This is a genomic window from Streptomyces sp. NPDC056452, assembly GCF_042796085.1.
Classification (GTDB): domain Bacteria; phylum Actinomycetota; class Actinomycetes; order Streptomycetales; family Streptomycetaceae; genus Streptomyces.
Map to the genome: position 1 here is coordinate 1 of NZ_JBHTRI010000017.1, position 56,604 is coordinate 56,604.

Below are 56,604 nucleotides of genomic sequence, written 5' to 3' on the forward strand. Positions count from 1 at the left end.
CCCGGAGCAGTGATCACTGCTCCGGGACACCGGCCCCGAGCGTTTTCCCCAGGGCGCCGAGCAGCCCCGACAGCCGGCGCCGGTCCGCGGGCCCGAACCCGGCGAGCAGCTCGTGCTCCTGGGCGGACCGTGCGGCAGCGACCCGGTCGGACAGCGCGATGCCCTCAGAGGTGAGGCACAGCCGGACGATCCGGCGGTCGTCGGTGTCACGCTCCCGCCGGATCAGGCCCACCGCCTCGAGACGGTCCGCGTGCTGGGTGAGACCGCCCGCGCGGACGGCACCCGCGGCCGCCACCTCGCCCATCGTCCGGCGGTAGGGCTCACCCGCGTCGCGCAGCGTGGCGAGCACCTCGTAGGCGGGCAGGCTGATGCCGTACGCGCGGACGGTCCTGCCGACGAGCTCCTGATGACGCCGGGCGCACTCGCTCAGCCTGTCGAACAGGAACGGGGCGGAGTCGTCCGCGCCGGGGGGCGTCGGCGCGGACGGCCGGGTTTCCGGGCTCCGGACCCCCGGGCGCTCGGTCTCCGGTCGCCCGGTCTCCGATCGCTCGGCCTCCGGCCCCTCGGGGCGGGTGGACGCGGCCCCGCTCGAACCCTCTGCCCCGCGTTCCTGTCTGCGGGTGGGGTGGAGGGCGTCGCCGAAGGCGGTGGTGAGCACGTCCGTCAGCGCGGGGGCTAGGTCCCCGGTCGGGACGGAAACCGCAGGATCGTGTGCGAAGACGTAGCGTTCCATGATCACGCCGAAGAGGACGCTGCGGATCATGGCGATGCGCACCTCCGCCTCGGCCGAGTCGCCGAGCAGCCGCGCGAGAGGCTCGCCGACCTGCTTCTCCAGGATCGTGCGCAGCAGTTCGGCACTCGGCGGGTGGCTCACAGCCGAGCGGATCAGCGCCGGCCAGGGATCGTCGGCCGGCAGCCGGTCCCAGCGTTCCAGGTAGGCCCGGGCAAGGGCGGCCGGGAGATCGCCCGTGGCATCGGCCCCGAGCACATCGCCGGTGACACCCGCTCCGCTCCCGACCGCCTCGCGGAACAGACCGTCCTTGGTACCGAAGTACGCCATCACCAGGCCGGGTGTCACCCCGGCCTCGGCCGCGATGGCGCGGACCCCGACGCCCTTGTAGCCGTGCGCGCCGAAGAGCCGTCGGGCGGCATCGAGGACCGCGCGGCGATTGCCTTCCGGGTCGTGGGAGCCGGCGCGGCGCGGCGCGGCCGCCGACTGCCCGGCATCGGGGTCGGGACTTCCGGGCGCGCGTCGGCGCCCCTTGCTCTTTGGATCCACAGCCCTCACATTAAACGAGTGTTCATAAAAACAGTCGTTCAAAAACGGTCACACTGTGTGGACGGGACCGGTCCGGAAGGTGAGCGGCAGTCCGGTGCCGCCCCGCCGCACGGCGATGATCTCGGCCATGATCGACACGGCGGTCTCCTCGGGTCCACGGCCGCCGAGATCCAGGCCGACCGGCGAACGCAGCCGCGCGATGTCCGCCTCGGTGGCACCGGCCGCACGCAGCCGTTCGAGCCGGTCCTGATGCGTACGGCGGCTGCCCATGGCGCCCACGTATCCGGCTCGGCCGCGCAGGGCGAGCGCGAGGACCGGCACGTCGAAGCGGTGGTCGTGGGTCAGCACGATCACCGCGGTCCCCTGGTCGACCAGATCCTCCTGGGTGCGCAACCAGCGCTCGGGCCGGTCGGTGACCACCTCGTCGGCACCGGGAAAACGCTCGGGTGCCGCAAACGCGGGCCTGGCGTCGCAGACCGTCACGCGATGCCCGAGCGCGGCACCGATGCTCGCCAGGGGCCGGGCGAACTCGGCCGCACCGAAGATCAGCAGCCTCGGCCGGGGCGCGAACGACTGCACCAGCAGCTCCCGCTCCGGCACGCAGACGGTGCCGTCGACTTCAGCGTTTCCACTGGTCACAAGCCCACTCGCGGCTCGTCCCAGCATGCCCTCGGCGGCCAGGACCCCCGCTCGGTCGACCTCCGGGTCACCCAGGGAGCCGGTCACCGTCCCGCCGCCGACGGCGAGTGCGCCGCCGTCGAGGGGAGTGACCAGAGCCACCGGCACGCCGGCCGCCATATCGGCGGCGACACGGCCGAGCGGCACCTCGGGCCCCACCTCACGGATCAGCACCTCGATCGTGCCGCCACAGGTCAGACCCACCGCGAAGGCGTCCTCGTCGCCGACCCCCCAGCGCTCGACGGTCGGAGCGGCGCCCGCGAGCACCTCCTCGGCGATCGCGCAGACGGCGGCTTCGACGCAGCCGCCGGAGACGCTGCCGACGATGCGGCCGCCCTCGGACACCAGCATCGACGCCCCCGGCGCGTGCGGCGCCGAGCCCCAGGTCCGCAGGACGGTCGCCATGGCGAAGCGGGTGCCGGAGCGCTGCCAGGCGACTGCCTGGTCGATGACGTGTCGCATGTCGCCCACCTCGGACTAGGAATCCCGGACCGGGAAATCTCGGACAGCCTCTTGCCAAGAAGAAACTTTAGTGTAAATCATTTTAGGTACTAGATAGATCTGTACGTGTCGAACGGAACGGCGCGACGACGACCCAGAGAGGACCGGTGGCAGCAGGTTGAAACCCTCATCCTTCGACTACACCGCCCCCAGCACTGTCGGCGAGGCGGTCGCCCTCCTCGCCGACGAGGAGCGGGAGGCCAAGGTCGTGGCGGGCGGCCAGTCCCTGATCCCCATGCTGAACATGCGCCTCGCCAGACCCGAGGTGCTCGTCGACATCACCCGCATCCCGGAGCTCGGCCGTCTCCATGTCGACGCGGAGGGCAACCTCCGCATCGGGGCAGCCGTGCGGCAGGCCCGCGCCGCCGCCGACCCCGCGGTACGGGACGGGTGGCCGCTGCTGGCCGCCGCGATCGAGCGGATCGGCCACCCGCAGATCCGCAACCGCGGCACAGTCTGCGGCAGTCTCGCCCACCACGACCCGGCCGCCGAGCTGCCCGCCGCGGCCCTCGCGCTGGACGCCCGATTCGTGGTCACCGGGCCACGCGGCACCCGTACCGTCACCGCCGAGGACTTCTTCGTCGCGACCTTCTCCACCGCCGTCGAGGCGGACGAGCTGCTCACCGAGGTGGTGTTCCCCCCGCTGCCGGCGGATCACGGCTGGGCCTTCGAGGAACTGACCCGCAGACACGGCGACTTCGCCACCGTCGGCGTGGCCGTCGTGCTGGAAAGGAACGCCGGGACGGGCACCGTCCGGACCGCCCGTGTGGTCTTCAGCGGCGCAGCCCCCGTCCCCGTACGGCTGGCCGCCTCCGAGGACGCACTTGTGGGCAGCGATGCCGGCGGGCAGGCCCTCACCGCCGCAGCCGACGCCGCGCTGGCCGGGCTCGCCCCTTCCGACGACATCCATGCCACCGCCGAGTACCGGCGCGAAGGCGCCGCTCATCTCCTCGTCCGCGCCTGCACCACCGCCTGGGAGCGCTGCTGATGACCCCGTCCGTCCCCACCCCTCTCGCGGCCCGTACGCCGCCGCTCGCCGAACCCTCCGCCTGGCACGAGATCTCCCTCACCGTGAACGGCCGGCCCGTCACCGCCCAGGTCGAGTCCCGGCTCCTCCTCAGCGACTTCCTGCGCGACCGGCTCGGTCTCACCGGCACGCATGTCGGCTGCGAGCACGGGGTCTGCGGGGCCTGCACCGTCCTTGTCGACGACGAGCCAGTACGTACCTGCCTGCTTCTGGCCGTGCAGTGCGGGGGCGCCGAGATCCGCACGGTCGAGGGCCTCGCCCCCGGCGACGCCCCTCTCACCTCCGTACAGCAGGCCTTCCACGAGTGCCACGGCATGCAGTGCGGGTTCTGCACGCCCGGGTTCGTGATGACGACGACCGCCCTCACCGAGCGGTCCGACCGACCGGACGAGGAACAGGTCGCCGACGCACTCAGCGGGCATCTGTGCCGGTGCACCGGCTACCGCAACATCCGCCGTGCCGTGTGCCAGGCACTCGACGAGCGATTCGGGGAGTGACCCGTATGTCCCACGATTCCCACCCGCACCCGCACGGCGACGGGAGCTGGATCGGCCGTTCCGTCCCTCGCGTCGAGGACGACCGGCTGCTGCGCGGCAACGGACGCTACGTCGACGACATCGCCCTGCCCGGCGCCGTCGAGGCCGCGTTCCTGCGCAGTCCGCACGCCCACGCCCGCATCGAATCCGTCGACGTGAGCGCGGCACTGGCCGCGCCCGGCGTCGTCGCCGTGTGGACCGGTGACGACGTGGAGGACCTTCCGGCGATGCTGAACAAGGAGGAACTGCGCACCCCGCCGGGGCTCGCCGAACTCCTGGACCCGGTGGTCCGCATGACTCCCATGCCGCTGCTCGCCGCCGACAAGGTCCTCTACGTCGGCCAGCCCGTCGCCGTGGTCTTCGCCGAGAACCGCTACCTCGCCGAGGACGCCCTGGAACTCGTCGACGTGCGCTACTCCCCGCTGGCCGTGCTCGTCGACCCCGAACTCTCCCTGACCCCGGACGCGCCTCTGCTGCACGCGGAGCTGCCCGACAACACGGCGGTCACCGTCGCCGCCCGTGTCGGCGACCCGGACGCGGCGTTCGCCCGCGCGCACGCCGTGGTGAGCGAGCGGTTCGAGGCCCACCGGTACGTCGCCTCTCCGATCGAGACCCGCGCGATTTCGGCCCAGGTGGATCCGTACAGCGGCCGGCTGACCGTCTGGTCGGGCACCCAGACCCCCCACCGGCTGCGGGACGCCATCGCCCACACCCTCGGTCTGGAGCCCGCCGCCGTCCACGTCGTCGCGGCCGACGTCGGCGGCGGTTTCGGGCAGAAGGGCATCCTCTACGTCGAGGAGCTCATCGTCCCCCATGCCGCCCGCCGCATCGGCCGCCCCGTGCTGTGGCGCGAGGACCGCAACGAGAACCTCACCGCCTCCTCCCACGCCCGTGAGCAGATCCACACCATCGAACTCGCCGCGGACTCCGAAGGCCTGATCATCGCCGTGCGCGACCGGATCACCGTCAACTTCGGCGCCTACAACATGACCGGCCTCGTCGTGCCGTACAACTCGCTCTGCCATCTGCTGGGCCCGTATCGCATCCCCCACGTGGACATCGGCGTGGTCGGTGTGCTCACCAACACCACGTTCGCCACGCCGTACCGGGGAGCCGGGCGCCCGGAGACGGTCTTCGCCATGGAACGCGCGATGGACAGGCTGGCCGCGGAACTGGGCATCGAGCCCGAGGAGTTGCGGGCGCGCAATCTAGTCGGGCCCGACGCGATGCCGTACGCGACCGGACTCGTGGACCGCTCGGGCAGACCGCAGACGTACGACTCCGGGGACTACCCCGAGCTGCTGCGCCGCGCCGTGGCCAAGGCCGATGTCGAGGGGGTGCGCGCACGGCAGCGCGAAGGCGCCCGGGACGGAAAGTACGTCGGCATCGGATTCGCCATGTACATCGAAGCCACCGGCCTCGGACCGTTCGAGACGGCCCGGATCGACATCGCCCCCAGCGGCAGGGTGCGCCTCGCCATCGGTGCCCCCTCCCAGGGGCAGGGGCACCGCACCTCCATGGCACAGATCGCCGCGGACGCCATCGGAGTGCCGTTCGACGTCATCGACGTGGTCGGCGGAGACACGGAGGCCACCCCGTTCGGTGTGGGCACCATCGCCAGCCGGGCCCTGGTCAACGCGGGCAACGCCACCCACCGGGCCGGTCGGCTGGTCCGCGAGAAGATCGTCGAAGCGGCGGCGCGCCGTCTCGGCGTCGACGCGGGCGGCCTCGGTCTGAGCGACGGCGTCGTGGCGTCCAAGGAGCCGGGCGGTCCGTCCATCGGTCTGGCGGAGCTGGCCGGGCGGGCCCCGCTGCCCGGCACCCCGGAACCCGCCGACGGGCGGTACGGCACCGAGATCAGTGAGACGGTGCACTTCCGCCCACCGGGTTTCGCGGTCTCGGCCGGAGCGCACGCGGCGGTCGTCGAGGTCGACGCGCGTACCGGCGGCGTCGAGATCCTGCACTACGTCGTCGTCCACGACGCGGGCAACATCGTCAACCCGATGATCGCGGAGGGCCAGGTCACCGGCGGCATCGCTCAGGGGATCGGCGGCGCCCTGTACGAGGAGATGGTCTACGGCCCCGACGGCCAGCCCCGCACCGGCACGTACATGGACTACCTGGTGCCCACGTCCTCGGAGATACCCGACCTCGACATGGACGAGACCTTCACCCCCAGTCCCATGAACGATCTCGGGGTCAAGGGCCTCGGCGAGGGCGGCGCGATCGCCCCGCAGGCGGTGCTGGCCGGTGCCGTCGAAGACGCGCTGCGTCCCTTCGGTGTGGTCGTACGCCGAGGACCGCTCTCCCCCAGCCGGGTCCGTGACCTGATCCGTACGGCCGACCGAACCTGAGCCCGAGCTCGTTCCGCACCTGAATCCGGCCCCGGCCGGCAGCTCCTCCGATTGGACACCCCATGCAGCTCGACCACTCCTTCACCGTCCCGGCGGGTCCCGACGACGCCTGGAAGCTGTTCCTCGACCTCGGCAGGGTCGCCCCGTGCATGCCCGGCGCCGTGCTGGACACCCTCGACGGTGACTCGTTCACCGGACGCGTGAAGGTCAAGGTCGGCGCGGTGCAGATGAGTTACCGCGGCGAGGGCACCGTCAGCCGCGACGACTCCGCCCGTTCGATGCACCTCGACCTCAGCGGGAGCGAGACCCGGGGTTCGGGTACCGCGTCGGCCACGGTCACCGCGACGCTGGCCGCCGACCCGCTCGGTACGCGGGTGCGGGTACGTACGGACCTCGACATCACCGGCCGTCCCGCGCAGTTCGGCCGGGGCATCATGACCGAGGTCGGCGACCGCATCGTCCAGCAGTTCGCCACCCGTCTCGAAGAGCTGCTGCGGGACTCCGGGGGCTCCGGTTCCGTCGCGGCGACGGCGGGCGCCACGGGGTCGTCCGCCCGCCTCTCGCCCGAGCCCGAGGCGGTGGACCTCGGAGCGGCGGTACTGCCCGTGCTGCTCAGGAAGGCTGCCGTGCCCACGGCGGCGGTGCTGGTCACCGTCGTGGTGATCCAGCTGCTGAGGCGGCGTTCCCGCAGGTGATTCGGGCTGCGCGGCCCCTCCCCCGGTCCGGCGCATCGCCTCAGCGGTAAGATTCTCAGTGCCGTGAGAAGCTGGCGGGCGCTGGACGAGGGGATGGGCATGGCTGCATCGAGGCCGGTGGACCGGGACGCCGTCGCGAACGTGATCGAGGACTGGGCACGCGAACGCCCCGAGCTGGACACCAGTCCACTCGAGGTCCTCGCGCGCCTCCATCGTTCCTTCCTGCGGTACAGCACCAGGCTGACGGCATCGATCGAGCGTCACGGCCTGTCCGTGGCCGGCTTCGACGTGCTGACCGCTCTGCGGCGGTCCGGAGCTCCCTACCGGCTGACGGCCGGACAGCTCGCGGACACCGGACTGGTGTCATCGGCAGGGGTGACGCTTCGGATCGACCGCCTGGAGAAGGACGGTCTCATCGTCCGCGAGCGGGACGCCGACGACCGCCGGGTCGTCTACTCCCGTCTGACCGACAAGGGTCTGTCGACGGTGGACACCGTGTTTTCGGAGCACCTCGACAACGAACGCCGGATGCTCAGCGGCCTTTCGCCGTCCGAATGCCGCCAGCTGGCGCGGCTGCTGCGCAAGCTCGAGGTTTCGATCATCCATTCCGACGAGGAACCGACCGACGCCACGGCGTGATCCGCGGTGCGGCCCCCGTCATCCGAGGAACGCCGCGGTGGCCGCCACGAACGTGTCGGGATCGTCGAGCCACGGGAAGTGCCCGGCCCCGGGCTGAACGACCAGCTCTGCGTGCGGGAACAGACCGGCGAACTCGGTCACCGCGGGCGGAGGGGAGTTCAGGTCGACCTCGCCGGCCAGCAGCAGGACCGGCGCGGTGAACCGTGCGAGCGCCGCCCGCGTGGTGTCCGGATCGAAGGCGCCCTCGGCCGCGAACACGCCCGCCGCCTCCGCGTTCTTCTGCCTGTCCTCCGCAGCACGGAACGCCCGGGCCGCCTCGTCCCAGCGGCCGTGGAAGAACGGGGCGACGGCCTCGAACGCTTCGGATGTCGCATTTCCGGCAACGATCGCTTCCAGGGCGGCGAAGGCCTCGGGAAACCACGGCTCGTCCCGGCGGAGCTGCGCCGTCCCGCGCCGGAGTTCACCCGTGATCGTGATGCCGACGGCCATGACGCTGGGCGCGATCAGCGCGAGCCTGCCGACGCGCTCCGGATGGCGCTCCACGTACAGGGCGGCCAGATTGGCGCCGGCCGAATGTGCGAGGACGTCCACCCTGTCGAGACCCAGGTGGACGCGCAGGGATTCGACGTCGTCGACGAGCCGGTCGCAGCGGTAGGAGGAGACGTCCTCGGGTACGGCCGACTGCCCGGTTCCGCGCAGGTCGAGCATGATCAGCTGCCGGTGAGCATCAAGGCCGCCGAGGTTTCCGAGGTAGACGGAGTCCTGCATGGGTCCGCCCGGAAGGCAGAGCACCGGAGCGCCCTCTCCGAACGCACGGTAGGCAAGCTTGGTCCCGTCATGCGCGGTGAAGGCGGTCATGAGCAGGACTCTGCCAGCGGCCTACGGACGGAGCAACCGGATTCCCCGGCGGCGACGACGCAGGTGGGGGACGGCGGGTGCGCTAGGCGCACGCGCGGCCCGGATACTCGTCGTCCTCGGGTGCGCCGGCCTCCCGCATTCTGCGCAGGACCTCACGCAGGTCCGAATCGGCCACCTCGGCGGGCATGTTGAGCTCCCTGTCGAAGACCATGCTGGCCCCGTCCGTGTTCCAGATGACCCACCGGGCGGTGGGCGCCGGAGTCTGCCACAGCCCTGCCCACCGTTCGGGCGCTTCCGTTCGTTCACTCACGGCTTTCCCGTCTCCTTGGTGTCACGGCCGGCCACGTACGTGGCTACGACCTCGATGTCCCCGATCCGCGACGGTGCGACCCGCCTGGGATCGTCCCCGAGCACCACGAGGTCGGCGCGTCTGCCCGGGGTGAGGGTGCCGGCGGTGTCGTCCCACCGGCAGGCGCGGGCTCCGGCGACGGTGTAGGCACGCAGGGCCTCGTCGACGGTGATGCCCTCCTCCGGGCCGATCAGCAGGCCGGAGGTGGAGGCCCGCTCGACCATGAACTGGATCGCGCGCAGCGGCGAACCGTCCGTGACGGGCCGGTCGGAGCTGCCCACGAGCGTGACGCCGTGGTCGAGGAATCCCCGGCCCCGGTACATCCACGCCGCCCGCTCCTCCCCCATGACGGCCGCGTAGTCGTCACCGAAGTAGCGCAGGAAGTTGGGCTGGATCACGGCGCTGACGTCGAGGCGGGCGAAGCGCGGCAGCTGGTCGGGGCGGATCAGCCCGGCGTGCTCGATGCGGTGGCGTGCGTCCGGCCGGGGCCTCAGGTTCTGCGCCCGCTCCAGCGCGTCCAGTGCCAGGTCGGCGGCACGGTCGCCGATGGCGTGGACGGCGAGCTGCCAGCCGGCGAGGTGGCCGTCCACGATGAGGTCGGTGAGACGGTCGGGGTCGTCCTGGAGCTGCCCGGTGTGGGCCATGCCCTCGTACGGGGAGGTGAGGGCCGCGGTGCGCGCCATCATGCCGCCGTCGGTGTAGATCTTGAGGGCACCCAGCGAGAGCCAGTCGTCGCCGAACCCGGTACGCAGGCCCAGGTCGAGGGCTCGCGGAATGCCGTCGTCGCGGTGCGCGGCGCGTGGCCGCAGGGTGTCTCCCGCGGCCATGAGCTGAACCCTCAGGGGCAGCCGGCCCTGTTCCTTGAGGAGTTGGTACGCCCCGGCTTCGACGGGGCTGTTGCCCAGGAGGCCTCCCCCGATGCCCGCCTCCGCGCAGGCGGTGATGCCCTCGGCGAGACAGCCGCGGGCCGCGTGCTCGATCGCGTCGGCGAGCTCCTCCTGGGAGTACGGCAGGCGCAGGCTCCGGGCGGCGGTCATGGCGCTCTCCGCCAGGAAGCCGTCCTGCTGCGGTACTCCGGCCGGAAGGAGTTCCAGGACCGCGCTGTTGACCACGCAGGCGTGTCCGGAGTCGTGCATCAGGAACACCTTGCGCCCCTGGCTGACCCGGTCCAGTTCGGCGGCGGTCAGATGGCGTCCCAGGGCCCGTTGGTCGTAGCCGGCGATGTCGACCCAGGCGCCGGGCGCGGACGTCCGCGAGACGGCCTCCGCGACGACGGCGAGGACGTCCTCGACCCGCTCGCACGGGGCCACACTGGGCGTGCTCGCCCTGAGGCCGGTCCAGGCCAGGTGTACGTGACTGTCGATGAACCCGGGAAGCACGGTGGCGCCCTGGAGATCGATGACCTCACGTGCGGGGAGGGCGGCCACCTCGTCGTCGAGTCCCACGATCAGGCCGTGCCAGATGCCCAGTTCGTGGGCGACGGGGCGGTCCGGGTCCATGGTGAGGATGTGCGCGTTCGTCAGCCTCGTACAGAGCATGGGCAGTCAGTCACCGGTCGTCGCAGTTCCCGGCCATCTCGTGGTCCGTGCCCGGCACTTGGGCAGGGCTGTCCGCCGCTCGGATGGCCAGGCGACCGGTCGGAACTTAGGTAACGCTAACCTGAATCCGGGCGGCCTGTCGACGGGGCGGACCGGTCGTGCGCGCGGCTGTGGCCAGATACCGGTCCGGCCACGGCCGCGCCGCCCGGTCAGACGTCCTGGGGCTCGACGACCAGCACGATCTTGCCGGTGGTCCGGCCGGTCTCTCCGAGGGCGTGGGCCTTCGCCGCTTCGGCGAGCGGGAAGGCGGCCTCGATGTGGGCACGCAGGGAGCCCGCTTCCACGAGGTCGGCGATCGCCTCCATTCCGGCGTGGTCCGCCTCCACGAGCAGGGATTCGACACGTACGCCCAGCTCGGCCGCCCGGTCCGCCTCGCCCGGGTCGGTACCCGGCAGCAGGGAGACGAGGATGCCGCCGGGGCGCAGGACCCCGAGGGAGCGGGCGCGGGTGTCCCCGGACAGGGGGTCGAGGACGACGTCGATGTCCTGGACCGCTTCGGCGAAGTCGACGCTGCGGTAGTCGATCACCTCGTCCGCGCCGAGTGAGCGGACGAAGTCGTGCTTGGCGCCGCTCGCGGTACCGATGACGTAGGCGCCGCGGGCCTTGGCGATCTGGACGGCGAGGTGGCCGACGCCGCCGGCGGCCGCGTGGACGAGGACCCGCTGCCCGGCGCGGACGCCGGCGGTGTCGACGAGTGCCTGGTAGGCGGTGAGAGCGGCGAGCGGGAGAGCTCCGGCCTGGATGTGGTCGATACCGGCGGGCTTGTGGGCGAAGGCCCTCGCCGGACCGCTCACGTACTCGGCGTGGGAGCCCAGACCGTACGGGTACGGAAGCATTCCGAAGACTTCGTCGCCGGGCTTGAAGAGGGTGACGCCGAAGCCGACGGCTTCGACGGTTCCGGAGACGTCCCAGCCCAGTACGAGCGGCAGGCGGTCGAGGAAGAGGCCGCCCTCCCGGTGCTTCCAGTCGGTGGGGTTGACGCCGGCCGCGCGGACGGCAACCAGGATCTGGCTCGGTCCGGGGACGGGCCGCGGCAGGCGGACCTCCTCGAGGACGTCCGGGGTTCCGTAGGTGTCCTGGCTGATGGCGCGCATGGTGGTGACGGCCGGGGCAGCGGTGTTCGCTGTGCTGTGACTCATACGTCCAGCATCGCGGCGGCGTCCGGCGAGTACCATGGCATGATTGCCACCTTTCGACAGGATCCTGCCATGGGACGTCCACACCGCGTCGTCGTGCTCGCACTGGACGGCGTGTACCCGTTCGAGCTGGGTATTCCGAGCCGGGTCTTCGGGGCCGCCCGGGGCCTGTACGAAGTCGTGACCTGCACCGTCGACGGCCGTCCGGTGCACACCAACTCCGACTTCTCGGTCACCGTCGAGCAGGGACCGGAAGCGCTGGCCACGGCCGACACCGTCGTGATCCCGCCCTTCGACACCTCACGCATCACCCGGGAGGTACCGCCCTCGGTCGCGGAGGCCCTCGCGTCCGTGCCGAAGGGCACGCGCATCGTGTCGATCTGCACGGCCGCGTTCGTCCTCGCCGCGGTCGGACTGCTCGACGGCCGGCCGGCCACGACGCACTGGGCCGTCACCCAGCTCTTCCAGGAGTGGTTCCCGCACATCGCGCTCGATCCGGATGTGCTCTTCGTCGACGACGACGACGTCCTGACGTCGGCGGGTGCGGCCTCGGGGGTGGATGTGTGCCTCCACCTCGTGCGCAAGGACCACGGCAGCGCCGTCGCCAACCACGTCGCGCGCGCCTGCGTCGTTCCGCCGTGGCGGGACGGCGGGCAGGCGCAGTACATCGAGCAGCCGGTGCCCGGGGCGTCCGCGAACAGCACGGCCGCCACCCGCCAATGGGCGTTGGAGCACCTGTACGAGCCCCTGAGCCTGACCGAACTCGCCGGCCACGCGCGTATGAGCCTGCGCACCTTCGCCCGCCGCTTCGGCGAGGAGGTGGGGATGAGTCCGGGGCGTTGGCTGATCCAGCAGCGGGTCGTCCGGGCACGTCACCTGCTCGAATCGACCGATCTTCCGGTGGACGACATCGCCGCGCAGGTCGGCTTCGGCACCGGCACGTCGCTGCGGCAGCACCTGCACACGGCCATCGGCGTGACTCCGCTCGCCTACCGTCGTACGTTCCGCGGCGTACCGGCGGACGCCCGCTGAGCGGATCGGTCCGCGTCGGCGGGCAGGTCGAGCCGGGTGAGGTGATCGGGCGTCAGCGCACGCAGGAAGCTCCCGGCGTCGAACGCCTCACCGGCCGCGGCCACGCCCGTTGCCTTGCAGCGTCCGTCGAGGATGCGCGCGACCGCTTCCACGACGAGCGGTGCCGTGACGGCGTAGATGTCGCGCCCGCCTGCGACGGCTCGGCGTGTCTCGCGGCCGCGGCGGACGACCGCGTCGACGAGGAAGGTCTGTGCGGAGCGCCCGCTGCCGTCCGCGGGGACGGGTGCCGGGGTGTCCTCCGCTCGGAGGTCCCGCAGCGGCGCGAGGTTCATCACCGCGCGTACCTCCGGTGTCCGCACGTGGCGCGGGAGGGTGACCTGTTCGGCTGTCGGGAACGCACTGGCGTCCTGGGTGCCGAGCGGCTCGGGGAAACGCCACGGGAAGACGTCCCGGGAGTAGCCGAACGGCTGGAGCCTGCCTCCCGTATAGGTGAGGTGCTGCCCCGCGTTGCTCTCTCCGGTGAGCCGTGTGCCGGGCGTCGGGTGCCAGCTGTCGAGTCCGTACGCAAGGGTGATTTCGTCCGCGTCCGGCCAGTCGCCCAGGGCCGCGGTGGCGAGCAGGTCGCCCAGACCGCCGTAGAAGGCAAGGGACGGCACGAGAACGACACCGGCTTCCCGGGCCCTGTCCCCGTATGTGTCGAACAGGGCGGCGGTGACTCCTTGTTCGGCGGAGACATCCAGGTACGGGAGGCCCGCGCGAAGCGCCGCCTCGGCCACGGCGGGAGCTGTCGCGAGAAACGGTCCCGCGCAGTTGACGACCGCGCCGGCGCCGTCGAGCGCGCGGTCGAGAGAAGCCGCGTCCTCGGTCGTCGCCACACGTACGGGCGCGCCGGGGGCCAGGTCCCGCATCCCGTCGAGTCTCGTCCGGTCCCGTCCGACGAGAAGTGGTGTCATGCCCCGGCGCAGCAGCTCGGCCACGACGAAGCGGCCGGTGTGTCCGTAGGCACCGACGACAGCGACCACCGGCGGCCCGGAACGGTCCCCGGCTGACGCTGCGGCAGATACGGAAGAGGTGTGGCTCATCGCCGGCTCCTTGTGTTCGAAGGGCGAAGTGCCCCTGCCCCCATGATCCGCGCCCGGTCCGCGTGCGGCCAGTGGCCGGAACGACGAGGGGCGTACAGTTTCGGACATGCGAAAAGTGGTGATGGCCCTCACCGAGGGCAGCATGCTCTTCGAGGCCGCTGCGGCCTGCGAGGTCTTCGGCACGGACCACTCGGACCTGGCCGCGCCCTGGTACTCCTTCACCGTCTGCGGGGCCGACGGAACCCGCGTCGGGGACTGGTTCCGGGCCGAGACCGCCCAGGGGCTGGAGGCCCTGGCCGACGCGCACACCGTGGTCGTCCCGGCATGGCGCGGCGTGGACATGGACCCGCCGGAGGCACTGGTCGACGCCGTCCGCGCCGCCCACGCGGCGGGAGCGCGGATCGTGTCGCTGTGCACGGGCGCCTTCGTCCTGGCCGCGGCGGGACTCCTGGACGGACGCCGCATCACCACGCACTGGGCCCATACGGACGTGCTCGCCGCGCGGTATCCGCGCGTCAGGGTCGACGCCGGGGTGCTCTTCACCGACGAGGGCGACGTTCTCACCTCGGCGGGGAAGTCCGCCGGCATGGACCTGTGTCTGCACATCGTCCGTGCCGACTACGGGGCGACGGTGGCCAACGCGCTCGCCAGACGCCTCGTCACCCCGCCCCACCGGGACGGCGGTCAGGCGCAGTTCATTCCGGCGCCGGTGACGCACGGCCGCGACCACCCGCTCGCCGACCTGCTTCCCTGGGCGCTGGCCCGGCTCGACCAGCCACTCACGGTGGAGGACCTGGCCCGGCAGGCGGGGATGAGCAGCCGCAACCTGGCCCGGCACTTCCACGCCGTCACCGGAACGGCACCGCTGCGGTGGCTGCTCAGTCAACGCGTGCGGCAGGCACAGGAGCTGCTGGAGTCGAGCGATGCCGGTATCGAGCGGATCGCGGAGTGGACGGGCATGGGGACGGCCGCCACGCTCCGGCGGCACTTCACTCGTGTCACGGGGCTGCCGCCCGAGGCGTACCGGCGGACATTCGGCGCCCCGGGGCCCGGCCGGACGGGCTGAACAGCAGGATTTTCAGGCGCTGTTGTCCGTGAAGACGCCGGTGCCCGCGAAGGCCGCGGCGGCGAAGCGCTCGCCGATACGACGGTGCGACGCGGCGTCCGGGTGGAGCTGGTCGGGCAGGGGCAGTTCGGCGAAGTCCGCCTCGCCGTAGAGCTCGCGGCCGTCGAGGTAGTGCAGATGGGGGTCCTCGGCGGCCCGTGCGGTGGTGATGCGGACGAGTTCCTGCCGGATGATGTCGAGCGTCAGGCGGGTGGAGTCCGCGGGGTCGCCCATCGCGACGAATTTCAGTTTCCCTTCCCCGATGTTGCTGAAGTCGGGGGCGGCAGGACCGGGAGTGTCCTCGTGGATCGGGCAGAGGATGGGCGACACGACCAGCAACGGCGTGGTCGGGTGCCCCTCCCGGATGGTGTCGAGGAAGCCGTGCACCGCCGGGCCGAAAGCACGCCGGCGCATCAGGTCGGTGTTGACGAGGTTGATGCCGATCTTGACGCTGATCAGGTCTGCGGGGGTGTCCCGCATGGTCCGCGCGGTGAACGGGTCGAGCAGCGCGCTGCCGGCCAGGCCCAGATTGATCAGTTCCACGCCACCGAGGGACGCGGCGAGTGCGGGCCACGTGCTGGTGGGGCCCGCGGCGTCGGATCCATGACTGATCGAACTGCCGTGGTGCAGCCATACCTTGCGGCCCGGGTCCGGTGCGGGCTCGATGGGGGCGTCGGTGCGCAGCGCGACCAGTTCGGTTGTCTCGTTGTGCGGCAGCCAGATCTCGACGTCCTTGTCGCCGTCCGGCAGATCGGCGAAACGGAGAATGCCTGCCTGTCCGGGTTCGTGCACGACCGAACCGGTGGTCATGTCGATGGTGAGCGTGTTGCCGCCGTCCACACCTGCCCGGCCGGTCAGGCGGCCGTCGACGAGCAGGTCGTACCTGCCGCCCGGGCGGGGCGGCGCACCCACGTAGACGCGCTTCGTCGGCACGGTGTCCAGTTCGACGGCGGTCGCCCGGGTGCGGAACACCAGCCGGACGCCGGAGGGCTGGGCCTCCGCCATCGCCAGTTGCCCGTCGGCGCACTGGGCGCGGGCCCAGGCGGGAAGCCGGTGCGGCAGAAGGCCTTGCGCGGTGCGCTCCAGGTCGAGGGCGCCGCGGACGATGTCAGTGGTGATGGGCGTGGTGATCCAGTGGTGCTCGGTGTACATGTCACAGCCTGTTGATCGAAGTGTTCGGGTGCGCCGGGGCGTTCGCCGGTGCGTGGGGTCGCCCGTGGGGCTTCCGGGCGTGCGGGGCTGCGGTCAGTTCGCGGGCCAGTTCCGCAGCAGGGCGTCGAGGGCGTCCATCATCCGGGTCCAGGTCTCCTGGGTGTCGGGGGCGCTGTGGCTGAAGCCTCCACCCATCTCCAGGCTGACGTAGCCGTGGAAGAAGCTGCCCAGCAGCCGGACCGCGTGGGTCTGGTCGGGTTCCTCCAGGTCGTAGCCCCGGAGGATCGCGCGCGTCATCTGTGCGTGCCTGCTGCCTGCACTGGCGGCCGCCGCCTCCGGATCGAGCCTCAGCTGGGCCGCGGCGTAGCGGCCGGGATGCTCGTGGGCGTAGTCGCGGTAGACATTCGCGAGGGCGGCCAGGGCGTCCTTGCCTGCCCGCCCCGCCAGGGCGGCTGCGCCACGGTCGGCGAGCTCCTCCAGGGCGAGCAGCGCGATCCTGGTCCTGAGGTCCTGGGAGTTCTTGAGGTGTGAGTACAGACTCGCGACCTTGACGTCGAACTGCCTGGCGAGCGCCGAGACGGTCACCTGCTCGAACCCGACTTCGTCGGCCATTTCGGCTCCGGCCCGGGTCAGACGTTCCGCGGTCAGTCCTGCGCGCACCATGCGTTTCTCCCGTTCGACAGAGCCTACTATGCATTTACCTAATACCTTTAGGCAAATCAGGTAACGGTGGTGCTGTCGCTGGAGCCCGGCGGAACCGGGCGGAGAGGGTCCCCCCTGCGCCGCCCGCACCGATGAGTTTCGCCCTCACCGCCGGTCCACCCTTCACAGGGCCGAGACGAAGGAGCGAGAACGATGACCAGGGTCTACACCGGCGGAAGCATGTCCCTCGACGGGTACATCTCGGGGCCCGAGGAGACCGGCTTCGACAAGCTGTTCAAGTGGTACGAGAACGGCGACGTCACCGTCGAGACCACTCACCCCGAGCTGACCTTCCATCTCACCGAGGTGAGCGCCACCCACTGGCGGCGGATCATCGCCGAGACGGGGGCGCTCGTCGTCGGGCTCAAGCTGTTCGACATCACGCAGGGCTGGGGCGGCAACCATCCGATGGGCGTGCCGGTCGTCGTGGTCACGCATTCCGTTCCGGACGGCTGGCCGCGCGAAGGGGCGCCGTTCCACTTCGTCACGGAGGGCGGCACCGAAGGCATCGAGCGCGCGGTGGGGCTGGCGCGCGAACTCGCCGGGGACAAGAACGTCTGCGTGAACGCCGGGACCATCGCCCGGCAGTGCCTCGACGCCCGGCTGCTCGACGAGGTCGGAATCGATCTGGTGCCTGTACTGCTCGGCGGCGGAACGCCGTTCTTCACGGACCTCAAGGGCGCGCCGTACGAGCTGGAGGGACCCGTCTCCACCGCCGAGGGGAAGGACGTGACACACCTTCGCTACCGCGTGCGGTACGCGTGACCGCCGCCCTGCATCTGGCGGCCATCTTGATCTGGGCCCGCCGCTGAGTCGGGAGGAGCGGCCGCACGCGGCGATCAGGACGGCTCGTGCTCGACCAGTCGCGACTGCCGCCCCGCAAACGCGCTTCGCAGGGCACGGGCCTCACGGTTCCGCTCAGCGAAGACTCCTTGCGTCTCCACGTGAACCACCAGGACGTCGTAGCTGTCGATGACGGCGGAGATACCTCGAGTCTGAATGGCGTCTCGCCAGGCATCGACGTTCCGGCCGAACCACTTCGGCAGCCCACAGGGCTCGGCGACGGCGTCCCAGAAGCTATCGAGCGTCTCGATCGATCGCCCCCGCAGGTCAACCACCAGCTCCGACTCTGTCTTCTTGGCCATCGCAGCAGAGTAACCAACCCTCACCCAACGGGGCTGGGATCCAAAGAGACAGGCTCTAGTCCACCCGGTAGTTGACCAGGTAGACCGAACCCTCCACCGGCGACGAGGCGACCTTGGCGATCGGCCCCTCGCCGAGCTCCATCTCCTCGATGCGGATCGAGCCCAGCAGGTCGTCGCCGGACAGGTCGTGGTCCCACAGGGAGAGGTTCTGCGCGCCCTCTACCGGCACGGCCACCCCCAGCGGCTGGGTCTGACCGGATCCCACCGATCCCGCCGAGCCGTTGCCCGGCCAGATCGCCTGGGAGAGGTCCCCCTGGGTGCTGGTGGTGATGTACAGGTCGTCGGGGTCGTTCCGGGAGGCGTCGATTGCCGTGAGGGCCTCGGGAACCGACTGCACGAGGGCCTCGAGAGTGGTCCCGCCCAAGGGGATCTTGCTGGCGAAGGCGGCCACCGCGCTGTTCGCGGCAGAGTCGGTCCCGGTCGCCGCGTGGACGCAGTAGACGTCGAGAATGGTGGCGGTCGCAGACATGGTCTTCCTCCAGTCGTTCGTCCGTGCGCTCAGCTTCCGTGCGCCCGTTCCGGAACAGTGGTGTTTCACGGATCCACGGTCGTCACCGCCGCGGTGTCACAGTACGTCGCCGCCCCTCAGTCGATGAGGGTGCTGTGGTGCGCCACGGCCCCGCCCGTCGGCGTCCAGCTCACGTGCCCGTGCTGGAAGCGGTTCGAGCGGTTGTCCCCGGTACCGATTTCGTCGGTGGTCGGATAGCCGAGGAAGCTTCGCTCCCAGCCCATGCCCGCCCACAGGTCGCGGATGGCTCCGTGCGTCTCCCGTGCCCCTGTCTGCGGGGTCCAGTAGATCGAGCCGCCCTCGAAGTGGTTGAAGCGGCCGGTTCCGTCCGGGCATCCCGACTCGTCCGTGAGCGGATATCCCAGGAAGCCGCCGGAGCCGCCCAGTTCGGCGTAGTGGAGACGGATGTCGCCGTGGACCTCGTGCGCGCCTGTCCCCTGCGTCCAGTAGATCGACCCGTTCGCGAAGTCCCGCGAGGTGCCCCGCCCATCGGGGTTCGGACCCTCGTGGCTTCCCGCGCCCGCGTCGAACGGCGCGCCGATCCACTGAACCTGTGTCCACTTGTCGTCGATGGCTGTCATGTCTCTCGACCTCCGGCCGAAGCTGTACGCGGTGGGTAGACGGGTCATGGTTCATCGGGACGGTTCGTCTGCAGGGGCAGCCAGTCCCAGAAGTTGTGGGTGCCCACCGGCCGGTAGCGGACCAGCCCGGAAAAGTGCGGGACCCGGACGAGCGCATGGGAGGTCGCTTCCTTCCCGGCCTCGTCGAAGGAGTCGGAAACATCGCCGTGCCAGTAGCCGGCATCGAGCAGGGCATCCCCCGAGAGCTGGTGCGGCGGAGAGACACAGAGCGGCAGGTACAACTGGGCAGGCCCGCCCTTGTCGGCGATCACCTGGTCCAGAGCCCGGCCCGCAAGCTGGGTATGGGACCCGGTTTCGGCCCCGGGCGCGAACTGCCGCAGGATCAGCGCCAGTGGCAGGTCCCCGACGCTCTTCCAGGCCACGGCGAACGCACCGGCCCTGTCGCCGCTCTCACCGCTGGCCTCCGGCTCCGCGCCCGGCACTCTGAGGACGAAGCCGCTGCTCTCCGTCACGGGCCGCAGCCGCCAGCCCTCGGCGCGGCCGTCGGCGTTTCCGGCGGCCGCGCCCTCCGCCCAGGCGTCCATGAACCCGGGATGCCGGGTCGACGGCGTCTCGGGCACGTCGGGGGGTGTGCTGACGCCGGTGTCGTAGCCGGCCTGCCAGCCTCTGGCTTCGACCGAGGAGCCGAAGTCTCCGTCCTTCTCCTGGCCGTACGGATTGGTGTGGGGCATGGCGGCTTCGCTCCTTCGTCTTCACCACTGAGGCTTCACCACTGAGGCTTCACCACTGAGGCTTCGCGACGAGGCCGTAGGACCAGGTGCGGCCCTTCGACATCTCGAAGTGCAGGTGCGGGCCGGTGGAGTTGCCGGTGGAGCCGACCTTGCCGAGCTGCTGACCCGCGCGGACGGCCTGCCCCTCCTTGACCTGCAGGGCGGAGAGGTGGCAGTACGTGTACACGTGCCCGTTGTCGGCCCGCAGGCCGATCCATTTGCCGTAGGCGCCGCCTCCGCCGTTGGACCAGGCGATGGTCCCCTTGCGGACGGCCACCACCGGGGCGCCTGCCGGAGCGGCGAAGTCCTGCCCGGTGTGGCGGCCCACCCCGTCGGGCTTCCACGCGTAGGGGCCGCGGGCGAAGAACGCGAACGACACACGTCGCCCGGGCACCGGGGATGCCACTCGCGCCGATCCCGTGGACGTGTTCTTCCGGGCGGGGACTCCCGTGCAGTCGACGGGAAAGCCACCGAGACGGCCGAGTGCGGTGAGGGACTTGCAGCCCGGTACGCCGTCGGCGTCGGCTCCCTTGTATCCCTGCTCCTTCTGCTCCGCCGCGTAGGCCTCCTTGGTCTGGTCCCCGAAGAAGCCGGTGGCGCCGTCCGGGATGCTTCGTCCCCGGGCGATCAGTGCCTGCTGGACGATCCGGATGTCGCCGTTCGACTCGCCGTACTGAACCTTGGCCAGCATCACCATGACGAACTCATCCCACTCTCTCTCCTTGCTCCTGACCCACTTCGTGGCTCCGCAGCGCATCAGCTCCACGGGGTGACGGTGAGGCGGATCCTCGCCTGTTCCCCGAGGATCGGCGCGGCGCTCTCGGGCAGCGGAATGCCGGCCACCCACACGCCGGTGCTGGAGTCCTCGTCGGCAACAGGAGCGCCGCTGGGCTCGTGGTCACTGATCGCACCGGGGATGAGGGAGTTCCAGGCGGCCCACGTCCCCTTGCCGACGTCGATGACGAGGATGTCGTCGAAGTCGGCTGTCTGCTCGAGGTGATCACCGAAGCTCAGGAACCCGTCGCGTTCACGCAGCGACAGGATGCGCAGGTGCAGCGCGTAGCGCATGGTTCCGCTCCCGTCCCCCGGTCGCAGGGAGCTGCACAGGAAGGTCGTCGTCAGCGGAACGGTGTCCTGCGGATCCGACGAGGACAGCTGAACCGGACACCAGTGGGCGGTCGAGCGCTCATGTATCAGCACCGGCAGACCGCGCACCGAAAGCTGGGTCTCGGCCTGCCACGTGGCCGTGCGGTCCGAAGGGAGCCGGTGCCCGACCAGTTCGGCCACCACCTTCCGGTCGCCGAAGAGGAAGCGCCGCAGATTCTGGTACCCCTCCTCCGAGTTGACGAGGCCGTAGCGGCCGCTGTGACTGCGGTGCAGGTATGCCCGGTGTGCCCCGGGGACATAGGCGTTCTCGATCTGCACCAGCCCGTCGCTGCGACTGCCCACGGCTGCGGACGAGAGGCCGAACGCGACCTCGTAGTCCGTGGGGTTCGTCCCCACCAGGCAGAAGACCCGGTGCCGGGGAAAGGCCAGGGGTGCGTCGGCGCCGCGCTCGGGCATGTCGCGGGCGCGCCAGCCCTCGGGGCGGCCGTTCGGGTCCAGAGCGGCGGTGGGCGTGAGGTACTCGTACATGCGCTGCGGTCCGAAGATGTCGGCCCCGTTGATGCCGATCGCGTCGCGCACCTTCTCGAACAGACCGAAGCCCGCCTCGAAGGCGATCCCCCCATGCGGTGTTCCGTACGTGAACAGCTTGTCGACGCACTCGGCCGGGTCTCGGCCCAGATCCGGAAGGATCTTCTGCACGAGGCACCGGCAGATGAGTCCGCCCATGGAATGGGCGACGAGATGGACGCGAGGAGCCCCGGACTTTGCGCGGATCTTGTCGACGAGCCGCAGCAGATCAGCAGCCGCGTCCTCCAGCCGGAATTCCTCGGCCGTGCCGTCCCAGGTGTTCGCGGAGACGTCGTAGAAGCGGTGCACCCAGACACTGTCGGGTGGCACCGACTCATGGGTGTCCAGATAGGCTTCCTGACCCCCTTCGACGAGAATGTTGTATTTCTCGTCCAGGTGCAGGCGCAGAAGAGGACTTTCGAACTGGTGGAAGCTGGGCTGATTGCCCGCTCCTACGCGCACATGGGTGGAACCCTCGTTGAATCCGTAGAACGGGTCCATGACGACGTTGTTGATTCCCGAGGTGTTGCCCGCGAATCCTCGTACGTAGACGATCGGGAGCTTTTCTCTGCCAGGCATGAGGACACCTCACTGCCCCCGGTCAGCACGAAGGGATATCGGGAAGCCAGGAACTTGAGTGGTCGATGAAGATGTTGGAGACGTATCCCCCGTAATCGGGGAGGAAGGACCAGGCGTTGTTGGTGTGGTCCGCGGTGCTCACCGTCTCGCCCTCCCGCTGGCACGACACACGCACCTGGGTGGGGCCAGCGAGTACGGCGACGACGGGCGCACCCAGAAGGGGCTCCTGGCGTACGTTCACACCGGTGCCCCACGTCATGAAGAGGGCGCCGGTCTCGATGTGTTCACCCCCGCGGTCCTCAGGTGTCTCCCCGAACACGGGGAGGTTCCAGGGCTGATCGTCGTCGCACAGCGGGCTCGCGACCACGGAGAGGTGAAAGTGCTTCTCGTGCGGGTTCGCACCGTCGTACGGGCCCCACTGCCAGCTGCGGCTGCTGCCGATGCGGCGGTTGGCGATGACGTACTTGATCCTGGGGTCCTGGCTGCCGAGCAGCTGGTCGCCGATCTGCTGGATGTCGAGGCCGTGGGCCGGATCGTGGGTGAAGTCCCGCGCGGTGACAATTCCGGGTCCGTACCAGGGATTGTGATCGCTCGCGCTTCCGGACTTCTGATGCGCCTCGTCCCCGATTCCGCCGTCCGAGGCGGTGGAACGACCAGGAAAGCGGGCGTTCAGCTGATGTCGCAGTGTTTCGAGACTGGTTGCGACCCGCCAATCCATCGTCACCACTTCCCCACAGAGGCGAATGACTCAACTCTATCCCTCATCGGCCGAGCAGGTACATGTAGGCCGCGGTGCCGGACGGCTTCCTGTCCGGCCCGCCATCCTGGCCGGGAGCGACCGGAGAAGCAGTACGCGAAGGGGCACGGCCGGACTTCTGCGAGCCCGGTCGGCAAAGGCACAATGACGGACCGCTTCACGCGACCGCGCGTGAGTACTTGATGGTCGATTAGGACGGTTCCCAGTATTCAGCATTCGGGTGAAACGTGCACCTCAGCCCGGAACTTCGCCCGCTTGCGCCTTCCTCCCACGACGTCAGAATGGAGACAGGAGTTGACAGTACGTCTACTCGATGCTCCTTTCCCCGGGACGAGGAGGCGGCACTCATGGTGCTGCTCGGAAACACCCAATTCGGCAAGTCCCACGAAGACGTCCGTACGGTCCAGCGCGCCCTCATCGACCGTGGCCGTGACATTCCGGACGGCGTCACCGGGTTCTTCGGCGAGCAGACCAGGGACGCCTATGCGGAGGAGCAGCGCGCCCAGGGCTACGCCGGGGCCGACGCGGACGGAATCCCCGGCTGCACCTCCCTGACCGAGCTCGGGCGCCTCACAGGCTTCCCCGTGGACTGCCGCGGCGCCGTGGCGGCGCACGCACCTACAGGAAAACTGGGCCTGCCGCAGGTCACGTACAACGACCCGCACGACGACGCCGGGCCGGCGGCGATGGAGAAATACGCCCGGAAGGCCTGTGCCCTGACCGGCATGGATCCGCGCTTCGGAGTCCCGGCGCTGGTCACCATCGCCAAACGGGAATCCGCCTGCAACGACCGGCGCTGGCGGGTCAACACGGTGGACTCGAACGCGCGTGGCCGGATCGTGGCCGACGGGCATCCGCAGAACTGTTCTCGTGGCGCCACGCAGTGCATTCCCACCACGTTCGCCGCCTACCACCAGGCGCAGACCGCCACGACCCCGTACGACGTGGTCGCCTGCATGTGCGCCACCATCAACTACGTACGTGATCGCTATGGCGTGAACCGGGCGGGTTCCAATTTCGCCTCACGTGTTCAGCAGGCCGATCCGAAGCGGCCGGCCAGAGGATACTGAGAGCCGCAGAGGGCCTTGCCGGGGCAAGGTGGTTGCTTGGTCAATTGCCTGGTTCGGACGGCCATATGGGGCCCGGCCCGGTAACCGCACGGGCCGCGGCGCAGTTCATTTCCCGCCGACTTGCCAGGCCCCGGAAACGTAGAACACTTGGCTGTGAAGGCACGCGCGATCAGAGGCGGTCATGTCCTCTCGTTCCGAGCACCAGTCCCCTGCCGATGTGTCTTCGCTGAGAGCGCCTCATGTGATGCGCTCAGCGGCCATGACAGTCCTTGTCCTCGTCACCCTGTTCGTCGTGATCCGTGCTGTCGGCGGTGAGGGACCCACCTGGCAGGCTACGGGCTGGATGAAGGTCATCGAGGTACCGGCCGAGTGGTTCATGCAGTTCGTCGACGGGGTGGCCCGCCTGGTGAAGGGGGGCAGTGACGGGGCCTCGTTGAGCGCCCGGCTCGGATGCCTGCTGTTGCTCATCATCCTGTTCATGGCGCTTCGGCGCTGGATGCTCATGTACTACGCCCACAAGCCCGGGGCCGTGGACGTGAAGAAGCTCGTCGCCTCCGCACCGGGTATCGAACAGCAACTGGAGGGACTCACCGCTCAGTTGCGTAAGCAACTGTCGGAGACGAACCTCTATCCGCCGACGGCCCTGCCTGCGGAAGCACCGGCTGACAACTTCCTCGATCTGCTCGGTGACGTCGACCTCGAACCCAAGAAGCTGGGCACGAGCCTGCTGCGCCTCTTCAGCCGCTTGCGTCCGAAGATCGCCTACACGGTTCGCGGAGTCCTGCGGGTACGGGATCAGGAGCCCGGTTTCGGTATCACCGTCACGGTCACCTCCTACGCGATCCGGGGCAGCCGCACGGAATCGATCTGGAGCCCTACGTGGGAGGAGGCCATCCAGGAGGCCGGCTACTGGGTGATGGCGACCCTGGTGCCCGTCACCCGGGCCGGCCGGCGCCCCCCTTGGCAGGGGTGGCGCGGCCGGGACCTGCCGCCGGACCTCTTCGCCGCCTACCAGCAGGCTCGGGAGCTCAGCCAGGAGCGGAAGTTCGATGACGCCCTGGACCGCTACTACGAGGCGTTGCGGCTCGACCCGACCAACCTCTACCTCCGCACGCAGATCGCCGGGATACAGGAGCAGCTCTGGCTTCACCTCGACGCCCTGGAGACGTACTACGGGGCCATCCTCCTGGACGGCCAGAACAGCGCGCAGCGCAACGCACGGACAGGAATGCGCTCCTGGGACCCTCGCCGGATCCTCCGCCGCCGCTACGGATGGTGGCGAAGCGGTCTCCTGGAGGCGCGTTTCCGCTACGCCGTCGTCCTCGGGGTGGCGGAGCGGACCGCCGAACAGTGGTGCAAGAGCGACCATCCGCCGTGCCCGCGGCGGGCGCACGCCCGGAAGGAGATCCGGCAGGCCCTCGCACCCGCTCTCGCCGCCCGGCACTGGCGTGCCCTCACGGGGCTCATGCCGCCGGGCCGCGCGGAGCCGTTCGCCCGGGATCAGGAGAGGCGTGCCAAGGAGTGGCTCGAGACGGAACTGGGCGAGGAGCGGCGGCGGTATCCGATCGTCCGTGAGATCTTTCAGCTCGCGTGCAGGGAGGAGATGCAGCAACTCGCCGCGGACTATCCCCGCATGATTCGCCTCCGGCACCCGTTCGTCCGTGCTCACGGAACGCTCACCCGGACCTCCCTGCGGCTCAACCGGGATGTGTGGGCACCCCTGCGCCTGGCCTGGGCCCACGAGGACGCGAAGCGCGACGGGATGGGCCTTCTGGAGAACTCCCTGTCCTGGCCCTCGTCGGCCGAGACGCTCGAGCACAGGACGAAGAGGATCAGAGGGCCGTTCCGCGCCACGCGCCGATGGCTGTCCCGCGGCTGGCGCCTGTGGCAGGACAACTACAACGCCGCGTGTGTGTACGCGGTGGCGATGAACGGGACCGTGGGGCAGTCGCCGGGCCAGGAACGCAGAGCACTCGCCGATCTGGCCGTGGACGAACTGGAGGGCGCGGCGCACGCCGATGTGAGCGGCGTCCATCCGGTCACACGCTCGTGGCTGCTCATCGAGGACCCGGATCTGGAGAAGCTGCGGCAGGAGAGCCGCTTCATCCGCTTCGAGCGGGAGACGTTCCCGCATGCCGCGCCGGACCGTCATCGGCCCGAGCGTCCTCTGCGGCCGGAGATGAAGGCTTACGACAAGCAGATGCTGAGCGGATGCGCGGCGGTCATGGAGCACACGTGGCGTGTCCGACGCAGGCAGCTTCCCGCCGAGCCGCACGTTCTCGCCGAATGGTTCGCCGGTGAGGCCGAGCTCTGGCGGTGCATCGACCGCATCGCCTCGAACCAGGGGCGCAACTGGCGTGACCGGGAACGGCTCCTGCAGCGCGTCAGGGAGATCGCCGACAACGGACTGCTGATCAGGTGCGGGCTGCCGTCACGCCTGCCCGAGATGGACGATCTGCTGGACGACGCGACCTGGGACACCCTCGACAGCGTGCAGGAGCGGATCACGAGTTTCGAGGAGACGTTCGCGGATCGGCTCTCGGCGGTGAGCCTTGCCGTGGCGGTGGGGCCGGACGGCTCGGCCAACCACCACTCCCCCATCCTTCTCAGCGGGCAGTGGCTGGCGTCGGTGCGGCAGAACGGCTCATCGCCGGACTTCGTCAAGCAGGCCGCTGTCCATCAGGTGTGCTCGGACTACGAGATGGCCTGGCGGGCACTGCGGGAGCTCCTCGACCCCGACGAGAGCGCCACGGCGCTCTCCGACGCACTGCTGCACTTCCACACACCGCACGGCCCTTGGCGTGCGCTCGCTGTGATCAGAACGGGCGGGCCGCACGGTCTCCGTCGGGCCGGCTGAGTCACCACAAGGGTGCGATCCCCGAGGCCGGCGGTCACTGCGGCCGGCGCAGCCCCGCGACGAGGAGTCCGACCAGTCGGCGGGCGTCGTAGCGGGGATCACGGTCGGCCCCGATGCAGAGGTTCCCGACGCCGCGCATGAGCGCGTAGGCCTCCAGGTCGGACCGGACCTCGCCGGAAGCGGCTGCGGCGTCGAGCAGCTGGGTGCACACGGGCACGAGGCGGTCGAGGAAGTAGGCGTGCAGCGTGTCGAAACCGGCGTCGTCGGACTGCAGGACAGCAGCGAGCCCGTGCTTCGTCACCAGGAAATCGACGAAGAGGTCGATCCATTGCCCCAGTGCGGCGTGCGGACTCCCGGCGGTCTCCAGCAGCGCCGGACCGGCCTCGGCGCAGGCCTCGACCTGGTGCCGGTAGACGGCGATGATGAGGTCCGCCCGCGTCGGGAAGTGGCGGTAGATCGTGCCCATCCCGACGCCTGCCCTGGCCGCGATATCGCGTACCGGTGCCTCCACCCCTGACGTGACGAAGACCGCGGCGGCCGCGTCGAGCAGGGTCTCCTCGTTCCGCCGGGCGTCCGCCCTCTTGGACCGGGCCGCACGCCCCGTCCCCTCGTCGCTGTCGTTCACCGCGCCACTCCGTCCGCTGCCGGGCTTGCCAAAGCGGAACACCGTTCCGTATCGTTAACGGAGCAAGGTTCCGTTTACTCATCATGCCAGAGCAGCGGCCCGGCAACCAGTCCGCGCCGCTGCCGCACTCCCCCGCAACGGAGGAAAACGATCATGCAGTACCGCACCTTGGGCCGCACCGGCGTGCAGGTCAGTACCCTCACGCTCGGCGCGATGAACTTCGGCAGGATCGGGCGCACCACCCAGGACGAGGCCACCGCTGTGGTCGACGCCGCCCTCGAAGGCGGGATCAACGTCATCGACACCGCGGACATGTACAGCGACGGCGAGTCGGAGGAGATGGTCGGCAAAGCCATCGCCGGCCGCCGCGACGACATCGTGCTGGCCACGAAGGCGAACATGCCGATGGGCGACGAGCGCAACCATCAGGGCAGTTCGCGCCGCTGGCTGGTCACCGAGCTGGACAACAGCCTGCGCCGCCTCGGTGTCGACCACGTCGACCTCTACCAGATCCACCGGTGGGACCCGCGGACCAGTGACGAGGAGACGCTGTCGGCGCTGACCGACCTGCAGCGAGCGGGAAAGATCCGCTACTTCGGCTCCTCGACCTTCCCCGCGTACCGCCTCGTGCAGGCGCAGTGGGCCGCCCGCGAGTTCCACCTGGGCCGTTACGTCACCGAGCAGCCCAGCTACTCGATCCTGCAGCGCGGGATCGAGACCCACGTGCTGCCCGTGACCGAGCAGTACGGGCTCGGTGTGCTGGTGTGGAGCCCGTTGGCCTCCGGCTGGCTGTCGGGCGCGGTCCGCGAGGGCCGGGAGATCACCACCAGCCGCTCGAGGGTCATGCCTGAACGCTTCGACACCACCATCCCCTCCAACCGCGCCAGGCTCGATGCCGTCGAGCGGTTGGCCGGGGTCGCCGAGGAGGCCGGCCTGACCATGATTCAGCTCGCGCTCGGATTCGTGACCGCGCATCCCGCGGTGACCAGCGCGATCATCGGTCCGCGCACACTGGACCACCTGCACGCGCAACTCGCCGCCGCTGACACCGTGCTGTCCGCCGACGTCCTCGACGCGATCGACGCGATCGTCGCCCCCGGTGTCGATCTCGCCGCGCACGAGAAGTTCGACACCCCGCCCGCGCTCCTCGACCCGTCGCTGCGGCGCCGCTGATAGTCCGAGGGCCTTCCGCCCATTCGTCCGGCGCCGCTCGGAAGCGGGCGGACATCGCTAGCCTGCTTCCATGCCCGACAACACGGACCGTCCACCACGCGACGACAGACCCGAGGAGTCCCGGCGGGCGCATCTGGGCGGGATCTTCGACGAGGACGCGGAGCTGTACGACCGGGCCAGGCCCGGATATCCCCCGGAGCTGTACGACGACCTCGCGGAGCTCGCGGGTGCCCGCCACGGCAGCCGCGTACTGGAGGTGGGCTGCGGGACCGGCCAGGCGACGGTGCCACTGGCCGGGCGGGGCTGCCGGATCACGGCGGTCGAGGCGGGAGCGCGCATGGCCGCGGTCGCCCGCCGCAACCTGGCCGGGGCCGCTTCGGTGGAAGTGGTGACGGCGCGGTTCGAGAGCTGGCCGCTGCCGCAGGAGCCTTTCGACGCGGTCGTCTCGGCGACGGCGTTCCACTGGATCGACCCGGCGGTACGGGTGGCCAAGGCCGCTGACGCGCTGCGTCCGGGCGGCGCGCTCGCCGTGGTGCGCAGCCAGCATGTGCGGGGCGGCACCGAGGAGTTCTTCGTCGAGGTCCAACGCTGCTACGAGCGCTTCGATCCGCGGACGCCGCCCGGGCTGAGGCCTCCAGCGGCCGCCGACATCGACGGCTCGGACCACGCGAGGGAGGTGGCGCGAAGCGGCCGGTTCGGCCCCACGGCCTTCCGCCGGTACGAGCAGGACCTCACCTACACCACGTCGGAGTATCTGGAGGTGCTGCGGACCTACTCCGGCCACCGAGATCTTCCGGAGGCAGCCAGGAGCGGACTGCTCGGGTGCATCGCGGGCCTGATCGAGGGAAGGTACGACGGCCGGGTGACGAAGCGTTGTCTCATCGAGTTGGGGGTGTCCCACAGACGATGACGGCCCCGGTCACCACCCGCCGCACACCGCGGCGTGCTCCGAACCCACTCATTCCTCAGTCTGGAGAGCCCTGTTGAACACGTCACCGGTGAACTCCGCGGTGGACCAGCCGCACCGTATGGACCCGGCAGGCGGCTGCCCGCACGCGGCCAACGCCCGGCTCCTGGCCCAGGGCGACGTCACGTCGGTGATCCTGCCGGGCGGGGTGGAGGGCATGGCGGTTCTGGGTCACGACGCGCTCAAGGAGTTCCTGTCACACCCCGACGTCGCCAAGAACGCCCAGCACTTCGCGGCGCTCCAGGCCGGCGAGATCGCCGACGGCTGGCCGTTGAAGACGTTTGCCACGGTGCAGGGGATGACGACCGCGGACGGCGCAGATCACCGGCGCCTGCGGTCCTTGGTGAGCAAGGCGTTCACCACCCGCCGTGTCGAGGAGATGCGTCCGCGCATCGAGGCGCTGACGGCTTCCCTCCTGGACGACCTCGAAGGGGCGGCCGCCGCGGGTGACGGCGTCGCCGATCTGCGGACGCATTTCGCGTTGCCGCTGCCGATGGGTGTCATCTGTGAACTGCTGGGCGTGGACGCCGGACACCATGACCGGCTGCACCACCTGTCCAACCAGGTTGTCGCCACGGACATCGGCCCCGCGGAGGCGATAGCGGCCAACCGGGAGATGGTCGAGGTGCTGGGAGCGGTGGCTGCCGCCCGGACGGAGGATCCGGGGGACGATCTCACCAGCGCGCTGATCGCGGCCCGCGAGGAGAACGGCGACCGGCTCGGACCGCACGAGCTGATCGGGACCCTGATGCTCACGATCATCGCCGGGCACGAGACGACGCTCAATCTGATCACCAACGCCGTACGGGCTCTGTGCACCCACCGGGACCAGCTCTCCCTGGTCCGGTCGGGCCGGGCGACGTGGTCGGACGTGGTCGAGGAGACGCTGCGCTGGGACAGCCCGGTCAGCTACTTCCCGTTCCGCTACCCGACACGCGACCTCTCGCTCGGCGGGACCGTGATCCCCAAGGGGACCCCGGTGCTGGCCGGTTACTCCGCGGCGGGCCGCGACACGAAGGCCCACGGGCCCGACGCCGACCGCTTCGACGTCACCCGCAACGACGAGTCCCGGCACCTCTCGCTGGGCCATGGCGCTCACTACTGCATGGGCGCACCCCTGGCCAGGATGGAAGGCACGGCCGCGCTCGAGCAGTTGTTCACCCGCTTCCCCGACCTCGATCTCGCCGTCCCGGAGCCCGAACTGCCACGACACGCGTCCTTCGTGGGCAACAGCGTGCGAACCCTGCCGGTGCGGCTGCACGGCTGAGGACGGGCTGCCCGGGCGGCAGTTCAGGAGTGGGAGGCACCCCTGCAGTGGCGGGCGTGGGCGAGCAGGGCCTCCACCTGGACCCCGACCTCCGCGGCGTCGCGCACCGGGGCGGGGAAGAGGAGGCGGGCGTCGCGGTGGCCCTGGGCGTACTCGTAGCGGAGGGTGAACCCGTAACGGTCCATGGCGTACGGGCGGACGTCGACCACTCCCCGGCGCACCTCGGGGGCGGCGAGGCGGGCGAGCCGGGCGACCACGTCGTGGTGGTCGTCGTCCAGATGGCCCAGCATGGCCGCTTCCTGGAGCGCGAGGGCGTCCGGTTCCGCGCGGAACACCTCGTCGAGGCCCACGTGTTCGACGCGTCCGTGCCACTGGATGCTGACGCGCGCCGGGTCCAGGTCCAGGACCATGACGTTCCCGTGCCCCCGCCCGGACTGTGTCAGCCAGCCGGACAGCGTGGCCCGGGCGCGGATCCGGTCCCGTGCCCGGACGGGTGCGACGTCGGTGAACTCCACGAGCGCGCCCAGCGCGCCGTGCGGAGCGCACACCATCTCCGCGGCGAGCGGCGTGTCTTCGGGCACGCGCAGCGCGAGCCGCCCGTTCTCCACCGTGTGCATGGCGATGAGGTCGTAGGACGCGCCGGCCGTGGTCAGGCTGAGCGAGCCCGCGGCGGCGACGACAGAGCGGATCCGCTCCGCGTGGGACAGCTCGGCGGTGCGGGCAGGGGCGACGGCCATAACGTCTCCTTAGGTTAGGCTTGCCTAAGTTAACACTCTCCGGAGCTCCGTGTCCCCGACCCGCCGAGAAATCGGAAGCCCGGCGCCGGGTGCATCAGGAAGTCGCGGTGGGAGATGTTCCAGGCGTACGCGCCGGCCAGGGCGAAAACCACCCGGTCCCCCGCACGGAGCCCGGCCGCCTCCAGGCCCCGTGCGAGCACGTCCTTCGGCGTGCAGAGCTGACCGGCGACCGTCACCCGGCCGCCCACCGCCGCCGGGCGCGGCCACGGGTGCGGCCACGGCTCGACGGGCACCACCTCCGCCGGCTGGTCGTGCCCCTTGGCGGCCGGCGTCCGCAGGTGGTGGGTGCCGCCGCGGACCACGGCCACGTCCTCCCCGTGGCTGCGTTTCACATCCAGCACGTCGGTCACGTACCAGCCGCAGTAGGCGGCCAGGGCACGACCGGGCTCGACGCGCAGGCGCACGCCGGGGTGACGTCGTGCCAGGGCGTCCAGGCCCGCACCGTAGGCTGCCCAGTCGAAGCGGTCGGCGGGGCGGGTGTAGTCCACGGCCATGCCGCCGCCCACGACGACTTCCGGCAGGGCCGTCCCGTGGTGGCGGGACAGACCGGCCGCCGCGTCGACGATCGCCTCGGCCACCCGCAGCAGCGCGTCGGCGGGCAGACCGCTGGCCAGGTGCGCGTGGACGCCGGCTGCTTCGAGCCCGGGGCAGTCTTCGCCGGTGAGCAGGTTGAGCGCTTCGGAGGCCTCCTCCGTCCCCATGCCGAAGGGAGTGGGACGGCCTCCCATCGTGAGGGCGCTGCCTGTCAGCGTCCCGTCGGGAACGGCCGGGTTGATGCGGAGCAGGACCTGGGTGGGAGGGCGGCCCGGTTCAGGGGAGCGAGCGGCGAGCGCCCGGAGCATCCGCACCTCGTGGAGGCTTTCGACATGCACCCGCTCCACCCCTGCGGCCAGTGCGGCGGCGAGCTCGTCAGGGGTCTTGCCCGGACCGGAGAAGGCGAGGGGCTGCCCCGGCACGGCAGTGCGGACATGGGCGAGTTCGCCGCCGGAGGACACCTCGAAGCCGTCGGTCCACGGGGCGAGGGCGGCGAGGACCTCCGGTTCGGGGTTGGCCTTCGCCGCGTAGTACAGCTCCACCGTTCGCGGGAGGGATGCGCGCACCGCCGCTGCGTGCATGTTCAAAGCCGTCAGGTCGTACACGTAGCAGGGCAGTTCACTGGTCGCGAGGGTACGGGCCTCGGCCCGTACGGCGTGGCTGAGAAGGGATGGGGGCACCGGTGTGATCCGTTCGTCGTCGGCGGGCCTGGCTGCTGGTCGGCGGGGAGCGGCGCGGGTCAGGGGGCGTGCTCCCCGTCGGCGGAAGGTCGCGGGGCCAGCGGGGACCGCAGGCGGACGTACCCGGCGTCGCGGTCCGCCGAGCGGCGCCAGCGGGTGAGCAGATTGGCCTTGGCGGGCAGGGGTGCCCCCGCCAGCAGGGCGCTCAGCTGGGGCGGGCGGCCGAGGGAGTCGGCGCTCGCTTCCAGCGTGGTGCGCACCTGCCGCCAGAGGGCGGGTTCGGTCTCGGGGTGCAGGTCGGCGACGGCGGCGAGGAGTTCGGCGAGGTGGTTGACGATCAGGCAGTAGACGACCCGGTCCCAGCCGCGCCTCCGGTCGTACGTGAGGGGCCCGGCGACCTCGCGGGGGAGCCTGCGCAGCGCCGCGGCGTGGTGGCCGGGCAGGAGCTTGGTTCCTTCGAGGTCGCGGAAGAGGACCCGCTCCGGGTGGCCGTCGCGGCCGACGCAGACGACGACGTTCTGGAGGTGCGGTTCGAGAACCACGCCGTGGCGGAAGTACGCGGTCAGAACGGGCGGGACGAGCAGGTTGGTGTAGCGGCGCCACCACTCGGCGGCCTCGTCGGGTCCGGCGTCGGCCAGGAGTTCGGAGATCCGGCCCGGGCCGAGCGGGTACTCGTCGGCAACGGCCGCGGCCAGCAGGGGGGTGGTACCCGCGGGGGTGTGGCGGGCGAGGCCCTCCCGGACGATCACACCGAAGCCTTCGAGCAGGGTGCGGTCGGGGCGGCCGTCCGCGCCGGGGAGGGCGAGCGAGCGGTAGGCGGGCTCGCGGAGCACGGCGGCGGAGGGGTGGCGCCGGGCGAGGTCGGCGAGGACGGGGGCGAGCAGCCGGGTCAGCGCGACGGCACCGGTGAGCTCGTACGAGGCGTTCTTCCGGAGGCAGTTGGTGATGCGCACGTCCAAGCTGAACTTCAGGAAGGCGTGCCCGTCGTGGACCGTGCGCACGGAGGCGGTGGGGGTGACGGGTGCCCCTGCCGGACCGAGGTCGAGCACGTCCCGACGGGCGAGGGCGGCCAGCAGGGCGGGGTGGCCGCCCAGCAGTCGGTACTGCCAGGGGTGCGCGGGCAGCAGCCGGTACCCCGGCGGTGCCACTCCGGCCCGGTCGAGTGCCGCAGCTCCCCCGGGCTCGGCGGTCTCCTCGGCAAGAAGTCCCTCCCGGACGGCGAGCAGCCGCAGCGGGAAGTGGGCGCCTTCCTCCGGGGCGTACGCGGTCCAGGCTTCGGGGTCGCCGCCGTGCGTCTTGGGCGTGGGGTGGAAGCGGTGGCCGAGGAGCAGGGACTGTTCGGAGGCGAGGTAGACGGCGAGCGGATCCGGCCGGGCCACCGGTTCCCCGGCGGCGGCGGCGGAGGCGGCGGTGATGGCCCGGCGGGCGAGGGCGCCGTCGACCGCACGGTGGCTGGCGGCCACCTGGGCCAGGAACTCGTCGTTCTCCGTGCCGGTGCGCAGAGAGAGTTCGGCCTGCACCAGTTCGGCGAGCCGCTGCCATCCGATCGTCGTCCACGCACCGCCCGGCAGGCTCCCCCGGATGCTCACGGGGCCGGTGAAGCGGTGGGCGCCCAGGAGGGAGGCGCGGCGTACGCCGACGCGCAGAAGCGTGTCGTGGCGTGGCAGGCGCAGGACCAGCCGGCCGTCGGCGAGGGTGCTGTCCTGCGGCGCGGTCGCCTCACGCAGCAGGCAGTTGAGCAGGGTGTGGCCGACCGCTTCGTCGGAAGTGGGCGGGTGTACCGGTGTGCGGGCCGGGGTGCGGGGCGTGGTGGTGCTGGGCATCGGCGTTCATGCCTTCCGCAAAAGGTAGTTGGGGCCGGTGGTGTAGTGCTTGTTGATGTCGGCGGCGCCGGACCGGGCCTTGGTGAGCAGGGTGCCGGCCGTCACCATGGCCTTCACGGGCAGCTCGGGTGCGTCGAGCACGCGGGCCCGCAGCACGGCCGCGGCGCCGGGCCGGGTGGCGGCGGTCCTGTCGATCGCCTGCGCGAGCCGGTCGCGTATGAGCCCGAGCAGCCGGTCGAGGGGCGCGGTGCCGTGTGCGGCGAGGCCGAAGGCCAGGGAGCCCGCGCACAGGTGGACGGTGATGGCGGTGAACAGGTCGGCGACGGGCGCGTCCTGTGTGCCGCAGATCCGCCTGTCGGCGAAGCCGAGGCTGTCGCCGGTGGGCTCGGCGCACCCCCATGCCTCGGCGAGGCGCCGGGTGTGGACGCGCGGACCGTCGTTGTCCTTGAGGAGCAGCCGGGGCCCGTCCGTTCCGCCGCCGAGCACGAGGGAGATGTTCTGCTGGTGCGACTCCAGGGCGATTCCGTGGCCGAAGAGGGTCGTCTGCCAGTCCAGCAGCAGGGTCAGGACGGCGTCGGCAAGGGCGACCGGGTCGCCCCCGTGGAAGCGGTCGGCCAGGTGCTCGATGACCGGGCGCCCGTCGGGGGCGGGCGCCGCCAGTGCGGCGAGCGGGAGGACGGCGGCGTCGTCGAGTCCGGCCGGCTGGGTGCGGCGGAGTACGGCGAGGAGTTCGTGTCCGGCGTGGGCGTAACGGGTCTCGTCGGCGAGAAGGACGCGCCCCGCGAAGTGGGGTTCACGGCGCAGGACGCCCTCCAGGAGGCGCTGCCCTGCGGCCCCGTCGCGCAGTGAACCGGGAGTGACGGTACGCCGGTTGAGCAGCCCCAGGGTGGCAGTGGCGAGGGGCAGCTTGAGGTGGGTGTCGGGCCGGTCCGCGAGCGCGACGGTCCGCATGGACAGGGTCGGTACGACGTCCAGCAGGGGCCGCTCGGCGAGGACCGCGTCCCCGGCGAGACCGGTCTCGACCAGGGCGTCGCGGAGGCGGCCGGCGGCGGTGAGGGGGTGGACGGGCAGCAGGACGTGCCCCTCGTGATGGCTGCCGGGCAGTCCCAGCTCGGCGGGCGTGGGCCAGCCGTCGTGCAGGGGTACCCCTCCGGGTTCCGAGGCGGTGTACGGGGCCGGGATCACGCCGGACCCGGACCCGGGTGCCAGGGTGACCCGCCCGGCGGGCAACGACAGCCAGCGGAGCGGGAAGCGGGGGTGGAACTCGGGCGCGTACGCACGTAGTTCACGTTCCCCCAGGCCCTTCCGGCCGCGGGACACGGGGTGCACGGGGTGGTCGGTCCGGGCGGCGAGGGTGTCGTGGGCGAGGGCTCCGGTGTGGCCGCTCCAGTGGGCCGGGCGGGGCCCGTGACTGTCCGTCAGGCGGGCGAGGGCCGGGCCCCGGGTCGCGGCGTGCAGGTGGCGGGCCGCGAGGTCGCTGCGGCACTCCTCGGCGAAGGCGGCGTAGCCGGGCGCGTCCTCCGGCGGGGCGAGCCGGGCCAGGGCGGCGAGCACCTCGTCGGTGGTGGTCAGGTCGGGGCCGTCCGGCTCCTGGCGCAGGAGGGGCAGACGGGCGCCCCAGGTCCCCTGGAATCCGTCCTCGCGCACGGCGAGGAGCAGGGCGCGGCCGGGACCGGTGGCGAGCCGCAGCCAGGGGCCGTCGGCCCGGTGGTGGAGGGTGGTACGGGTGCGCAGCCCTGCCACGTCCTCGCGCAGCAGGGCACTGAGAACACGCAGCAGCTGGTGGGCCGCGTCGGGGCCCGCGACGGCCGGGAGTTCGGCCGCGCCGGTCCTGGCTGCCCCCGATGCGTCCGGGGTAAGGGGCGGGTCGGCGCTCACGGGGTGATCTCCCACCGCTGGGCGGCGAGGAACGCGTCGGCGGCGCGGTCCACGGAGTCCTGGTCGGGTCCGACGGTCCGCAGGATGCCGAGGTAGTCGCGGTTGGTGCGGTGCAGGGGGTGGCGCCCACCGATCGGGCGCATGGGCCGGTAGGTCAGGCGCACGCCTCCCTCGGCCCGGTCGACCGCGCCGGGCGCGGAGGCGAGTACGCCCGCCCGGTCGGCGCACGGGGAGTCGATCCGGGCGGCCCGGTCCGTGCGGGCACCGAGGCTCTCCGGCAGGCCCTCACCCAGATGCGTGGCAAGGATGCGGTCGAAGAGCGGGATGTCGAGCAGTTCGGCGAGTAGCAGGTCGCCGTGGTCGCCTATGGCGCGGTAGTTCACCTCGATGATGCGGGCCCGGCCCTCGTGGACGACGAACTCGGTGTGACAGGCACCGAATCCCACACCTAGCAGCGCGAGCTGTTCGAGGATCTGCTCGCGTACGGGGGCGGGGTGGTCGGGGACGTAGGTCAGCCGCTGTTCGATGAAGTGGGGCGGAGGCGAGAGACGGGTGTGGAATCCACCGAGGACATGCAGGCGCCGGCCGTCGCCCAGGGTCTCCAGGGTGTACAGCTCGCCGGGGAGGAACTCCTCCACGACCAGGGCGGCGTCCGGCCGGCGTGCACGGATCTCCTCGCACAGCCGCAGCAGTTCGGCAGGCCCTTCGGCGCGTACGACGTCTTCGCTGGCGACGCCCTCGCGGGGTTTCACGACGCAGGGATAGACCACTCCCCCGGTCTCTCCCCCCGCCTCGACGCACGCGGCCGGCGACTGCCCGGGGAGGATCTCGACGGCACGGACGGGTTCCGCCCCTGCGGCTGCGAGGTGGCGGCGCATCAGGGCCTTGTCCTTGGTGCGCAGCGCGGCCCGCCAGTTCTTGCCGGGCAGGCCGAAGAACTCGGCGGCGAGCGCGCCCTGGGTCTGGAGGTGGTCGCTGTTGGTGAAGACGGCCGCGGGCTGCCCGCGCCGGGAGATGTGCGTGATCACGGCGCGGTGATCACGGACGTCGCAGGCGGCGACCTCCACGTCCGGCCCGAGCGCACCGGGTGGCCCGTACGCCTCCGGCTGGTCGGTGAGCAGCGTCACGGACAGGCCGAGCCGCCCGGCGGCCGGGAGGAAGCCGCTGATGACCGAATCGGTCGGATTGAGGGCAAGCAGGTACGTCTGCATGGGCGGTCACTCCGGCGCGCTGGTACGACGAGAAATGAAAGGGAGCTTAGGTTAGGCAAACCTACTTTTACCAACTGGTCGACACGCACGGGGGGTTCGTCGAACCGATGCTTGATCAGTAGTAAGGTGAGCCTCCCCTAAGTCACTCTTCCGCCGGGGGCTGCCGCATTCCCGCGGATCGCGCCCTTCGTAGGTGTGCACCCCCTCTAGGAGCCTTTCGTGATCCTCGCCCCGGCACCGGCGTCCCTCCGGCCCGCCGAGAGCTCCTCCGCCCTCCTCGCCTCCACCTACCGCCGCCTCACCGATCTCTGTCCGGGTCTGGACGCAGAGGTCGCGGAGCCGGGCGCCCCGGCCGGTCAGAGCTGGGTCGACGTCGCCGAACTGGCGCTCCGGCCCGGGTTGCTGGACGCCTTCCTCGAGACGGAGGCCGCCCGGATCACGGAGCGCTACGACCACCGGGCCCGCCCCGACGTGGTGGCTTCCCGCCTGTTGCACGACTGCCTCTGGTCGCTGTGCCTGCTGCTGAGCGGGCCCTGGTACCTGGACCGCCGGGTTCCGCTGCCCCGCCCGGAGGACGTGCGGATCGGCCGGTGCGAGGACCGGTACCAGGTGGTGCCGGGTACGTTCGCCTGTCTGCCGGGAGACCCCGCGGAGGGACTCCCAGGGGTGCGCCTGGTGTCCGACGAGGCGGCGCTCGGCGACGCGCTGCGGACGGCCGTCGCCGATCTGGTGCGCCCGTTGTGCGCGGCACTCGGGCCCCGGGTGCGGCGCGGGCCCCGGGCGCTGTGGGGCATGGTCGAGGACGACCTCGTCTCGGGCATCTGGTACGTGGGACGCCTGCTGGGCGAGGAGGAACGGGCGGTCGCCGCGGCCGGACTGCTGCTGCCGGGACCGGTCCCGCCGTTCCCGGCCGGTGCCGGGTTCCGCCACCTGACGGCCGCGGACGGAAGGTCGCACCCGACCCGGGACCGGGCGGGCTGCTGCCTCTACTACACGATCCGCCCCGCGGAGGCTTGCGACACCTGCCCCCGCACCTGCGACGCCGAACGGCTGCGCCGGATCGAGGCGGAAGGGACCCAGGACGCCGGGTGACACGGCGCGCACGGCGGAAGGCCGGCCCGGGAACCTCTCCCGGGCCGGCCTTCTGTCATGACGAAGCCGACGTCAGCCGATCTCGATGAGCAGATCGCCCGCCTCTACCTGCTGGATCTTCCCGATCGCGAGACGCGCGACCGTGCCCGCACGCTGGGCGGTGATGGAGGCCTCCATCTTCATCGCCTCGATGGTGGCGACCGTCTGACCCGCCGACACCGAATCGCCCTCCGCCACCTGGAGCGTGACAACGCCCGCGAACGGCGCGGGGACATGCCCGTCGTTGCCCCGCTCGGCCTTCTCCGCGGCCTTGACCTCGGTGGCGACGGACGTGTCCCGCACCGCGACCGGGCGCAACTGGCCGTTGAGCGTGGCCATCACCGTACGGAAGCCACGTTCGTCGGCCTCCGAGATCGCCTCCAGTTCGATCAGCAGCGTGACACCGGCCCCCAGGGTGACCGTGTGCTCGGTGTCCGGCTCCAGACCGTAGAAGAAGTCCTGCGTGGGCAGTACGGAGGTGTCGCCGTAGGCCTCGCGGTGGGCGTCGAACTCCTTGGTCGGGCCGGGGAACAGCAGCCGGTTCAGCGTCGCCTGCCGGTTCCGGCCGAGTCCCTCACGGTCCTCCTCCGACAGGGTCACGGCCTCGGACTGCGCGGGGCGGCCCTGGAGTGCGCGCGTACGGAACGGCTCGGGCCAGCCACCGGCCGGGTCGCCCAGCTCGCCGCGCAGGAATCCGACCACCGAGTCCGGCACGTCGAACTTGCCGGGGTCGGACTCGAAGTCGGCCGCACTGACCCCGGCTCCGACCAGGTGCAGGGCGAGGTCGCCCACCACCTTCGAGGAGGGGGTCACCTTGACCAGTCGGCCCAGCATCCGGTCGGCCGCCGCGTAGCAGTCCTCGATCAGCTCGAAGCGGTCGCCGAGGCCGAGCGCGATGGCCTGCTGACGCAGGTTCGACAGCTGCCCGCCGGGGATCTCGTGGTGGTAGACGCGCCCGGTGGGCGAGGCCAGTCCCGACTCGAAGGGTGCGTAGACCTTGCGCACGGCCTCCCAGTACGGCTCGAGTCCGCCGACCGCGTCGAGCGAGAGCCCCGTCGCGCGCTCGGTGTGGTCGGTGGCCGCGACGAGCGCGGACAGCGACGGCTGGCTGGTGGTGCCCGCCATCGAGGCGACGGCGGCGTCGACGGCGTCGACTCCCGCGTCGATCGCGGCGATCAGCGTGGCGAGCTGGCCGCCGGCGGTGTCATGGGTGTGCAGATGCACCGGAAGGTCGAAGCGCTCGCGCAGCGCGGTCACCAGGGTGCGTGCGGCGGGCGGGCGCAGCAGGCCGGCCATGTCCTTGATGGCCAGGACGTGCGCGCCGGCCTCGACGATCTCCTCCGCGAGACGCAGGTAGTAGTCGAGCGTGTACAGCTGTTCGGCCGGGTTCGACAGGTCCGCGGTGTAGCAGAGGGCGACCTCGGCGAGCGCCGTGCCGGTGGACCGTACGGCGTCGATGGCCGGACGCATCTGCGAGACGTCGTTGAGCGCGTCGAAGATCCGGAAGATGTCCATGCCGGTCGACGCCGCCTCGGCGACGAAGGCTTCGGTCACCTCGACGGGGTAGGGCGTGTAGCCGACGGTGTTGCGCCCGCGCAGCAGCATCTGCGTACAGATGTTGGGCACCGCTTCCCGCAGGGCCGCGAGCCGCTCCCAGGGATCCTCGGCGAGGAAGCGCAGGGCCACGTCGTAGGTGGCGCCGCCCCAGCACTCCAGGCTGAGGAGCTCCGGCGCGGTGTGGGCGACGTGCGGGGCCACGGCCAGCAGGTCGCGCGTCCTCACCCGGGTGGCAAGCAAGGACTGGTGCGCGTCACGGAAGGTCGTGTCCGTCACCGCGACGGCCCGCTGCGCACGCAGCTCGGCCGCGAACGCCTCCGGCCCGAGTGCCGCGAGGCGCTGCCGCGATCCTTCGCGGAAGGGTGTGCCCTGGGGGACGGACGGGAGCTTGAGGGCCGGGTCGATGACCTGGGGACGCGGGCCGTGGGGACGGTTGACGGTCGTCTCGGCGAGGTACGTGAGCATGCGGCTTCCGCGGTCCGCGGAGGGGCGCGCCCGGATCAGTTCGGGGTGGTCGGCGATGAAGCTCGTCGTGATGCGGCCCTCGCGGAAGCCGGGGTGGTCGAGCACGGCGCCCAGGAAGGGCAGGTTGGTGGCGACTCCGCGGATACGGAACTCGGCGATCGCCCGCCGCGCGCGGCGGGCGGCGTTGGCGAAGTCGTGGCCGTGGCAGGTCAGCTTGACCAGCATCGAGTCGAAGTGGGCGGACACCTCGGCACCGGTGTGGACGGTGCCGCCGTCGAGCCGTACACCGGGGCCGCCCGGGGAACGGTAGGCGGAGATGGTGCCGGTGTCGGGACGGAAGCCGTTGGCCGGGTCCTCCGTGGTGATACGGCACTGCATGGCCGTGCCGGTGAGCACGATGTCGTCCTGCGTCAGACGCAGTTCCGGCAGCGACTTCCCGGCGGCGATCCGCAGCTGCCCGATCACCAGGTCCCGTCCGGTGACCTGCTCGGTGACCGTGTGCTCCACCTGGATGCGGGGGTTCATCTCGATGAAGACGTGGTTGCCGCGCTCGTCGACGAGGAACTCCACGGTGCCCGCGTTGACGTACCCGATGTGCTTGGCGAACGCCACGGCGTCGGCGCAGATGCGTGCGCGCAGCTCGGGGTCGAGGTTCGGCGCGGGCGCGATCTCGACCACCTTCTGGTGGCGCCGCTGCAACGAACAGTCCCGCTCGTACAGGTGGACGACGTTGCCCTGGGTGTCGGCGAGGATCTGCACTTCGATGTGGCGCGGATTGATGACGGCCTGCTCGAGGAAGACAGTGGCGTCGCCGAACGCCGACTCCGCCTCGCGCATCGCCGCGTCGATCGACTCCCGCAGCTCGGCGGGCTCGGCGACACGCCGCATGCCCCGCCCACCGCCACCGGCGACGGCCTTGACGAACACCGGGAACCCGATGGAGTCGGCCGCGCCGACCAGCGTGTCCACGTCGGTGGACGGCTCCGACGACTTCAGTACGGGAACCCCGGCCTCGCGGGCGGCCGCCACCGCGCGGGACTTGTTGCCGGTCAGGTGCAGTACGGAAGCGGGCGGTCCGACAAAGGTGATCCCGGCCTCGGCGCACGCGGCGGCGAGGTCGGGGTTCTCCGAAAGGAAGCCGTATCCGGGGTAGACGGCGTCGGCACCCGCCTTGCGCGCGGCCTTGATCACCTCGTCGACCGAGAGGTAGGCCCGCACCGGGTGGCCCTTTTCACCGATCTGGTAGGCCTCGTCGGCTTTGGCACGGTGGAGCGAGTTGCGGTCCTCGTGGGGGAACACGGCCACGGTGGAGATGCCGAGCTCGAACGCCGCACGGAACGCGCGGATCGCGATCTCGCCCCGGTTGGCGACCAATACCTTGCGGAACATCAATGTCCCCTGTCGTGTTGCGGGCACAGCGGCCCCAGGTGGCGATGTCATTCCGGCTGCCGGGATCGGCATCCGCTGTCCCCGTGGACGGTACCGATCAGTAGCGGTGGCGTCGATCTCCCACCAGCGGGAGATAGCTCACGCCGGTAGGAGATACCTCACGCCGCTGGAATCGGGCGTCGGCACCGTCGGTGCGCCGTTGCGGCCAGGAGCTTCTCGCTCGGCTCCGGCAGACGTGAGCCCACGGGCGGCCCGGACGCGCGAAGGACGGGCCTGTGCCGACGCGCCGTCAGGGCCGAACTGCGGGCCGGGGCCCAGGAGGTGCGGCCGGGCCCGTCACCTGCGGATCAGGACGCCTGGACACAGGACGGGCACAGCCCGCGGTAGGTGACTGCGGCCTCGGACACCGTGAAGCCGAACCGCTCGTCGGCCGGGAGGTCGGCCAGCGGATCGCCGGTCGGGTGAACATCCCGGACAGTTCCGCATTCGGAGCACACCAGGTGCTGGTGCGGGCGGTGTGCGTTGGGGTCGAAGCGCTTGGCACGGCCGTCGGTGGAGACCTCTATGACCTCACCGAGGGCGACCAGCTCGCCCAGGGCGTTGTACACGGTCGCTCGGGAGATCTCGGGCAGCCGCTGTACCGCACGTGCGTGCACCTCGTCGGCGGTGAGGTGCACGTGGTCGCCGTCGAGCACCTCCGCGACGACACGCCGCTGGGAGGTCATACGCCAGCCACGTCCTCGCAGTCGCTCCAGCAGGTCACTCATATCGGTTCACCTATTCGGCCTTGGCGGGATACCTGACGTCTACCGGTGAATGTCCGGGCTCCGATTGAGTACGAGTCTGGTGTTCTTGTTGACCTGGACTCTATCCATCGTAGGATCGGTTCCGGCGATAGCCAAGGGACAGGAAGACTCCAGTACGGCAGGAGACAGAGACGTGACGGGACCATCACCAAGGACCTGCGCGGTGCCGGCCCGCGGATGACAACTGCCCGCGTCGCGCCGCTCGAGACCCTCCGGGACGGTGACCAGCTCGGAGTTGCCGAGGCGATCGCCACCGGGGTGAGCGATCGCGTGGGCACCCCCGTTCAGGTCCTCGACGCGTCCCGCCATGTGCTGACCGCGGCGGGACGCGCCTGGTCGCCGACCTCGGCCGGCGAGGCCACCGGGGCCGGCCGTGTCCGGCCGCACGGCTTCTCGCTCGGCAGGACCGAGGTCACTCACTCCTGTGCCCCGACCGCTCCACCGCCCGCAGTTCCTGAGCAACGCGATCCGCCCAGTCCGGAAGGATTCCCATGTCCGAGAACCATGACGCAATCGTCACCGACGCGAAGGCAGAGGGCGGAGGTGGCTGCCCCGTCGCGCACGGGCGCGCCCCGCACCCGACTCAGGGCGGCGGAAACCGCCAGTGGTGGCCGGAGCGGCTCAATCTGAAGATCCTCGCCAAGAACCCCGCCGTGGCCAATCCCCTCGGCGAGGAGTTCGACTACGCCGAGGCGTTCAGGACGCTCGACCTCGCGGCCGTGAAGCAGGACATCGCGGAGGTGCTGACGACCTCGCAGGACTGGTGGCCGGCAGACTTCGGCAACTACGGCCCGTTCATGATCCGGATGGCGTGGCACAGCGCGGGCACCTACCGGATCAGCGACGGCCGCGGCGGCGCCGGGGCCGGTCAGCAGCGCTTCGCCCCGCTCAACAGCTGGCCGGACAACGGGAACCTCGACAAGGCCCGCCGCCTGCTGTGGCCGGTCAAGAAGAAGTACGGCCAGAGCCTCTCCTGGGCCGACCTCATGATCCTCACCGGCAACGTCGCCCTGGAGCAGATGGGCTTCGAGACCTTCGGCTTCGGCGGCGGCCGCGCGGACGTCTGGGAGCCCGACGAGGACGTCTACTGGGGTCCCGAGACCACCTGGCTCGACGACGAGCGCTACACCGGCGACCGGGAGCTGGAGAACCCCCTCGGTGCTGTCCAGATGGGCCTCATCTACGTCAACCCCGAAGGCCCGAACGGCACACCGGACCCGCTCGCCGCGGCCCGCGACATCCGTGAGACGTTCCGCCGGATGGCGATGAACGACGAGGAGACGGTCGCCCTGATCGCGGGCGGCCACACCTTCGGCAAGACCCACGGCGCGGGCCCGGCGGAGAGCGTCGGCGACGACCCCGAGGCCGCCCCGATCGAGGCGCAGGGCCTCGGCTGGAGCAACTCCTTCGGTACCGGCAAGGGCGGGGACGCGATCACCAGCGGCCTCGAGGGCATCTGGACGAACACCCCGACCACGTGGGACAACAGCTTCTTCGAGATCCTGTTCGGCCACGAGTGGGAGCTGTTCAAGAGCCCCGCCGGCGCGCACCAGTGGCGGCCGAAGGACGGCGCCGGGGCGGGCACGGTCCCCGACGCCCACGACCCGTCGAAGAGCCACGCTCCCACGATGCTGACGACGGACCTCTCGCTCCGTCTCGACCCGGCCTACGAGGTGATCTCGCGGCGCTTCCTGGCGAACCCCGACGAGTTCGCGGATGCCTTCGCGCGCGCCTGGTTCAAGCTGACCCACCGCGACATGGGCCCCGTCGTGCGCTACCTCGGCCCGGAGGTTCCGGCGGAGACGCTGGTGTGGCAGGACCCCCTCCCCGCCGCGACGCACCAGCCCGTCGACGCCGAGGGCACCGCTGCCCTCAAGGAACTGGTTCTCGCCTCGGACCTGACGGTGTCCGAGCTCGTCTCCACCGCGTGGGCGTCGGCCTCGTCCTTCCGGGGCAGCGACAAGCGCGGCGGCGCCAACGGCGCGCGCCTCCGCCTCGAGCCTCAGAACGGCTGGGCGGTCAACGAGCCCGACGGGCTGGCCACGGTGCTGCGCAAGCTGCAGGGGATCCAGGAGTCCTTCAACTCCGGCCGGACCGACGGCACGCAGGTCTCGCTCGCCGACCTGATCGTGCTCGCCGGCGCCGCAGGCGTCGAGAAGGCGGCCAAGGACGCCGGTTTCGACGTCGAGGTCCCGTTCACCCCGGGCCGTGTGGACGCGTCGCAGGAGCAGACCGACGTCGAGTCCTTCGCCGCGCTGGAGCCGACCGCCGACGGGTTCCGCAACTACCTCGGCAAGGGCAACCGGCTGCCGGCCGAGTACCTGCTGCTCGACCGGGCGAACCTGCTGACCCTCAGCGCCCCCGAACTGACGGTCCTCGTCGGTGGGCTCCGCGTCCTGGGTGCGAACCACCAGCAGTCCTCGCTCGGTGTCCTGACCGCGACCCCCGGTTCGCTGACCAACGACTTCTTCGTCAACCTGCTCGACCTGGGCACGACGTGGAAGGCGACGTCCGAGGACGCGAACACCTTCGAGGGCAGCGACGCCACCACGGGTGAGGTCAAGTGGACCGGCACCCGCGCCGACCTCGTCTTCGGGTCGAACTCCGAGCTGCGCGCTGTCGCGGAGGTCTACGCGAGCGACGACGCGAAGGAGAAGTTCGTGAACGACTTCGTCGCGGCGTGGAACAAGGTGATGAACCTCGACCGGTTCGACCTCGTCTGATCCTGCTGTCCGGGCCGCCTGTCACCGGCCGGCCCGGACGGCACGTCCGCTGTCGGGCCCGAGCGGGCCGACCCGCGGTGCGTTCCTTGCGGGCAGTGAGTGATTGACGGACGTATTCAGGCGGTGTGACGATACGCCGATGCCTGGTCTGCACGCACGGATGGCTGTCCGCCGCGGTGATTTCACCGGCGCCGTCGTCGCTCGCTGTGCGGCGGAGGTGCCGTTCTACGGGGAACTGCCGCGCCGGACGCTCGAGGGTGAAGTGACCCGGTCGGTCACCGCGGTGCACGATCTGCTGCTGCGGGCGCTGCGTGAGGACGGCGTGATGGGCCCGGGTGACCTGACCCGCCTCATCGAGTGGTCGGGGCGCCGGGCCGAGGAACGCGTGCCCCTGGAGGCGGTGATCGCCGCCTATCTCATCGGTGCCGAGGTGTGGTGGCAGGTTCTGTCCGAGACGGCGGAGCCCGAGGAGCTGACCGGCGCGGGTGCGAAGTTGCTGGCCTGCCTGCACGCGGCCATGCCTGCTGTCGTGCTCGCTCACCGGAATGCCCAGGAGGACATCCACAGCGAGGACAAGCGGGTACGGCGGGCGCTGCTGACCGCTCTGCTGGCCGGACGGCCGTACGAAGACCTGTCGGAGGCGGCACAGGTCGGCGTGGCCGGCGGGCATGAGGTTGTCGCCCTGGCCTTCGAGTCGAGTCCGCCGTCCAGGCTGGTGCAGTCCTCGCTCGAGGCCCTCGCGGGTGTCCCTGTGCTGATGGATCACGTCGCCGGGATCGCGCTGCTGCCCGGCAGTTGCGACCTGTCCGGCCTGCCGGATTCGCTCGGGAAGGACGTGGGGCAGTCCGTGTTCGCGGCTGCTGCCCCGGCCGTGGGGCCGACCGCCGTTCCTGCCGCGGCGGCGGAAGCGGGGCGCGTACTCGAACTCGTACAGCGGTTGGGCCGCCCGCCCGGGCTGTACCGGCTCGATGACGTGCTGCTGGAGTACCAGCTCGCGCGTCCCGGTGACGCGCTGCTGCGGCTGGCGGCCAAGCTCGATCCGCTGGCGGACCATCCGTACCTGCTGGAGACACTGCGTGTGTTCGTCGACCACGGGCACAACCGCCGCCGGAGCGCGTCGGAGCTGTGCATCCACCGCAACACGCTGGACTACAGGTTGCACCGGGTGAGCACGCTGACCGGGTTGGACCTCACGGTCCCGGCCGAGGCGCGGCTGCTCCAGGCGGCACTCGTCGCCACGGACCTCACCTGACCGGGAAGCCTGGCTGCGGGACCTGGCGGTGTGCCCCGCAGCGGGCCGGGCCGGCGCTACAGCCAGGCCAGCAGCTCCTCCTGTCGCGGTGCCAGGACCGTACCCGTGCCGGGGTGGTCGAAGACCATGACCGGCCGGCGTGCGTCCCACGCGGACCAGCCGGGGTCTCCCGAGGCGGCGAAGTCGACCCACGCCCGGTGCATGGCGTCGGCCAGCGGCTGAGGGGCGTCCGGCCCCGTCAGTGTCTGGCCGTGGAGGAGGTTGTCGAAGACGAAGCCGATCTCCAGGGCGTGGCAGGCGCCCAGTCCCAATGTCGGCGAGCGCCAGGCGAACTCGTAGAGAAACGTGCGGGCCGGCCGGGAGTCGGCGAGCCGGTTGAGAGGCCCGCGCAGCAGCAGGTCCGTGGCCATCTCGCCGAGGATCACCCCCGGCTTCGCGCCCGGCCGGGAGGCCCGGTAGAGACGCGCGACCCGGCCCGGGATCCGGAACTTCAGCAGTGCCAGCCGCAGCGCGAGTCCGCTGATGCGGTCCACCGCCCCGCCGGGCACGAACCACAGGCGGTACTCCTCCCGGTTGCAGCCCAGGAGCAGGTCGACCGACGGAAGCGGAGGGTCGGCGGGCACCACGTCGTCGTCGACCACGATGTGGAAGCCGGGCCCACCGCTGATCGGATCGGCCCTGCCGACCACGGCGTCCTGCACATCCAGCAGCCGCTCGCGGTTCACCGCGGCGAACTCCTCCGCTGTGGCGGGCACCCGCAGCTCCTTCGCCATCGCCCGCACGGTCTTCGCTCCCTGACCACGCGTCACGGTCTGCGGCGGGCCGCTCTGCAGGATCGCGCGGTGGAACAGGCCGGCCGCGCGGGGGCTGGTCATCAGGGCGGCGATGCTGACGGCTCCTGCGGACTCGCCGCACACGGTGACGCGTGCGGGGTCTCCGCCGAAGGCCGCGATGTTCTCCTTCACCCAGGTCAGGGCGGCGATCTGGTCCAGCAGGCCGCGGTTGTCGGGTGCGTCGGGGAAGACACCGAACCCTTCGACCCCGAGCCGGTAGTTGATCGAGACGAGGACCACTCCGTCGCGCGCGAAGGCGCGGCCGTCGTACAGCGGCATGGCGGCCGAACCGTTCCGCAGGGATCCCCCGTGGATCCACACGATCACCGGCAGAGGTCCGCCACCGGCATCGCCACCGGCGTCAGGGGTCCAGATGTTGAGGTGGAGACAGTCCTCCCCCGCGATGTCCACCTCGGGAATCAGCTGGTCGAGGGGCGGCCGGTAGGGGCGTTGCGGAGCGGTCGGCCCGTGCTCAAGCGCGTCACGCACCCCTTCCCAGGGTTCGACGGGCGCGGGGGCACGGAACCGGTGGACGCCGAAGGGCGCGGCGGCGTAGGGGATCGCGAGGAAGGTGGCGACCCCTCCGTGGACGCGGCCTCGGACCTTTCCTCGGCAGGTGGTCGCGATGATGTCCATGTCCGTCCTTTCACGAGCGGTGCCCGCCTTCCCTGCCGGGACGACAGGGAAGGCGGTGACGAAGGGGATCCGCGGGTTACGGGGTGGTGGCCGGAACGCTCAGGGCCAGGCCGTTCCGGCGGACGTCGGACCAGGTGGTGGCGTCGGTGCAGATGCCGCAGCCGGGGCCGAAGAACTGGGCACGGGCCGTCCCGTCGCCCATGAGATGGGCACGGAACCACGCGGTGGTCGGAGCGGCGAACGGACCGGGGTCGCCGACGACCGTGAAGTGATCGGCCCCGCGCAACTCGCCGTAGAGGGCCGGGATGTGGTCGGCGGCGTCGTAGAAAGCCTTGACGAGGAAGGGGAAGACGATGCTGTCCTTCTCACCCGCCAGGAGGAGCGCGGGGACGTGTACCGCGTTGATGTCGGCCAGCGGACCTGGCTGGATCGGCAGGATGGTGTCGATGCGGGGGTCCGCACCGACGACGATGGCGGCCGCACCGCCCTGCGAGTGACCCGATGCGCCGATGTGCTCGAGGTCGACATGGTTGAGGAAGATGCTGGCCGGGTCGGCGTTCCTGCGGGTGAGCATGTCGATGCCCGCTCGCATGGAGATGCCGAGGTTCGACTGCGGGGTGTTCGCGGCGGCGACGATGAAGCCCTGACCGGCCCAGTGGAGCAGCAGGTCCCGGTAGACGAGGGGAATGCCGTTGGTGCCGTTGCCCCACACGATCACGGGGTGGCGGCGATCGCTGCTCGCGATGTCGCGCGGGTAGTACAGGGTGGTGATCGCTCCGACTTCCACAGCGGTGGCGTAGGGGCCGGGGTCACCGAAGCCACCGGCGGCCGCGGCCGTCGGGGTGACCGCGGGAGCGGATGCCGACGCTGCGCCCGCACCGACCGATGCGGACAGGACGAGGGTGAGTGCGGCCAACGGGACGAGCAGATTCCTTCTCCACAGCACGGCGACTCCTGACGTCAGGGTTCACCGAGTGATTCATCCGGATCACTTCGGTGTCTGACCGCACATCCTGTGGGAGTCGTCGGGCACCGTCTCTGCGCAATCGCGGCAATCACCGACGTCGGAGTTCGTGCAACATGCCGAGAGTCGCCGGCCCGGCGGTGGTGCCATGCTAAGGGCTGTCCCGGACGTGGCATCGCCATCCGCCGGCGGGGCCCGAGCGCGCCGGCGGCCCGTCGTACGGAGTGCTCCTCGTCAGCCGCCCGTCGCCGTGGTGGTGAAGCGGTCGCCGCAGATGCGGAGTTGCGGGGTACGCAGGGTGAGTGCCTCCGTGGAACCGGGCGGATAGACCTTGAGGTAGTCGGGCCGGTCCCAGCAGCCCGAGTCCTCGATTCCCTGATTCAGTGTGTGCAGGGTGACGCCCGCGGTCCTACCGGGTCCGATCACCATCCGGTCCCGCATTCCGCCCTCGCGCTCGGCCGGCACGCCGATCACGCTGCCGTCACGCTTGATCAGTGAGACACCGGGGAAGCCGCGCAGCGTGCAGGAGGCCTGGGACTTGTTCTCGAACGTGAGCCGGAAGTAGACCTGCCCGGCTCCCGCGTCGGCACGGCCCAGGCTCATGCCCAGGTCTGCGGCCCTGCAGCGCCGGGAACCCGGCTCGGCCGCGGCCGCGGGCTCCGAGCCGGCGGAGTCCTCGGGGGCGGCCGCAGCCGCGGCTGGGACGGAGGCCTGCGCGTCGGAGGGGCGTTCCTTGCCGGGTGCCGTACTGCCGTGCGCGGCAGGCGTCGCCCCGGTCGGGGCGGTCGTGTCCGAGGCACCGGCGCAGCCGGCAGCCACGAGGGTGAGCGATGCGATCGCCATCGGGGCGAGGACATGCCGACGGAGCATCCGAGCCCTCCGGTCCGTCCTCCGGCTCCGCGGCCGGAACAATCGCTCGGACTGCGACGGGGTGGTGCGCGCGTGTGAGCCCATACCCTGTCGCCTGCTCAGTTTCGCGCCGTCCGAACCTGCCCGTACGAAAAGACGCATAGCCCCGCACCGGTTGCGAGGCCGGGGCCGGTCAGCCGTTCGGGAGGTCCTTGCCGTAGCAGACGCTGAACGGGTCGGTGTCATAGGGCGGGTAGGGCGGCACTCGGTGCCAGCCCCGTCGTTCGTAGAGCCCCATCGCCTCCGGCTGCAGTTTCCCGGTCTGCAGGAGCAGCCGGACGGCTCCGAGCCCGCGGGCACTGGTCTCCACCGCGTCGAGTGCCGCCTTGGCCAGGCCACGCCCTCGGTGCCCGTCGTGCACGTAGACGCGCTTGACCTCGTAGTGGCCCCCTCCGTGGTGGTGCAGCAGTCGCAGTGAGGCGGTCGCCAGCGGCCGGGCGCCCTCGTAGGCGATCCAGGTGGTGACGATCTCTTCGGCGGTCGGCGAGTCGGGCCGGAACCCGGCGCGTTCGGCGTCGAAGGGCGCGTAACGGGGCCGCAGTTCGGCGTCCATCCGGTCGCGCAGGGCCACCGCGTCGGGGTGATCCCAGCCGGTGGCGGCCCACTGCACGGTGCCCTCGCGGGGAGCCGGTGCGCGGTCGGCCACGTCGGTCGGGGTGGACTGGACGTCCAATGCGGTGCTCCTTGCGTCGGTATCGGCCGGTGCCGTCCGCGGACGGTGGCCTTGACCAGCTGGGCCGTGCTTCCGGACGTGCACTCGCGCCCTCGGGCCGGGGCGCGAGTGTACGTCTCCGCTGCGGGCCGTCAGCCGGCGGCCCCGGTCTCCTGACGTTCCACGCCGATGACCTTGCGGTACACGCGGGCGCCGTCGCCGTAGTCGTCCACGGCGTAGTGCCAGGTCGCCCGGTTGTCCCACAGGACGAAGTCACCGGGGTTCCAGCCGAGCCGGATGGTGTAGTTCGGCGAGGAGGCGTGCCTGAGGAGATGGTCGAGCAGCGCCTTGCCCTCCTCGGGTGTGACACCCGTGAGCCCGAGTGCCGAGGTGCTGATGAACAGTCCCTTCCGCCCGGTGTCGGGATGCTCGAGTACGACCGGATGCTCGACCGTCTCCGTGACGGGGGTCCGCCTGCTGCCCTGGGCGTAGTTCTGGGGGTCGGCGTCGTAGACGGCGCTCACCGATGCGAGCAGCACCTTGAACGGCTCCGACAGGTCGTCGTAGGCCGTCTGGAGATCGGCCCACAGGGTGTGCCCGCCGAGCTCGGGCACCTCCTCGTAGGTGAGTGACTCGATGGCGAACACGGGGCTCCGCCACAGCCCGCCGATGTGCCAGGTGCTCGCTTTGCCGGTCTGCCGGACGTTGTACGGGTAGACCAGCGGGTTGGCGGCATCCTTCGCGGCGGTGGGGTGGTCGAACGGTTCCGCGAAGATGTCCACGGCCCTGACGTGCTGATCGGGCGTCAGGTTCTGGTTCCGGAACACCAGCACCTTGTGCTCCCGAAAAGCCTGGCGCAGGAGGTCCGCGGTGTCGGCGTCGACCGTGTCCGTAAGGTCGACTCCGATGATCTCGGCGCCGAACCTCGGTCCTACGCGCCGTATTTCATGACTGGTGACAGTGGTCATGCCCATCTCTCTCCGTTGTCGTGCGGGACGACGCACGCCTCCGCAGCGGAGGTGTGCGAACGGTGAGGTCCTGTCCTGCCCGATCTCCGGATCGGATCAGGACGGTGCCTGGGTTCGTCGACAGAGGGACGCGTCGGTACGCGCCAGATCCACGTGCAATCTGCGGTACAGGGCCGGGGCGGTCACCCGACCACGGTAAGCGGACCGGTTCCCCGTGGGCGAGTGAGCGCAGGTGCTACGGGCCTCCGGGCAGCCCGCTTCGGGGGTCCGGACATCCCTTGGGTGCAGGTCGGGCGGCATCGTTGCACTCGTATGAACATCGGCGATCGAGGCGACCGCGGATGTCTCAGCGTGCGTTCCTGGGCGGTCCGAGAACACGGGATCCGAGACCCAGTACCGCAAAGCGCGGCTGCGCTGAACGTTGCGCGCAGTGTCGAGGAGTCGTGCACGCAATGAACAGCACCGTCCCTCGCGGGGGCTTAGTTTCGTGTCGCGGCCGAGAACGCCACAGTGGATTCCGCGATCACTTTTCCCTGTCCGGCACACCTTTGCTACGGCCCGACTTCCCAATCGAACCAAATATGCTAGGAATACCGATGCGCAAATTCACAACAGTGTTGACGGCTCTTCTCTTCTCGCTGTCCCTGGGCATGCTGAACACCGGTACCGCACAGGCGGTCGGCTACGGATACTGGAGCACGTTGGACAACGGCTACTACCTGGGAGCCCCTCTCTGCGCTACTCCCGAGGGGAACAGCACCGCGAATGGGGCGATCATTACCCAGTGGAGTTGTACCGGTAGCGACCTGCAGCAGTGGATGCAGAGATCCGACAACCGAATTGTGCACAAGTCGAGCGGCAAGTGCCTGACGCCGAGCGGCGATGCGAGCGGCACCAACGGTGCAGTGTTGACGCTGTGGACCTGCAACAGCAGCGCCGCCTCTCAGCTGTTCGTCGTGGGGTACAGCCACACCTTCACGCAGCACGGTGGTAAGTGCATAACCCCCAAGGGCAACTCCTGGGCCAACGGTGCCTACCTCACTCTCTGGACCTGCGCAGAGCCCGCGCCGCCTGTGCAGCGGTGGAACTGACAGCCTTGTGAGAGCTGGGGCACTCCCAGCACCCTCAAGCTCGGGGACGCCGATGCCAAGTGGCACGGCGTCCCCGGTCCGCCCCGGGGTCCGGCCGGACGAAGTCGGCCTCGGCGAGCGCCACAACGGCCTGAGTGCGTGTCCGAAAACCTGCGTCATATCCTTGATCATGTGGCGGTGGGGGAAGCACGGCTGTGCGACAACCGGCATGGGGCTGGGGCGCTGCCACGTCCAGGGCGTGGGGGATCGCATGGGGTTGTCGGTTGCGTCGGACGCTGTCGTGGCGTGCGAGGACAGGTTTGACTGGTTTTGCGAGACGGTGTCCAGCGATGTGATGCCGGTCAAGCTCAGCACCCTGCATGCGGCCGACTTCCGGGCGAGCATCACGGACTTGGATCTCGGCGTGGTGCGGTTGTCCGCCGTGGCTTGCTCACCAGTGATTTCGCGCCGCACTTCGGCACACGTCCGGCGTGGGGACCCCGAGCACATGCAGCTGGCGCTCGTCACACAAGGTGCGGTGAGGATCTCTCAGCGGGGCAATGAATCGGTGGTGGCCGGAGGACTCGTGCTCACGGACACCTCACGACCGAGCGAGGGGGCCTGCACCGGTGGGCAGATCGAGACGATAGTGCTGCAGATTCCCCGTCCGGCCCTGGCGCTGCGCCCCGACCGGGTGGACCGCCTCCTCGCACAGGGCTTGGCCGCAGACACGGGGCCAGGGGCAATCCTCGCCGACTTCCTGAAAGCGTTGCTGAAACACGGCCAGCGCTGTCGCCCGGAAGAGCTGCGCGGGACAGGGTCCGTCGCCCTCGACCTGGCCACCGCGTTTCTCGCTCAGCAGCTCGGTGACCTTGGCGAGGCGCCTGCCGAGGCCCGTGCGCAGGAGACCCTGCAGCGGATCTACCGATTCATCGACAACAACCTCGGCGACCCGGGTCTGACTCCTCAGCTGATCGCAGATCGGCACACCATGTCCCTGCGGGGTCTCCACGCCCTCTTCCGCGACCAGCATCTCAGCGTCGCGGCACGTATACGCCGAAGCCGGCTGGAGCGCGCCCACGCCGACCTCGCACGCGGGGAACTGAGCGGTCAGCCCGTTCAAGTGATCGCGGCTCGCTGGGGCTTCTCCAGTGCAACCGCGTTCGGCCGGGCATTCCGCGAAGCCTACGGAATCGCCCCTACGGAACACCGTGCGCTCTCCCTGCTCGCCTCACAGCAGGCAGAGCGCAGAAACCCTCCACGTCACGCGCACCACCGCACGCAGCTCCGTCTTGCCCGGAGCAGGAGTGAGGCGAGTGTGACCGCTGCTTCGTAGGAGGTAGCGGTGCGACGGACCTAGGAGCTGGTCCGGCACAGTTGCTGGTCCACGAGTGTGGTCATGGCCTGCTGGGTGTCCCGGTTGCCGTCGCTGGTGCCGTACACCACCGCGGTCCGGGTCCCGTGCCGGGTGGCGCCTGCCCAGGTGACGTAGCCGAGCAGTTCACCCCGGTGACCGAAGTAACTGCCGCCGCAGGACAACGGGATCTCGGCCAGACCGAGTCCGTAGTTCACGCCCAGCTCGGGTGCCGGCCCGGTGGTCGTCATCTCGTCGAGCTGTGCCGGCGCCAGCAGTCGGCCGCCGAGCAGCGCGGCGTAGAAGCGGTTGAGGTCGTGCGTGGTGCTGATGATCGAGCCTGCGCCGACGCCCATACTCGAATTGAGCGCCGTGACGTCGGTGCCTGTCGAGGTGCCTGTGTCGGTGCCGAACGCGGTGTAGGCCCGGGCGTGCGGGCCGAGGATGAACGGGAAGGAGCCGGGCGTACTCGTGTCCCTCAGGCCCAACGGGCGGATGACCCGGTCCTTCACTTCCCGTGCCCAACTCCGGCCGCCGACCTTGCGAATGATCATCGCGGCGAGAATGTAGTTGGTGTTGGAGTACGACCAGCCCTTGCCGGGGTCGAACCTGGGAGTGAGCCGCATCGCCATCCCCACCAACTCCTCGGGGGTGTAGGTGCGGAACCGCTCGGCCCGATAACCGTCGGCGCTGTTCAGCGCGGGAATCTCCGGCCCGACATCACGGATGCCGCTGGTGTGCTGCAGCAACTGCCGCACGGTGATCCGGCTCCCGTCATTCCCGTTGCCCCGGACCACTCCCGGCAGCCACTGCTCGACGGTGTCTTCCAGGGACATCCGCCCCTCACCGACGAGTTGCAGCACGACCGTGGCGGTGAAGGTCTTGGTGGCGCTGCCGATCCGGAACCCGCCGTTGCGTGGCATCGGCCTCCTGGTGCCCGTCCCGGCCGTCCCGGCGCGCGCGCTGTCATGGGTGACCGGTGACGTCACCTCGGCGGACACACCGACGGTCCCGGTGTCGTGGATCGCGTCCACCTGCTGCTGGAGCGGATCGGTCCGCTGGGGCTTCGCCGCCGCCGGCAGCCCGGTCGATGCGGCAAGGAGGACCGCGGCCAGACCGCTGAGGGCGAGCAGGTCCCGCCGACGCCTTGCTAACACGTGCATGATGATTCCTCTTCCGTTCGGGTCGCCTGCGCGTTCGGAGTCCATCCCACCAGCGGAGAGCCGACGGACCCATCCGGCTTTCCCCCTGACGTACCGACACGCTGTCCTCAGGACGGTGCCGGGGGTTGGCCCCCGGTAGGGACGCGGAGAAGGGGCCCGGAGTCCTCTCGGACTCCGGGCCCCTCTGCCGACTGTGAACAGCCGGTCAGTGGCTGTCCTGTGGTTCAGGTCCTCACTTGAGGGCGTAGGCCCGGGTGATGGTCTGGACGGTGCGGCTGCCCGCGGAGTCCCAGGCCTCGGTCTTGAGCGTCACGAAGCCGTTGGTGTCCGCCAGCTTGGGGTGCCACAGGAGTGCCTGGAAGGAGTTGTCGTCCTTGCGCAGCATCGCGGCGGACTTCCATGTGGCGCCGTCGTCGTAGGAGACGGAGACCTTGGCACCTGCCATCTTGGTGGAGCCGGCCCAGCCCTTGGGACGCCCTGCGTCCACGGTGAACGTGTACGGCAGTCCGGCCCGTGCCTGGTTGAGCACGTTCAGCGGCAGGTCGTAGTCGAGCATGATCACGGGCATGGACTCACAGAACTTGGGCGCAGGGATGAACTCTGTGTCGCAGCCCTTGATGGCCATGGTGGTCGGTGCCGCCTGGCTGAAGTTCCACTCGGTCCGTATCTGACGGCCCAGGGTGACGCCCGGGACGTCGGTGGCGAGCTTCTGGTCGAGGACGTACCGGTAGTCCGCCTTCTCCTGTGCCAACTCGCCGAAGCCGGTGATCGGCTCGCCGTTTCGGTAGAGGCTCCAGGTGCCGGTCAGGCCCGACAGAGTGTGGGTGGGATCGTTGTCGGCACCGTTCCAGCCGGGGAGTTTCTGCCAGACGTCGGAGCGGCAGAACAGACACGGCCCAAACTCGTACGGGGACACGCGCATCGGCGCGTCGAACCAGCTCCGCGTGTAGGACCTGCCCGGGGTGAGGTAGCTGCCGCGGAGGTCGCTCATCCTCCAGGTCGAGGAGTTGAAGCTGGCCGTCACGCTCGACTGGTACGACACCCCGGTGCCCG

General features: G+C 70.7%; 49 protein-coding genes (1 of these 49 only partly in view). 18 read left to right on the forward strand and 31 right to left on the reverse strand.

Annotation, left to right across the window (positions count from 1 at the left end; all coding sequences use genetic code 11):
* Positions 1-13: 13 nt before the first annotated feature.
* Positions 14-1,279: a TetR family transcriptional regulator gene (locus ACFQ6X_RS18170; protein ID WP_383182580.1), complete on the reverse strand. Its 1,266-nt coding sequence runs from the start codon at positions 1,277-1,279 to the stop codon at positions 14-16.
* Positions 1,280-1,327: 48 nt separating this feature from the next.
* Entirely contained in the window at positions 1,328-2,419 is a 1,092-nt protein-coding gene (locus tag ACFQ6X_RS18175) for an XdhC family protein (RefSeq protein ID WP_383182582.1), read from the reverse strand.
* Positions 2,420-2,576: 157 nt separating this feature from the next.
* Here ACFQ6X_RS18175 and ACFQ6X_RS18180 point away from each other — a divergent pair, with 157 nt between their 5' ends.
* The 5 genes from ACFQ6X_RS18180 (at position 2,577) to ACFQ6X_RS18200 (ending at position 7,709) form a co-directional block, all read left to right on the forward strand.
* Positions 2,577-3,446, forward strand: coding sequence for an FAD binding domain-containing protein (locus ACFQ6X_RS18180; RefSeq protein ID WP_383182584.1), 870 nt, complete (start codon positions 2,577-2,579; stop codon positions 3,444-3,446).
* On the forward strand, positions 3,446-3,982 hold the full coding sequence (locus tag ACFQ6X_RS18185; protein WP_383182586.1) for a (2Fe-2S)-binding protein: 537 nt from the start codon (positions 3,446-3,448) through the stop codon (positions 3,980-3,982). Before ACFQ6X_RS18180 ends, ACFQ6X_RS18185 begins: the two co-directional genes overlap by 1 nt.
* 5 nt (positions 3,983-3,987) lie before the next feature.
* Complete coding sequence (locus tag ACFQ6X_RS18190; RefSeq protein ID WP_383182587.1) at positions 3,988-6,375, forward strand: xanthine dehydrogenase family protein molybdopterin-binding subunit; 2,388 nt, start codon at positions 3,988-3,990, stop codon at positions 6,373-6,375.
* A 62-nt stretch (positions 6,376-6,437) separates the two neighbouring features.
* A complete protein-coding gene (locus ACFQ6X_RS18195; RefSeq protein ID WP_383182589.1) occupies positions 6,438-7,070 on the forward strand; it encodes an SRPBCC family protein in 633 nt (210 codons plus the stop codon).
* Positions 7,071-7,163: 93 nt separating this feature from the next.
* Positions 7,164-7,709, forward strand: a complete 546-nt coding sequence (locus ACFQ6X_RS18200) for a MarR family winged helix-turn-helix transcriptional regulator (RefSeq protein WP_383182785.1) — start codon at positions 7,164-7,166, stop codon at positions 7,707-7,709.
* An 18-nt stretch (positions 7,710-7,727) separates the two neighbouring features.
* Here the strand turns inward: ACFQ6X_RS18200 and ACFQ6X_RS18205 are convergent, their stop codons facing one another.
* The 4 genes from ACFQ6X_RS18205 to ACFQ6X_RS18220 form a co-directional block, all read right to left on the reverse strand.
* A complete protein-coding gene (locus tag ACFQ6X_RS18205) occupies positions 7,728-8,567 on the reverse strand; it encodes an alpha/beta fold hydrolase (RefSeq protein ID WP_383182591.1) in 840 nt (279 codons plus the stop codon).
* Between the two features lie 82 nt (positions 8,568-8,649).
* On the reverse strand, positions 8,650-8,877 hold the full coding sequence (locus ACFQ6X_RS18210; RefSeq protein ID WP_383182592.1) for a hypothetical protein: 228 nt from the start codon (positions 8,875-8,877) through the stop codon (positions 8,650-8,652).
* A complete protein-coding gene (locus tag ACFQ6X_RS18215) occupies positions 8,874-10,454 on the reverse strand; it encodes an amidohydrolase (RefSeq protein WP_383182594.1) in 1,581 nt (526 codons plus the stop codon). The genes ACFQ6X_RS18210 and ACFQ6X_RS18215 overlap by 4 nt, the downstream gene beginning before the upstream one ends.
* Positions 10,455-10,663: 209 nt before the next feature.
* The gene (locus ACFQ6X_RS18220; RefSeq protein ID WP_383182787.1) at positions 10,664-11,608 is read right to left on the reverse strand and encodes an NADP-dependent oxidoreductase; all 945 of its coding nucleotides are present in this window, start codon (positions 11,606-11,608) and stop codon (positions 10,664-10,666) included.
* A gap of 114 nt (positions 11,609-11,722) precedes the next feature.
* On the opposite strand from ACFQ6X_RS18220, the gene ACFQ6X_RS18225 reads away from it, so the two are divergent.
* The gene (locus ACFQ6X_RS18225) at positions 11,723-12,682 is read left to right on the forward strand and encodes a GlxA family transcriptional regulator (RefSeq protein WP_383182596.1); all 960 of its coding nucleotides are present in this window, start codon (positions 11,723-11,725) and stop codon (positions 12,680-12,682) included.
* Here ACFQ6X_RS18225 and ACFQ6X_RS18230 read toward each other — a convergent pair.
* Positions 12,640-13,764, reverse strand: a complete 1,125-nt coding sequence (locus tag ACFQ6X_RS18230; protein WP_383182598.1) for a saccharopine dehydrogenase family protein — start codon at positions 13,762-13,764, stop codon at positions 12,640-12,642. The two genes, ACFQ6X_RS18225 and ACFQ6X_RS18230, sit on opposite strands and share 43 nt — an antisense overlap.
* A gap of 106 nt (positions 13,765-13,870) precedes the next feature.
* Here ACFQ6X_RS18230 and ACFQ6X_RS18235 point away from each other — a divergent pair, with 106 nt between their 5' ends.
* The gene (locus tag ACFQ6X_RS18235) at positions 13,871-14,830 is read left to right on the forward strand and encodes a helix-turn-helix domain-containing protein (RefSeq protein WP_383182600.1); all 960 of its coding nucleotides are present in this window, start codon (positions 13,871-13,873) and stop codon (positions 14,828-14,830) included.
* Positions 14,831-14,842: 12 nt separating this feature from the next.
* Here the strand turns inward: ACFQ6X_RS18235 and ACFQ6X_RS18240 are convergent, their stop codons facing one another.
* Positions 14,843-16,021: a GDSL-type esterase/lipase family protein gene (locus ACFQ6X_RS18240; protein ID WP_383182602.1), complete on the reverse strand. Its 1,179-nt coding sequence runs from the start codon at positions 16,019-16,021 to the stop codon at positions 14,843-14,845.
* Positions 16,022-16,114: 93 nt separating this feature from the next.
* The gene (locus ACFQ6X_RS18245; protein WP_383182604.1) at positions 16,115-16,684 is read right to left on the reverse strand and encodes a TetR/AcrR family transcriptional regulator; all 570 of its coding nucleotides are present in this window, start codon (positions 16,682-16,684) and stop codon (positions 16,115-16,117) included.
* Between the two features lie 192 nt (positions 16,685-16,876).
* Between ACFQ6X_RS18245 and ACFQ6X_RS18250 the strand changes: the two genes are divergently transcribed.
* Positions 16,877-17,488, forward strand: a complete 612-nt coding sequence (locus ACFQ6X_RS18250; RefSeq protein WP_383182606.1) for a dihydrofolate reductase family protein — start codon at positions 16,877-16,879, stop codon at positions 17,486-17,488.
* A 74-nt stretch (positions 17,489-17,562) separates the two neighbouring features.
* Here ACFQ6X_RS18250 and ACFQ6X_RS18255 read toward each other — a convergent pair whose 3' ends face one another.
* From ACFQ6X_RS18255 to ACFQ6X_RS18285, 7 genes are all read right to left on the reverse strand, one after another.
* Complete coding sequence (locus tag ACFQ6X_RS18255; RefSeq protein WP_383182608.1) at positions 17,563-17,868, reverse strand: barstar family protein; 306 nt, start codon at positions 17,866-17,868, stop codon at positions 17,563-17,565.
* Positions 17,869-17,923: 55 nt separating this feature from the next.
* Positions 17,924-18,397: a hypothetical protein gene (locus ACFQ6X_RS18260; protein WP_383182610.1), complete on the reverse strand. Its 474-nt coding sequence runs from the start codon at positions 18,395-18,397 to the stop codon at positions 17,924-17,926.
* 116 nt (positions 18,398-18,513) lie between these two features.
* Positions 18,514-19,017, reverse strand: coding sequence for an LGFP repeat-containing protein (locus tag ACFQ6X_RS18265; protein WP_383182612.1), 504 nt, complete (start codon positions 19,015-19,017; stop codon positions 18,514-18,516).
* A gap of 44 nt (positions 19,018-19,061) precedes the next feature.
* Entirely contained in the window at positions 19,062-19,748 is a 687-nt protein-coding gene (locus ACFQ6X_RS18270; protein WP_383182614.1) for a hypothetical protein, read from the reverse strand.
* Between the two features lie 49 nt (positions 19,749-19,797).
* The gene (locus ACFQ6X_RS18275) at positions 19,798-20,544 is read right to left on the reverse strand and encodes a peptidoglycan DD-metalloendopeptidase family protein (protein ID WP_383182789.1); all 747 of its coding nucleotides are present in this window, start codon (positions 20,542-20,544) and stop codon (positions 19,798-19,800) included.
* Positions 20,544-22,040 (reverse strand): esterase/lipase family protein, encoded by a 1,497-nt coding sequence (locus ACFQ6X_RS18280; RefSeq protein ID WP_383182615.1) that lies wholly within the window; start codon positions 22,038-22,040, stop codon positions 20,544-20,546. Before ACFQ6X_RS18280 ends, ACFQ6X_RS18275 begins: the two co-directional genes overlap by 1 nt.
* Positions 22,041-22,062: 22 nt before the next feature.
* Positions 22,063-22,758: a hypothetical protein gene (locus ACFQ6X_RS18285; RefSeq protein ID WP_383182791.1), complete on the reverse strand. Its 696-nt coding sequence runs from the start codon at positions 22,756-22,758 to the stop codon at positions 22,063-22,065.
* Between the two features lie 386 nt (positions 22,759-23,144).
* Between ACFQ6X_RS18285 and ACFQ6X_RS18290 the strand changes: the two genes are divergently transcribed.
* Both ACFQ6X_RS18290 and ACFQ6X_RS18295 read left to right on the forward strand, forming a co-directional pair.
* Positions 23,145-23,867 carry a peptidoglycan-binding protein gene (locus ACFQ6X_RS18290; protein ID WP_383182617.1) on the forward strand — a complete coding sequence of 241 codons (723 nt, stop codon included), beginning with the start codon at positions 23,145-23,147 and terminating at the stop codon, positions 23,865-23,867.
* 259 nt (positions 23,868-24,126) lie between these two features.
* Positions 24,127-26,724, forward strand: coding sequence for a hypothetical protein (locus tag ACFQ6X_RS18295; RefSeq protein ID WP_383182619.1), 2,598 nt, complete (start codon positions 24,127-24,129; stop codon positions 26,722-26,724).
* A gap of 34 nt (positions 26,725-26,758) precedes the next feature.
* Here ACFQ6X_RS18295 and ACFQ6X_RS18300 read toward each other — a convergent pair whose 3' ends face one another.
* Positions 26,759-27,349 (reverse strand): TetR/AcrR family transcriptional regulator, encoded by a 591-nt coding sequence (locus ACFQ6X_RS18300; RefSeq protein ID WP_383182621.1) that lies wholly within the window; start codon positions 27,347-27,349, stop codon positions 26,759-26,761.
* Positions 27,350-27,502: 153 nt separating this feature from the next.
* Here ACFQ6X_RS18300 and ACFQ6X_RS18305 point away from each other — a divergent pair, with 153 nt between their 5' ends.
* The 3 genes from ACFQ6X_RS18305 to ACFQ6X_RS18315 all read left to right on the forward strand — a co-directional run bounded on the left by ACFQ6X_RS18305 (position 27,503) and on the right by ACFQ6X_RS18315 (position 30,756).
* The gene (locus tag ACFQ6X_RS18305; protein WP_383182623.1) at positions 27,503-28,522 is read left to right on the forward strand and encodes an aldo/keto reductase; all 1,020 of its coding nucleotides are present in this window, start codon (positions 27,503-27,505) and stop codon (positions 28,520-28,522) included.
* A 70-nt stretch (positions 28,523-28,592) separates the two neighbouring features.
* Positions 28,593-29,432: a class I SAM-dependent methyltransferase gene (locus ACFQ6X_RS18310; protein ID WP_383182625.1), complete on the forward strand. Its 840-nt coding sequence runs from the start codon at positions 28,593-28,595 to the stop codon at positions 29,430-29,432.
* A gap of 118 nt (positions 29,433-29,550) precedes the next feature.
* Positions 29,551-30,756: a cytochrome P450 gene (locus tag ACFQ6X_RS18315; RefSeq protein WP_383182793.1), complete on the forward strand. Its 1,206-nt coding sequence runs from the start codon at positions 29,551-29,553 to the stop codon at positions 30,754-30,756.
* Between the two features lie 23 nt (positions 30,757-30,779).
* On the opposite strand, the gene ACFQ6X_RS18320 is transcribed toward ACFQ6X_RS18315, so the two are convergent.
* Genes ACFQ6X_RS18320 through ACFQ6X_RS18340 form a run of 5 tightly spaced genes read right to left on the reverse strand, consistent with a single transcriptional unit; the run spans position 30,780 to position 37,679 of the window.
* On the reverse strand, positions 30,780-31,493 hold the full coding sequence (locus tag ACFQ6X_RS18320) for a DUF2470 domain-containing protein (protein ID WP_383182627.1): 714 nt from the start codon (positions 31,491-31,493) through the stop codon (positions 30,780-30,782).
* A 29-nt stretch (positions 31,494-31,522) separates the two neighbouring features.
* Entirely contained in the window at positions 31,523-32,767 is a 1,245-nt protein-coding gene (locus ACFQ6X_RS18325; protein WP_383182629.1) for a type III PLP-dependent enzyme, read from the reverse strand.
* Positions 32,768-32,826: 59 nt separating this feature from the next.
* Complete coding sequence (locus ACFQ6X_RS18330) at positions 32,827-34,590, reverse strand: IucA/IucC family protein (protein WP_383182631.1); 1,764 nt, start codon at positions 34,588-34,590, stop codon at positions 32,827-32,829.
* Between the two features lie 6 nt (positions 34,591-34,596).
* Entirely contained in the window at positions 34,597-36,468 is a 1,872-nt protein-coding gene (locus tag ACFQ6X_RS18335) for an IucA/IucC family protein (RefSeq protein WP_383182633.1), read from the reverse strand.
* The gene (locus ACFQ6X_RS18340; protein ID WP_383182635.1) at positions 36,465-37,679 is read right to left on the reverse strand and encodes an acetyl-CoA carboxylase biotin carboxylase subunit family protein; all 1,215 of its coding nucleotides are present in this window, start codon (positions 37,677-37,679) and stop codon (positions 36,465-36,467) included. Before ACFQ6X_RS18340 ends, ACFQ6X_RS18335 begins: the two co-directional genes overlap by 4 nt.
* Before the next feature lie 219 nt (positions 37,680-37,898).
* On the opposite strand from ACFQ6X_RS18340, the gene ACFQ6X_RS18345 reads away from it, so the two are divergent.
* Positions 37,899-38,771 (forward strand): (2Fe-2S)-binding protein, encoded by an 873-nt coding sequence (locus tag ACFQ6X_RS18345; protein ID WP_383182637.1) that lies wholly within the window; start codon positions 37,899-37,901, stop codon positions 38,769-38,771.
* A 72-nt stretch (positions 38,772-38,843) separates the two neighbouring features.
* Here ACFQ6X_RS18345 and ACFQ6X_RS18350 read toward each other — a convergent pair whose 3' ends face one another.
* Complete coding sequence (locus ACFQ6X_RS18350) at positions 38,844-42,221, reverse strand: pyruvate carboxylase (protein WP_383182639.1); 3,378 nt, start codon at positions 42,219-42,221, stop codon at positions 38,844-38,846.
* A 347-nt stretch (positions 42,222-42,568) separates the two neighbouring features.
* On the reverse strand, positions 42,569-42,988 hold the full coding sequence (locus ACFQ6X_RS18355) for a Fur family transcriptional regulator (protein WP_383182641.1): 420 nt from the start codon (positions 42,986-42,988) through the stop codon (positions 42,569-42,571).
* Positions 42,989-43,518: 530 nt separating this feature from the next.
* On the opposite strand from ACFQ6X_RS18355, the gene katG reads away from it, so the two are divergent.
* Both katG and ACFQ6X_RS18365 read left to right on the forward strand, forming a co-directional pair.
* The gene (gene katG / locus ACFQ6X_RS18360) at positions 43,519-45,750 is read left to right on the forward strand and encodes a catalase/peroxidase HPI (RefSeq protein WP_383182643.1); all 2,232 of its coding nucleotides are present in this window, start codon (positions 43,519-43,521) and stop codon (positions 45,748-45,750) included.
* Between the two features lie 139 nt (positions 45,751-45,889).
* The gene (locus tag ACFQ6X_RS18365; protein ID WP_383182645.1) at positions 45,890-47,002 is read left to right on the forward strand and encodes a PucR family transcriptional regulator; all 1,113 of its coding nucleotides are present in this window, start codon (positions 45,890-45,892) and stop codon (positions 47,000-47,002) included.
* A 56-nt stretch (positions 47,003-47,058) separates the two neighbouring features.
* Here the strand turns inward: ACFQ6X_RS18365 and ACFQ6X_RS18370 are convergent, their stop codons facing one another.
* From ACFQ6X_RS18370 to ACFQ6X_RS18390, 5 genes are all read right to left on the reverse strand, one after another.
* Positions 47,059-48,471, reverse strand: coding sequence for a carboxylesterase/lipase family protein (locus ACFQ6X_RS18370; RefSeq protein WP_383182647.1), 1,413 nt, complete (start codon positions 48,469-48,471; stop codon positions 47,059-47,061).
* 76 nt (positions 48,472-48,547) lie between these two features.
* Positions 48,548-49,417, reverse strand: a complete 870-nt coding sequence (locus ACFQ6X_RS18375; protein WP_383182649.1) for an alpha/beta hydrolase family protein — start codon at positions 49,415-49,417, stop codon at positions 48,548-48,550.
* 252 nt (positions 49,418-49,669) lie between these two features.
* Positions 49,670-50,278, reverse strand: a complete 609-nt coding sequence (locus ACFQ6X_RS18380; RefSeq protein WP_383182651.1) for a DUF4232 domain-containing protein — start codon at positions 50,276-50,278, stop codon at positions 49,670-49,672.
* Between the two features lie 199 nt (positions 50,279-50,477).
* Positions 50,478-51,017, reverse strand: a complete 540-nt coding sequence (locus ACFQ6X_RS18385; RefSeq protein ID WP_383182653.1) for a GNAT family N-acetyltransferase — start codon at positions 51,015-51,017, stop codon at positions 50,478-50,480.
* A 131-nt stretch (positions 51,018-51,148) separates the two neighbouring features.
* On the reverse strand, positions 51,149-51,964 hold the full coding sequence (locus tag ACFQ6X_RS18390; protein ID WP_383182655.1) for a TauD/TfdA dioxygenase family protein: 816 nt from the start codon (positions 51,962-51,964) through the stop codon (positions 51,149-51,151).
* Positions 51,965-52,560: 596 nt separating this feature from the next.
* Here ACFQ6X_RS18390 and ACFQ6X_RS18395 point away from each other — a divergent pair.
* Both ACFQ6X_RS18395 and ACFQ6X_RS18400 read left to right on the forward strand, forming a co-directional pair.
* Positions 52,561-53,055 (forward strand): RICIN domain-containing protein, encoded by a 495-nt coding sequence (locus tag ACFQ6X_RS18395; RefSeq protein WP_383182657.1) that lies wholly within the window; start codon positions 52,561-52,563, stop codon positions 53,053-53,055.
* 250 nt (positions 53,056-53,305) lie between these two features.
* On the forward strand, positions 53,306-54,370 hold the full coding sequence (locus tag ACFQ6X_RS18400) for a helix-turn-helix domain-containing protein (RefSeq protein WP_383182659.1): 1,065 nt from the start codon (positions 53,306-53,308) through the stop codon (positions 54,368-54,370).
* A 20-nt stretch (positions 54,371-54,390) separates the two neighbouring features.
* Here the strand turns inward: ACFQ6X_RS18400 and ACFQ6X_RS18405 are convergent, their stop codons facing one another.
* Both ACFQ6X_RS18405 and ACFQ6X_RS18410 read right to left on the reverse strand, forming a co-directional pair.
* A complete protein-coding gene (locus ACFQ6X_RS18405; protein ID WP_383182661.1) occupies positions 54,391-55,551 on the reverse strand; it encodes a serine hydrolase domain-containing protein in 1,161 nt (386 codons plus the stop codon).
* Positions 55,552-55,783: 232 nt separating this feature from the next.
* On the reverse strand, positions 55,784-56,604 hold the 3' portion of the coding sequence (locus ACFQ6X_RS18410; RefSeq protein WP_383182663.1) for a S8 family serine peptidase. Its footprint extends 3,040 nt past the window's final position; only the last 821 of its 3,861 coding nucleotides appear in the window; the start codon falls outside the window, past its right edge — the gene reads right to left on this strand; the stop codon is at positions 55,784-55,786.

Bases quoted from the DNA above. Each gene is read 5' to 3' on its own strand.
- ACFQ6X_RS18285 (WP_383182791.1), bottom strand. From the start codon at position 22,758: ATGGATTGGCGGGTCGCAACCAGTCTCGAAACACTGCGACATCAGCTG.
- ACFQ6X_RS18195 (WP_383182589.1), top strand. From the start codon at position 6,438: ATGCAGCTCGACCACTCCTTCACCGTCCCGGCGGGTCCCGACGACGCC.
- ACFQ6X_RS18355 (WP_383182641.1), bottom strand. From the start codon at position 42,988: ATGAGTGACCTGCTGGAGCGACTGCGAGGACGTGGCTGGCGTATGACC.
- ACFQ6X_RS18370 (WP_383182647.1), bottom strand. From the start codon at position 48,471: ATGGACATCATCGCGACCACCTGCCGAGGAAAGGTCCGAGGCCGCGTC.
- ACFQ6X_RS18225 (WP_383182596.1), top strand. From the start codon at position 11,723: ATGGGACGTCCACACCGCGTCGTCGTGCTCGCACTGGACGGCGTGTAC.
- ACFQ6X_RS18235 (WP_383182600.1), top strand. From the start codon at position 13,871: ATGCGAAAAGTGGTGATGGCCCTCACCGAGGGCAGCATGCTCTTCGAG.
- ACFQ6X_RS18260 (WP_383182610.1), bottom strand. From the start codon at position 18,397: ATGTCTGCGACCGCCACCATTCTCGACGTCTACTGCGTCCACGCGGCG.
- ACFQ6X_RS18295 (WP_383182619.1), top strand. From the start codon at position 24,127: ATGACAGTCCTTGTCCTCGTCACCCTGTTCGTCGTGATCCGTGCTGTC.
- ACFQ6X_RS18395 (WP_383182657.1), top strand. From the start codon at position 52,561: ATGCGCAAATTCACAACAGTGTTGACGGCTCTTCTCTTCTCGCTGTCC.
- ACFQ6X_RS18265 (WP_383182612.1), bottom strand. From the start codon at position 19,017: ATGACAGCCATCGACGACAAGTGGACACAGGTTCAGTGGATCGGCGCG.
- ACFQ6X_RS18200 (WP_383182785.1), top strand. From the start codon at position 7,164: ATGGGCATGGCTGCATCGAGGCCGGTGGACCGGGACGCCGTCGCGAAC.
- ACFQ6X_RS18280 (WP_383182615.1), bottom strand. From the start codon at position 22,040: ATGCCTGGCAGAGAAAAGCTCCCGATCGTCTACGTACGAGGATTCGCG.
- ACFQ6X_RS18350 (WP_383182639.1), bottom strand. From the start codon at position 42,221: ATGTTCCGCAAGGTATTGGTCGCCAACCGGGGCGAGATCGCGATCCGC.
- ACFQ6X_RS18175 (WP_383182582.1), bottom strand. From the start codon at position 2,419: ATGCGACACGTCATCGACCAGGCAGTCGCCTGGCAGCGCTCCGGCACC.
- ACFQ6X_RS18270 (WP_383182614.1), bottom strand. From the start codon at position 19,748: ATGCCCCACACCAATCCGTACGGCCAGGAGAAGGACGGAGACTTCGGC.
- ACFQ6X_RS18185 (WP_383182586.1), top strand. From the start codon at position 3,446: ATGACCCCGTCCGTCCCCACCCCTCTCGCGGCCCGTACGCCGCCGCTC.
- ACFQ6X_RS18230 (WP_383182598.1), bottom strand. From the start codon at position 13,764: ATGAGCCACACCTCTTCCGTATCTGCCGCAGCGTCAGCCGGGGACCGT.
- ACFQ6X_RS18380 (WP_383182651.1), bottom strand. From the start codon at position 50,278: ATGGCGATCGCATCGCTCACCCTCGTGGCTGCCGGCTGCGCCGGTGCC.
- ACFQ6X_RS18275 (WP_383182789.1), bottom strand. From the start codon at position 20,544: ATGCGCTGCGGAGCCACGAAGTGGGTCAGGAGCAAGGAGAGAGAGTGG.
- ACFQ6X_RS18290 (WP_383182617.1), top strand. From the start codon at position 23,145: ATGGTGCTGCTCGGAAACACCCAATTCGGCAAGTCCCACGAAGACGTC.
- ACFQ6X_RS18305 (WP_383182623.1), top strand. From the start codon at position 27,503: ATGCAGTACCGCACCTTGGGCCGCACCGGCGTGCAGGTCAGTACCCTC.
- ACFQ6X_RS18405 (WP_383182661.1), bottom strand. From the start codon at position 55,551: ATGCACGTGTTAGCAAGGCGTCGGCGGGACCTGCTCGCCCTCAGCGGT.
- ACFQ6X_RS18215 (WP_383182594.1), bottom strand. From the start codon at position 10,454: ATGCTCTGTACGAGGCTGACGAACGCGCACATCCTCACCATGGACCCG.
- ACFQ6X_RS18310 (WP_383182625.1), top strand. From the start codon at position 28,593: ATGCCCGACAACACGGACCGTCCACCACGCGACGACAGACCCGAGGAG.
- ACFQ6X_RS18220 (WP_383182787.1), bottom strand. From the start codon at position 11,608: ATGCGCGCCATCAGCCAGGACACCTACGGAACCCCGGACGTCCTCGAG.
- ACFQ6X_RS18255 (WP_383182608.1), bottom strand. From the start codon at position 17,868: ATGGCCAAGAAGACAGAGTCGGAGCTGGTGGTTGACCTGCGGGGGCGA.
- ACFQ6X_RS18400 (WP_383182659.1), top strand. From the start codon at position 53,306: ATGGGGTTGTCGGTTGCGTCGGACGCTGTCGTGGCGTGCGAGGACAGG.
- ACFQ6X_RS18250 (WP_383182606.1), top strand. From the start codon at position 16,877: ATGACCAGGGTCTACACCGGCGGAAGCATGTCCCTCGACGGGTACATC.
- ACFQ6X_RS18205 (WP_383182591.1), bottom strand. From the start codon at position 8,567: ATGACCGCCTTCACCGCGCATGACGGGACCAAGCTTGCCTACCGTGCG.
- ACFQ6X_RS18320 (WP_383182627.1), bottom strand. From the start codon at position 31,493: ATGGCCGTCGCCCCTGCCCGCACCGCCGAGCTGTCCCACGCGGAGCGG.
- ACFQ6X_RS18245 (WP_383182604.1), bottom strand. From the start codon at position 16,684: ATGGTGCGCGCAGGACTGACCGCGGAACGTCTGACCCGGGCCGGAGCC.
- ACFQ6X_RS18340 (WP_383182635.1), bottom strand. From the start codon at position 37,679: ATGCAGACGTACCTGCTTGCCCTCAATCCGACCGATTCGGTCATCAGC.
- ACFQ6X_RS18390 (WP_383182655.1), bottom strand. From the start codon at position 51,964: ATGACCACTGTCACCAGTCATGAAATACGGCGCGTAGGACCGAGGTTC.
- ACFQ6X_RS18365 (WP_383182645.1), top strand. From the start codon at position 45,890: ATGCCTGGTCTGCACGCACGGATGGCTGTCCGCCGCGGTGATTTCACC.
- katG (WP_383182643.1), top strand. From the start codon at position 43,519: ATGTCCGAGAACCATGACGCAATCGTCACCGACGCGAAGGCAGAGGGC.
- ACFQ6X_RS18240 (WP_383182602.1), bottom strand. From the start codon at position 16,021: ATGTACACCGAGCACCACTGGATCACCACGCCCATCACCACTGACATC.
- ACFQ6X_RS18315 (WP_383182793.1), top strand. From the start codon at position 29,551: ATGGACCCGGCAGGCGGCTGCCCGCACGCGGCCAACGCCCGGCTCCTG.
- ACFQ6X_RS18330 (WP_383182631.1), bottom strand. From the start codon at position 34,590: ATGCCCAGCACCACCACGCCCCGCACCCCGGCCCGCACACCGGTACAC.
- ACFQ6X_RS18190 (WP_383182587.1), top strand. From the start codon at position 3,988: ATGTCCCACGATTCCCACCCGCACCCGCACGGCGACGGGAGCTGGATC.